Source organism: Paenibacillus sinensis, from assembly GCF_019904155.1.
GTDB lineage: Bacteria > Bacillota > Bacilli > Paenibacillales > Paenibacillaceae > Paenibacillus_AQ > Paenibacillus_AQ sinensis.
This window is the reverse complement of sequence record NZ_JAHCMB010000200.1, coordinates 1-57671: the sequence shown is the minus strand read 5'-3', so window position 1 is coordinate 57671 and position 57671 is coordinate 1. Positions and strand designations below refer to the sequence as shown.

50 protein-coding genes and 1 riboswitch (1 of these 51 running past the window's edge) are annotated in these 57671 nt (G+C 55.3%); of the genes, 4 read left to right on the top strand and 46 right to left on the bottom strand.

What is annotated here, in order from left to right; genetic code table 11:
- The 42 genes from KIH86_RS25125 to cls form a co-directional block, all read right to left on the bottom strand.
- Positions 1-194, bottom strand: the 5' portion of a protein-coding gene (locus KIH86_RS25125; RefSeq protein ID WP_223081249.1) for a hypothetical protein. The gene continues 148 nt to the left of window position 1, outside the view; 194 of the gene's 342 nt are visible here — the first part of the coding sequence; it begins with the start codon at positions 192-194; the stop codon falls past the left edge of the window.
- Between the two features lie 170 nt (positions 195-364).
- Positions 365-3997, bottom strand: coding sequence for an S-layer homology domain-containing protein (locus KIH86_RS25120; RefSeq protein WP_223081250.1), 3633 nt, complete (start codon positions 3995-3997; stop codon positions 365-367).
- Between the two features lie 193 nt (positions 3998-4190).
- The gene (locus tag KIH86_RS25115) at positions 4191-5318 is read right to left on the bottom strand and encodes a glycosyltransferase family 4 protein (RefSeq protein WP_223081251.1); all 1128 of its coding nucleotides are present in this window, start codon (positions 5316-5318) and stop codon (positions 4191-4193) included.
- A gap of 121 nt (positions 5319-5439) precedes the next feature.
- Positions 5440-6132, bottom strand: coding sequence for a WecB/TagA/CpsF family glycosyltransferase (locus KIH86_RS25110; protein WP_223081594.1), 693 nt, complete (start codon positions 6130-6132; stop codon positions 5440-5442).
- 63 nt (positions 6133-6195) lie between these two features.
- Positions 6196-7347, bottom strand: coding sequence for a polysaccharide pyruvyl transferase CsaB (csaB, locus tag KIH86_RS25105; RefSeq protein ID WP_223081597.1), 1152 nt, complete (start codon positions 7345-7347; stop codon positions 6196-6198).
- Positions 7323-9392, bottom strand: a complete 2070-nt coding sequence (locus KIH86_RS25100; protein ID WP_223081252.1) for a DUF5693 family protein — start codon at positions 9390-9392, stop codon at positions 7323-7325. Before KIH86_RS25100 ends, csaB begins: the two co-directional genes overlap by 25 nt.
- Positions 9393-9569: 177 nt before the next feature.
- On the bottom strand, positions 9570-11294 hold the full coding sequence (locus KIH86_RS25095) for a phospho-sugar mutase (RefSeq protein ID WP_223081253.1): 1725 nt from the start codon (positions 11292-11294) through the stop codon (positions 9570-9572).
- A gap of 105 nt (positions 11295-11399) precedes the next feature.
- Positions 11400-11822: a 3-hydroxyacyl-ACP dehydratase FabZ gene (gene fabZ / locus KIH86_RS25090; RefSeq protein ID WP_223081254.1), complete on the bottom strand. Its 423-nt coding sequence runs from the start codon at positions 11820-11822 to the stop codon at positions 11400-11402.
- A 284-nt stretch (positions 11823-12106) separates the two neighbouring features.
- On the bottom strand, positions 12107-12325 hold the full coding sequence (locus KIH86_RS25085) for a DNA-directed RNA polymerase subunit beta (protein ID WP_407672351.1): 219 nt from the start codon (positions 12323-12325) through the stop codon (positions 12107-12109).
- A gap of 45 nt (positions 12326-12370) precedes the next feature.
- Positions 12371-13195 (bottom strand): flagellar hook-basal body protein, encoded by an 825-nt coding sequence (locus tag KIH86_RS25080; RefSeq protein ID WP_223081256.1) that lies wholly within the window; start codon positions 13193-13195, stop codon positions 12371-12373.
- A 14-nt stretch (positions 13196-13209) separates the two neighbouring features.
- Entirely contained in the window at positions 13210-14091 is an 882-nt protein-coding gene (locus tag KIH86_RS25075; protein ID WP_223081257.1) for a flagellar hook-basal body protein, read from the bottom strand.
- Between the two features lie 70 nt (positions 14092-14161).
- Positions 14162-15160 (bottom strand): rod shape-determining protein, encoded by a 999-nt coding sequence (gene mreB, locus KIH86_RS25070; RefSeq protein WP_223081258.1) that lies wholly within the window; start codon positions 15158-15160, stop codon positions 14162-14164.
- Positions 15161-15289: 129 nt separating this feature from the next.
- Positions 15290-15577: a sporulation transcriptional regulator SpoIIID gene (gene spoIIID / locus KIH86_RS25065; protein WP_038699334.1), complete on the bottom strand. Its 288-nt coding sequence runs from the start codon at positions 15575-15577 to the stop codon at positions 15290-15292.
- 212 nt (positions 15578-15789) lie between these two features.
- Positions 15790-16539, bottom strand: coding sequence for a M23 family metallopeptidase (locus KIH86_RS25060; RefSeq protein WP_223081259.1), 750 nt, complete (start codon positions 16537-16539; stop codon positions 15790-15792).
- Positions 16540-16599: 60 nt separating this feature from the next.
- Positions 16600-17793 (bottom strand): stage II sporulation protein D, encoded by a 1194-nt coding sequence (gene spoIID / locus KIH86_RS25055; RefSeq protein WP_223081260.1) that lies wholly within the window; start codon positions 17791-17793, stop codon positions 16600-16602.
- Positions 17794-18124: 331 nt separating this feature from the next.
- Complete coding sequence (gene murA / locus KIH86_RS25050; protein ID WP_223081261.1) at positions 18125-19498, bottom strand: UDP-N-acetylglucosamine 1-carboxyvinyltransferase; 1374 nt, start codon at positions 19496-19498, stop codon at positions 18125-18127.
- Between the two features lie 317 nt (positions 19499-19815).
- Positions 19816-20073, bottom strand: coding sequence for a DUF1146 family protein (locus tag KIH86_RS25045; protein WP_223081262.1), 258 nt, complete (start codon positions 20071-20073; stop codon positions 19816-19818).
- A 277-nt stretch (positions 20074-20350) separates the two neighbouring features.
- Complete coding sequence (locus KIH86_RS25040) at positions 20351-20767, bottom strand: F0F1 ATP synthase subunit epsilon (protein ID WP_223081263.1); 417 nt, start codon at positions 20765-20767, stop codon at positions 20351-20353.
- Between the two features lie 27 nt (positions 20768-20794).
- Positions 20795-22195, bottom strand: coding sequence for a F0F1 ATP synthase subunit beta (gene atpD / locus KIH86_RS25035; RefSeq protein ID WP_223081264.1), 1401 nt, complete (start codon positions 22193-22195; stop codon positions 20795-20797).
- A gap of 127 nt (positions 22196-22322) precedes the next feature.
- A complete protein-coding gene (gene atpG, locus KIH86_RS25030; protein WP_223081265.1) occupies positions 22323-23204 on the bottom strand; it encodes an ATP synthase F1 subunit gamma in 882 nt (293 codons plus the stop codon).
- A 200-nt stretch (positions 23205-23404) separates the two neighbouring features.
- Positions 23405-24916: a F0F1 ATP synthase subunit alpha gene (atpA, locus tag KIH86_RS25025; protein ID WP_223081266.1), complete on the bottom strand. Its 1512-nt coding sequence runs from the start codon at positions 24914-24916 to the stop codon at positions 23405-23407.
- A gap of 12 nt (positions 24917-24928) precedes the next feature.
- On the bottom strand, positions 24929-25480 hold the full coding sequence (locus KIH86_RS25020) for a F0F1 ATP synthase subunit delta (RefSeq protein WP_223081267.1): 552 nt from the start codon (positions 25478-25480) through the stop codon (positions 24929-24931).
- On the bottom strand, positions 25477-25965 hold the full coding sequence (gene atpF / locus KIH86_RS25015; protein WP_223081268.1) for a F0F1 ATP synthase subunit B: 489 nt from the start codon (positions 25963-25965) through the stop codon (positions 25477-25479). Before atpF ends, KIH86_RS25020 begins: the two co-directional genes overlap by 4 nt.
- A 110-nt stretch (positions 25966-26075) precedes the next feature.
- Positions 26076-26306, bottom strand: coding sequence for a F0F1 ATP synthase subunit C (gene atpE / locus KIH86_RS25010; protein WP_038699353.1), 231 nt, complete (start codon positions 26304-26306; stop codon positions 26076-26078).
- Positions 26307-26381: 75 nt separating this feature from the next.
- The gene (gene atpB, locus KIH86_RS25005; protein ID WP_223081269.1) at positions 26382-27203 is read right to left on the bottom strand and encodes a F0F1 ATP synthase subunit A; all 822 of its coding nucleotides are present in this window, start codon (positions 27201-27203) and stop codon (positions 26382-26384) included.
- Positions 27204-27232: 29 nt separating this feature from the next.
- Positions 27233-27610, bottom strand: coding sequence for an ATP synthase subunit I (locus KIH86_RS25000; RefSeq protein WP_223081270.1), 378 nt, complete (start codon positions 27608-27610; stop codon positions 27233-27235).
- On the bottom strand, positions 27603-27797 hold the full coding sequence (locus tag KIH86_RS24995) for an AtpZ/AtpI family protein (protein ID WP_235775592.1): 195 nt from the start codon (positions 27795-27797) through the stop codon (positions 27603-27605). Before KIH86_RS24995 ends, KIH86_RS25000 begins: the two co-directional genes overlap by 8 nt.
- Positions 27798-28025: 228 nt before the next feature.
- On the bottom strand, positions 28026-29207 hold the full coding sequence (wecB, locus tag KIH86_RS24990) for a non-hydrolyzing UDP-N-acetylglucosamine 2-epimerase (protein ID WP_223081272.1): 1182 nt from the start codon (positions 29205-29207) through the stop codon (positions 28026-28028).
- A 40-nt stretch (positions 29208-29247) separates the two neighbouring features.
- On the bottom strand, positions 29248-29877 hold the full coding sequence (gene upp, locus KIH86_RS24985) for a uracil phosphoribosyltransferase (RefSeq protein WP_223081273.1): 630 nt from the start codon (positions 29875-29877) through the stop codon (positions 29248-29250).
- A gap of 457 nt (positions 29878-30334) precedes the next feature.
- Complete coding sequence (locus KIH86_RS24980) at positions 30335-31582, bottom strand: serine hydroxymethyltransferase (RefSeq protein ID WP_223081274.1); 1248 nt, start codon at positions 31580-31582, stop codon at positions 30335-30337.
- 32 nt (positions 31583-31614) lie between these two features.
- Positions 31615-32208 (bottom strand): TIGR01440 family protein, encoded by a 594-nt coding sequence (locus KIH86_RS24975; RefSeq protein WP_223081275.1) that lies wholly within the window; start codon positions 32206-32208, stop codon positions 31615-31617.
- A gap of 150 nt (positions 32209-32358) precedes the next feature.
- Positions 32359-32440, bottom strand: a riboswitch (ZMP/ZTP riboswitch).
- 237 nt (positions 32441-32677) lie between these two features.
- The gene (locus KIH86_RS24970; protein WP_223081276.1) at positions 32678-33265 is read right to left on the bottom strand and encodes a low molecular weight protein arginine phosphatase; all 588 of its coding nucleotides are present in this window, start codon (positions 33263-33265) and stop codon (positions 32678-32680) included.
- 41 nt (positions 33266-33306) lie between these two features.
- The gene (locus KIH86_RS24965; RefSeq protein ID WP_223081277.1) at positions 33307-33882 is read right to left on the bottom strand and encodes a manganese efflux pump MntP; all 576 of its coding nucleotides are present in this window, start codon (positions 33880-33882) and stop codon (positions 33307-33309) included.
- Positions 33883-34179: 297 nt separating this feature from the next.
- Complete coding sequence (locus KIH86_RS24960; protein WP_223081278.1) at positions 34180-35316, bottom strand: L-threonylcarbamoyladenylate synthase; 1137 nt, start codon at positions 35314-35316, stop codon at positions 34180-34182.
- Between the two features lie 130 nt (positions 35317-35446).
- Positions 35447-36208, bottom strand: a complete 762-nt coding sequence (gene spoIIR, locus KIH86_RS24955) for a stage II sporulation protein R (RefSeq protein WP_223081599.1) — start codon at positions 36206-36208, stop codon at positions 35447-35449.
- Between the two features lie 208 nt (positions 36209-36416).
- Positions 36417-37604: an FtsW/RodA/SpoVE family cell cycle protein gene (locus KIH86_RS24950; protein WP_223081279.1), complete on the bottom strand. Its 1188-nt coding sequence runs from the start codon at positions 37602-37604 to the stop codon at positions 36417-36419.
- A gap of 111 nt (positions 37605-37715) precedes the next feature.
- On the bottom strand, positions 37716-38900 hold the full coding sequence (locus tag KIH86_RS24945) for a HemK family protein methyltransferase (protein ID WP_235775594.1): 1185 nt from the start codon (positions 38898-38900) through the stop codon (positions 37716-37718).
- A 4-nt stretch (positions 38901-38904) separates the two neighbouring features.
- Positions 38905-39972, bottom strand: a complete 1068-nt coding sequence (gene prfA, locus KIH86_RS24940; protein WP_223081280.1) for a peptide chain release factor 1 — start codon at positions 39970-39972, stop codon at positions 38905-38907.
- Between the two features lie 729 nt (positions 39973-40701).
- Positions 40702-41802: a redox-regulated ATPase YchF gene (gene ychF, locus KIH86_RS24935; protein ID WP_223081281.1), complete on the bottom strand. Its 1101-nt coding sequence runs from the start codon at positions 41800-41802 to the stop codon at positions 40702-40704.
- A 1214-nt stretch (positions 41803-43016) separates the two neighbouring features.
- Complete coding sequence (locus KIH86_RS24930) at positions 43017-43487, bottom strand: GNAT family N-acetyltransferase (RefSeq protein WP_235775590.1); 471 nt, start codon at positions 43485-43487, stop codon at positions 43017-43019.
- Positions 43488-43583: 96 nt separating this feature from the next.
- The gene (gene fni / locus KIH86_RS24925; RefSeq protein ID WP_223081606.1) at positions 43584-44654 is read right to left on the bottom strand and encodes a type 2 isopentenyl-diphosphate Delta-isomerase; all 1071 of its coding nucleotides are present in this window, start codon (positions 44652-44654) and stop codon (positions 43584-43586) included.
- Between the two features lie 182 nt (positions 44655-44836).
- Positions 44837-46345 (bottom strand): cardiolipin synthase, encoded by a 1509-nt coding sequence (gene cls, locus KIH86_RS24920; protein ID WP_223081282.1) that lies wholly within the window; start codon positions 46343-46345, stop codon positions 44837-44839.
- 235 nt (positions 46346-46580) lie between these two features.
- Between cls and KIH86_RS24915 the strand changes: the two genes are divergently transcribed.
- Together KIH86_RS24915 and KIH86_RS24910 are read left to right on the top strand one after the other, a co-directional pair.
- Entirely contained in the window at positions 46581-47492 is a 912-nt protein-coding gene (locus KIH86_RS24915; RefSeq protein WP_223081283.1) for a TetR/AcrR family transcriptional regulator, read from the top strand.
- Positions 47493-47576: 84 nt separating this feature from the next.
- Entirely contained in the window at positions 47577-50801 is a 3225-nt protein-coding gene (locus KIH86_RS24910) for an efflux RND transporter permease subunit (RefSeq protein ID WP_223081284.1), read from the top strand.
- Between the two features lie 317 nt (positions 50802-51118).
- Here the strand turns inward: KIH86_RS24910 and KIH86_RS24905 are convergent, their stop codons facing one another.
- Together KIH86_RS24905 and KIH86_RS24900 are read right to left on the bottom strand one after the other, a co-directional pair.
- On the bottom strand, positions 51119-52738 hold the full coding sequence (locus KIH86_RS24905; RefSeq protein WP_223081285.1) for a gluconokinase: 1620 nt from the start codon (positions 52736-52738) through the stop codon (positions 51119-51121).
- A 200-nt stretch (positions 52739-52938) separates the two neighbouring features.
- The gene (locus tag KIH86_RS24900; RefSeq protein ID WP_223081286.1) at positions 52939-53631 is read right to left on the bottom strand and encodes a TorD/DmsD family molecular chaperone; all 693 of its coding nucleotides are present in this window, start codon (positions 53629-53631) and stop codon (positions 52939-52941) included.
- A gap of 318 nt (positions 53632-53949) precedes the next feature.
- On the opposite strand from KIH86_RS24900, the gene moaA reads away from it, so the two are divergent.
- Positions 53950-54951, top strand: coding sequence for a GTP 3',8-cyclase MoaA (gene moaA, locus KIH86_RS24895; protein ID WP_223081287.1), 1002 nt, complete (start codon positions 53950-53952; stop codon positions 54949-54951).
- Here the strand turns inward: moaA and KIH86_RS24890 are convergent.
- Positions 54948-55565 (bottom strand): LysE/ArgO family amino acid transporter, encoded by a 618-nt coding sequence (locus KIH86_RS24890; RefSeq protein ID WP_223081288.1) that lies wholly within the window; start codon positions 55563-55565, stop codon positions 54948-54950. The two genes, moaA and KIH86_RS24890, sit on opposite strands and share 4 nt — an antisense overlap.
- Before the next feature lie 205 nt (positions 55566-55770).
- Here KIH86_RS24890 and KIH86_RS24885 point away from each other — a divergent pair, with 205 nt between their 5' ends.
- Complete coding sequence (locus tag KIH86_RS24885; RefSeq protein WP_223081289.1) at positions 55771-57276, top strand: aminotransferase-like domain-containing protein; 1506 nt, start codon at positions 55771-55773, stop codon at positions 57274-57276.
- A 150-nt stretch (positions 57277-57426) separates the two neighbouring features.
- Here the strand turns inward: KIH86_RS24885 and KIH86_RS24880 are convergent.
- A partial coding sequence (locus tag KIH86_RS24880) for an MFS transporter (RefSeq protein WP_223110731.1) occupies positions 57427-57671 on the bottom strand: 245 nt, incomplete at its 5' end.

The following is a 57671-nucleotide window of genomic DNA, read 5'->3' as shown; positions in this document are numbered from 1 at the left end:
TTCTCGGCCAGTATAAGTTCGTTATAGGAATCATGAAATCCGGTAGCTTGAACAAGCTCCTCCATAACCTCCTGGGTAATCTCCTGAAGCGCTCGTTTAGCGGCAATCTCTTTCTCCATCACTTTTGCTGTATTCTCAAACTTATTCTTGGCTTTCATATAATCGATCTGAGCTTTGGATAAAATCGGTTTCATCTTGCGTTCTCCTTCTAGCTTTGAGTGTATTCTAACGCCTACTTATGCCATTGTAACGTAAAGCGATGCAGATTTCAAAGAAATGTAATTGGAAACATACAAGGAAGCCTCACTCCAGGTCAGGAGCGAGGCTTCCATTGCAGCTTGCATCCAAGCTTTATAGCCACGAATTACAGCTTCTTCATTTTCACCATCATTCGGTACGCAATTCCCGCTCCGTCGGCCCGCGTGAATTTCGCCTGTGGATCAAAGCGGTAGGTTGCTTTTTTCTGGCCTGCAACAAGCTTGTTGGCGATTCCCGGCATAACTCCGGCTTTGTATACCGCCAAAATGGACGGTACCGAATATTGGGATACAATGGAGCCGCTATCCGTAAACTGTTTTTGCAGCGTGGCCAGATCCTTGTCAACGGTACCCAGCTTCAGGTTCATCGCTCTGGCGATCATAACCGCAGCATCCTCCCGGGTAAGAGCATTATTCGGTGAGAATACGCGAGGAGCGGTTCCTTTGATCAGTCCTTTTCGAACGGCTGTTTCGATGTAACGGTAATCCCAAAGAACATTGCTGCTGATCGGAACATCCGCGAACGTCATTTTTGTCTGATCGGCTTCGTAGTCCAGTTGGATGCCCATAATCTTCACCAGCATTGTGGCAAATTCGCCGCGTGTCATGTTGTCGTATACGCCAAACTCATTATTGTCTTTAGGATTCATAATCCCTTTTGCCAGCACTGTTTCCAGTTCATTTTTCAGTGTAGGGTGAGCGACAATATCATCGTAGCTGTACCGCAGGCCCATAACGGTGTAGTAACCAAACCCATCAAATTTGGCGGTGATGGTCTTACTGCCCGTGTTGACGGTGCCGCCCATGTTGTACCAGGTTCCGTCTACATTTTTCCACACTGACAGATTGGAAGCTGCGGCGTTGGCTATCGCCGAATCATATTTCAAGGTAATGGTTCCCTGCTGAGTAGGCTCCATCCATCTTCCTTTATGCCCGGAATAAAATTCGTTTCCTGCCTTATAGGGATGGGAAGACACGACCGTGGTGTAATCGTTCAATGAAGCGCTCGGTACAAAATAACCGGGATCAATCCAGTACAGATTAGATGCGTACCCATAGTGTACTTTAGGTGTCAGGTATGTGGTTGCCAACGAGTTGGCGTCAACAGCTGTGATCTGTCCATCTTGGTAAACGAGAGTTGCACCACTAACATCAGTTTCACCCACGCGATTATACTGCTTGACCGTACGACCGTCCTGCTTGTCGGCAATACCGAGCAAAATATACTGATCATTGAACAGGTTGATTTGGCGAGTGTTGCTGCTTCCCGGTGTAGGCGAAGCATCCCGCAGCATAGTGCCTTTCGGGAAGTTAATGACAACCGAATTCTGGAAAGCGCTCAGTTTGCCAGAAGAATTCAGCGTCGTCTTAAGCTGAGCTCCCTGCAGTACTTCATCCGAATAGGTGATGCTGAATGTTCCATTTGTCTTCTGTGTGCCGTTGGTGATTGTAAATTTGATTGTATTAACGCCTTTCTTCAAGCCCTTAAGCTCGGTCCGAAAAATATCCTCTTTGCCCTTCACCAGTGCAGTCTTGCCGATAACTACACTATCAGCGCCCTCTGCCTGAATGCTTACATCCACAAAGTTCTGCTTAATTACGCTCTCGTTCGGAAGCTTAGGCGACAGTAGTTTGTATGGCGGAACCTCACGTGTAATCTGTAGAGCTTGCGAGACTGTCGAAGTTGAGAGCCGCGCCGAAATAACGAAGGTCCGGAGTCCTGTAGTCGGCAAAGCCTGCGACTTCAGCGTGAACACACCGTCCCGAGCTGAAGGGGTCAATAACGTACCTGGTGTTGTCGTAGTCCATGACACGCTCCAGACCGTACCAGTCCAGGCTGCTTTCAGGATCTGTGATCCATCAACACTAACAACAACCTCGTCGGAGTTGCCTGTCGTGAACTGGATATCTGTGTTCTTTTGATTCGTCGTGTATTGAAGCTTGCCCGTCTCGACAAACAATTGATCAGGATCACTCGTCTGATCAACGGGGAGAGGGGTGACATTTACCAATTTAGGCAAATTGCTCGAGAATAAATATACGTTGACGCTGGAGGTTACGGGGACCCCATTAGCTGTCCCTGTAATCGTAATTTTATTTGCTCCCTCAACCAGGGAATAGAGAGCATTGCTGGCCGTGGAAAAATTAAATGTATTCTTCGTAGTTGCATCAATCGCCGGGGTCAGGCTGGTTGTAGAACCATTAATCGAAATTTTCAACGAATTAATGTCTGACGCCAAGAAATTAATAAGGTTACCCTGGACCGAAGCGAAATCACTTGCGCTGGTAAATACCTGGTTATTGTACAGATTGCTGATCTCAATATATGGCGCCGATACATAGTTGATCGGAATGTAGCGGCTGTCTGTATTGGCTCCGCTGCCCACCGTGATATGAAGCGTCTGTTTACCGGTTGGCAGGCTGGTGATCTTGAATACCCGATAACCGCCATCATTACTCGTATATGACGTTGAAGCAAGCACTGGGCTGGCTGTTGAACTACCGTCAGGAACTGTACTCAACAATACGGTACTCAAAGTATCCGGGGTAGCATCGCTTGTTTTAACAAGCAGCCACAGTGGAAGCTGGAACAGGCTGGTATTATCACTGAAAGTTCCTGCAGAGGTATAAGATACGCTCGTACCAGATACAGTGGGGCTATACACTTGTTGGACATCTGTAATATATGGCGTCGAACTGTTCCGGAATTTAAAATCAACGGAAGAGATGCTCTTGCTGTCATAGCTTCCATTAAAGTAGATAGTGTAATTGCCATTGTCAGTCAAATTCAAATTTGTCGTGCCCGTATAACCAAATTTAATAAAATTACCAGTGGTAGTCGGAGCACTCACTGTCGCCGCCTCATTCGAAACAACTACGACACCGGTATCTGTGTTCTTAATCGTGAAAGTAAGTGCGGTCAGGTTGGAAACCGCCGTTTCAGGCACCGGGAAGATAATGGAGCCGTTAAGCACGCCCGAAGCCGAAGAGATGACTGTTCCCGTATCGACGGCTGTTGTGCCAATCTTGGTGTTGAACGGAGTCCCGCTTCCTGCAGCAGCATAAATGACCTCGCGGGTTACGGAGTATGTCCGGGTTCCGCCATCTGTTGTCGCCACGAATGTCAGCTTATTATATCCGGGGTTCAACTTGTAATCGGCGATGACAAAGGTCGCACTGCCGCCGCCATACATCTTCGAGGAGTTGAGCATAACCTCAGTGGCGTTCGGCGCTTCCAGCATCACTGTCAATCCTTGTGTATTTACCAATGTGGGCGCACTTTCGTTAAGCAAAGTACCATCCGGCAGAGCAATGTTATAAATCGCAGGCACGTTGGAGAAATTGACATAGGCCTCGCTGCTGACCATGCTTCCATCGGAAGTTGTACCATAGACCGTGATCCGGTTAAGTCCCTGCGTCAGCTGAACGTTGGTAAATGTAAAATATTTCTCGTTCGTAATTGTTGGCTTGACATCCGTGCCATTCGCACCGGCTACCGCGGTACCATTAATTAAACCATCCACTTTATAGTAGATACTGTCGGCAGACACGCCATTAAAGGTCCCTTCGACATCAACGGTGCTTGTGTTGACAGATGTCGGTGAGTTCTGGTCTGTACTGAATTTGGTAAACGAAAAGTATTGCCCTGCAGCCTGTACAGCCCCCGATGCCGAGAGAGTCGACAGCAGGATTACAGCTGCCAGAATGAAACTGCCGATCGACTTGAATCTGTTCTTCACTTGTGAAACCTCCTACTGCTTTTTTATTTGATCTAAAATGGATAATTGGGCGTTATATTACTTCCTTTTCTATATATCGGCTGATCCCCCCGCAATAATTAGCAAATTTTTAACAAAACACAAAAAACCCATTCCAAAAGGAATGGGGCTTGTCTACTATAAATTCGGTTTTCAGCAGTTCACAACTCAGAAATCAGGACTTGGAGCCTTTCTCAGGGCTTACTTTCATGAAGACTCTCGAGAGCAAGTTAAGAAGCGGCTTCTTCGTCTGTCCTACCAAACCGATGACTTCTGCGCCGATCTGCAGGAAGAAGAGCATCACGCAAATTACCACAAAGGTTACCCAGTTCGCTTCATACATGGCCGACGAAGATTGAATGACAGCCAGAACACCGAAGAACGCGGCAATCCCGTAAATGATCAATACCGTTTGACGGTGACTGAAGCCCAGCTCACGAAGACAGTGATGCAGATGTCCTTTGTCCGGAGCGAAGATCGGCTTCTTCTGCAGCTTGCGGCGCACAATCGCGAAAAAAGTGTCCGATAGCGGTACGCCGATAATCAACAGCGGAGTGATGAAGGACACTACCGCAATCTGCTTGAATCCAAGCAGAGCGAGCATGCCCAGGCAGAAGCCGAGGAACAGGGAACCGGTATCTCCCATAAAAATCTTGGCCGGATGAAAGTTAAAGAACAGGAAGCCTACAATGCTGCCCAGCAGGAGCAGGCAGATTAGCGCAACCATGACATTGCCCATCAAAAAGGCCATCGTAGCGATTGTTGCAATCGCGATGCCGGATACTCCGGCTGCAAGCCCGTCCAATCCATCGATCAGATTAACGGCGTTCGTTACACCGACAATCCAGAAAATCGTAAGCGGAATGGCGATCCAGCTCTCCAGCGAGGAGTAGGAATTGTGAAAAGGAATATTTACGAAGTCTACGGTAATATGGAAACCGAACACCACGATACATGCTGCGGCGATTTGGCCCAACAGCTTCACCTTGGCCGACAGTTCGAACTTGTCGTCCAGTGCGCCGAGCAGCACGATAAGACCGCCGCCGCTGAGGAGCGCTTTGATGAAGTTCATATCGCGGGTGGAGAATTCATACGTAATAAACGGCGATATGGCAAGAAGTCCTATCACAAACGCCAGAAAAATTCCCAGGCCTCCAAGGCGCGGCATAATCTTCGTGTGCACCTTGCGGGCATTTGGTACGTCCGTGGCGCCAATGGCAAGAGCAAGTCTCTTAACCAGCGGCGTCAAGAATAACGCTAGCCCCATGCAGACGATAAATCCGGCGATGTATATGATTAGCATACGTTTAGTCAACCCCCATTTCTCTACCGCATTGAATTATACTCTCATCCAAAAACAAATTCCAAGTCCGAATTCAGGCGATTTTTGATGGTTCGATGGGGAATTTCCCGATAACACTGAATTAGGTCACGCTATCTTTCTCACGCACCACTTTTACTGCGAATTTCGGCAGCGCAAGCATTCTTTTATACCGGGTAGGTTCTTTCAGAAGCCGATAGAACCATTCCAGGCGCAGCTTCTGGAAGGCAACGGGAGCCCTTTTGGTCTTCCCGGAAATGACGTCGAAGCTTCCGCCTACCCCCATCATAACCGGAATTCCAAGCTGCGATTTATACTTGGCTATCCAGGGTTCCTGCGTATCCGCTCCCCTCGCGACGAACAGCAGATCCGGCTTTGCTTCCAGAATGCTGCCAATGACGCCCTCATCTTCCGATGCGCCGAAGAAGCCGTCCCGGTAACCCGCAATAACGATTCCAGGATATTGCTTCTGTAACCGGTCTGCGGTTTCCCGAATCACCTCGGGAGTAGATCCCAGCAAATACACGCGCCAGCCGTAAGATTGCCCAACTCTCATCAATTCATGCAGCAGATCATATCCGGGAACCCGTTCCTTAACAGGATTCCCGCCTCGCTGGGCCGCCCATACAACTCCGGTTCCGTCCGGAACGACAAGCTCCGCCGAAGACATGATGTCCATATAGGCGGGGCTGTCCAGCGCGGACATCACCATGATCGGGTTGGCCGTTATGACTTGATGGGGTGTTCTGGAACGAATTACTTCTATTAAATAGTTAACGGTTTCCTTCATATCCATTTTCGATACCGGTATTCCAAAAATCGTTACCGTAGGCACTTTACCCGAGACCTTCACTTTCAATCACCCTTTATGCCTGAAATCATCAATAATGTGCCGCGCAGGAGCCTCAGCCTCCTGGACAAGCGAGGCGATCAACGGCTCCCGCTGCCGGCGCCAGGACTCTCCGTCCCGCAGAAGCCGGAGCAGTTGTTCCGAAACCGCGCCGCTATCAAGCGATCCTGTGCGTCCTGCCGGTACGGAATCAATACGGCTGAGAAAATGGTCGATCTTCGGATCATAGGATACCCCTAGCAGCGGTACACGCTGCCCTGCAGCATAGATCAGACTGTGCAGCCGCATGCCGAGCAGGGCCTGACAGGCTTCAACCTCCCGAAGCATCTCGTAAGGATGCTCCGTTCCCTCACATATGCTGACGGCGCTGCCGCTATCTTGAACATTGCCGATCTTGTCCATGCAGTACCGGGAAGCTTCAGCATCGGCGGGAAGATGAAACGGCAGGAACCGTATATGCACCGGAAGCGCAAGACACACTTGGCGGAGTCCTTCGGCAATGGCATCCAGTTCCTTCCGGTCTTGTTCCCAGAACCGCACTGAGACACCGATAACCGGCAGCACCGCCTTCCCAGCGGTTTCCGTGCTGCCAGTTCTGGATGCTTCATCCGTCGTACCGGCTCTTGGGACGGAAAGCCCCATAACCGGGTCTGGTACAACCTCTATTGCTGGCCGCTTTATCCCCATGGACAAGAGTAAATCTCTGGACTGCTCATCCCGCACAGAGATGTACGAACATTTTTGAAAGACCGATTTAATCATGTAGTGAAACAACTTGCGCTGAACGGGACCGACGCCTTGGGCATACACGAATGTCGGCTTCCCCATCCACTGGGCGAGCTTGATCACGCCGAGATAATAAGGAACGGATTTGGGACTTGTGACATCCTGCAGCAGGCTTCCGCCGCCGCTGATCAGCCCATCGCTCTCCGCGATCGCCTTCCGCACCTCGGATAACTTCATCCGGTGGACGGCCCGCACACCGTAGGTGGATGAAGTCCATGCTGGATCAATAGACAGCACAATCGGCTCAACCAGCACTCCAGCAGCTTCGGATTGGCGTCTTAACGCATTCAGGATCGATTGAAGCACCGCTTCATCCCCGCTGTTGCGGAAGCCATAGTATCCGGAAAGGACTATCTTTTTTGGAGAGGCGACCATCGTTTCCAACATCCTTCCACAACCTGCCACACGAGTACCGCGATCACACCCAGAATAACTCCGAGTCCAAGACCGAGCAGTCCGCGGACAAGCGAGATCAGAACAGGCGAATGAATATGGGCAAAGGTATCGATCATCGACAGCTGACCGATAACCGCCACAATCATCAAGTAAGTGGCCCTCCGGTATTTAAGCGCCAGGAAAGCTCCAAGCACCATCATCGGGTGAGCGAGAAGAAATTCCTTGCTTCGCGGACGCACACCGAAGGTATTCTCCATGAAATTTCGGAAAGCCAGTTCATACGAGCTTGCAGTACCGCTGTTGCCGGTCCGGCTCAAGTAATACAGACCAACAATGCCAAGCACGGCGGCCGCAATAACCATTGCGAGCGTAACCGGCGTCCGGAGCAGCTTGCCTGTCTTGTTCAAGGCGAACTCGCCTCGGTAGAGCAGGACATAAATTGCCACAAGCCCGATTGGTGCAATATGAAGAAGACTTACGCCGCGGAACTGGTTGAGCAAAAGGCTGTAGGTGATGTTGTTCAGAAGTGCGATCACAAACGGCACTGCACTGAGCGAAATCACCGCAGTCATCACATAAAGAATCAAGCTCTGCAGCAGACGGCGCTGAGGACTTGCCGCGGAAAAAGCCTCCACAATGCGGTCCTTCCGTCCACCGCCCCCTTGCACCTCGCCCGCCAGCGGCGGACCCGATGCGTTGAGCTTGCGGACCGCCATGACAACGGCCACGGTCGGAGCGCTTATTGCCACTGCGAGAGCAAGCGCCTGCTCGAACAGCACCGGCTTCAACAGAAGCAGACCTGCGCTTCCGAGAAGACCGACGATCCAGGCCGGCAGCGTCAGCCAAGGAATGAAGTAGGAAATCATAAGAGCAACCATCGATACGGCGCCGATAACAGCGACAAGCTTCAAGTAACGCTGATAAGAGGAATCCACCACATCAAAAGCGGTAGCCGTACCCATCTTAAATCCGTTGCTCTTGATCTTATTGATCGCCCCATCAGGACCACTGAGGCTGGTGATCAGGTTGTCGACCGAGTCCTGGACTTCAGCCTTAGCTGTATTTCGGGTCGGAGCTGTGTTGAGATAGAGCATGCGGATATTCCGGTCTTTGGTGGCCAGTGCAAACCGGTCCACAATCGTCTCCGGCTTCAGAGTCGAATCTTTCTCACTTAGCGAGTACAGACGAACGACGTTATAGTTCAGCATATAGGCAAGCTTATTGAAGCCCTTCTGCTGCTGCTTCAGGTTCTCGATGGTCGCCACGCCGATTCCATGATCCTTCAGCAGCTTGGCGAATGCAGAGAGGCTCTGCTTGTCCTCATCATCGTTGAAGCCCTTGACCGAGTCGCCTTCGAACAAAACCCGGGTAACGCCGAGCGACTCAAACCGGTCCATCAGCTTGTTCATTTTTTCTTCATTATATGGCAGGGAATCGACCAGTCTCGGAACGATGCTGAATCCTTTTGCCTTCAACATGTCCAATGTCGCTTCATCCGGTGCCAAAGGCTTCAACAGCGCATCTTCCAGAGGCGTCTTGATAATCATGCCCTGCTGTCCACGGAAATCCCAATCCTCTGTCGTAATTCCCAGCCCATTAAAGGTATCCTGGATCGTAGGCGCGAGCTGATCATAATTCTCCCGGCTTGTGAACAGGACGTACGTATAGTTCTCATTTTGCGGGATGACGCTGTCCGTCAAATTCGCAATGTCCTGCGCACCCCAATACATCACTCTCCGGGCTCTGCGGTAATCGTCCAGTGTACTCTCGTACACAGCCATACTGTTTACGCCCGCATCTTTTAACCGATTCAGCTGCTCGGAGATATAATCCTGCGGATTCGCACGGTAGCTTGCTGCTTCCACCAAATCCCGATAATCAAATACGATCTCAACGGTCTTGGATGACTTCTCCGTCTGCAGGCGATTGCCTGCCACCGGAAGTGCTCCGATCAATCCGATCAGAACCAGGAGCCAGAGCCACTTTCTAGCGCGCACATTCCAACGCTGCCATTTCTGTTGCACCAACATTTCCTCCTCATTCCTTGACGAATCCTCTGTAGAGGCCAGCCACGCGAGAGCGGCATTCTATCCACACGCCCATGTGGACTACCTCCAGACGATTCCGAAAAAAGAAACGGCTATGCACCCGATCCTAAGATCGGGGAGCCGTTTCCCCTTATATCATTATCTGGTTCCGTATTATTTGGAGCTGCCGTCTACACGCCCCATAACTTCCTGGGTGAGAGCGGCTACCTTCGACTTGGCGTCATCCAGCGATTCTCCGCGAACGGCAAAGTATACCTTGATCTTCGGCTCTGTTCCCGAAGGACGCAGGCAGAACCATGATCCGTCGGACAGCAGATATTTCAGTACGTTTTCTTTCGGAAGTCCGTTCAGGCCGACCGAGTAATCGAGCACCTCGCTGACGGAAGCGCCGGCGATTTCCTTCGGCGGATTCTGCCGCCAGTCGCTCATGATACCTTGAATCTGGGCAACTCCGTCCTTGCCTTTCAGCGTACGGGACTCCAGACTCTCAAGGAAGTATCCGAACTGCTCATACAGCTCCTGAAGCACTTCGTACAGTGTCTTGCCTTGGGCTTTATAGTACGCGCCCGCTTCGGCGATAAGCATGGAGGCCAGAACGGCATCTTTGTCACGCGCATAGTTGCCGGCGAGATATCCATAGCTTTCCTCATAGCCGAAGAGATATGTGTATTCGCCCGAAGCTTCGAATTGCGTCATCTTCTCGCCAATATATTTAAAGCCTGTCAGTGTGTTGAAAATGGTTGCGCCATAATGGGATGCAACGGCTGCGCCCATTTCACTGGTCACGATCGTCTTGACGACCGCGCCGTTGCTCGGCAGCTTGCCTTGTTCCTGCAGACGGCTCAGGTAGTAATGGATCATGAGTGCTCCGGACTGATTGCCGGACAGAACAACGAATTTACCTTCGTTATCCCGTACAACGGCGCCCATGCGGTCTGCGTCCGGGTCCGTTCCGATCAGAAGATCGGCTCCGAGCTCTTCGCCCAGCTTCATAGCCAGCGTAAAGGCTTCCCGCTCCTCCGGGTTCGGAGATTTGACCGTGGAGAATTCCGAGTCCGGCTGCTCCTGCTCCGGTACGACATGCACTTCGGTGAATCCGACTTTACTCAGTACGCTCCGGACCGGCAAATTGCCTGTTCCATGCAGCGGCGTGTAGACGATTTTGAAATTACTGCCAAGTCCTGCGGCGATATCGGCGCGTCCGACACTGACCGCTGCCACCGTATCCGTAAAGGCCTCATCTTCTTTCTCGCCCAGCCATTGCAGCAGTCCGGCCGCTTCCGCTTCTTCCCGAGTGGAGCGCTTAACGCCAGTGAAGGAATCGACATCGAATATGTAAGAGATCACCTTCTCCGCTTCATCCGGGACGAGCTGGCCGCCATGGCCATTGTAAACCTTGTAGCCGTTATATTCAGGCGGATTATGGCTCGCTGTAATGACGACCCCGCCCGATGCGCCCAAATGGCGGACACTGAAGCTCAGTTGAGGGGTCGAACGGAGGGATGGGTAAAGATAAGCCTTGATCCCGTTGCCAGCAAGCACAAGTGCAGTCTCAAGCGCGAACTCCGGAGAGAAGCGGCGGGAGTCATGTGCGATTACAATTGAAGGAAGGCCTTCTCCTTTATGTGTTTCCAGAATGAAATTGGCGAATCCCTGCGTTGCTCTGGCGATGGTATAACGGTTCATCCGGTTGCTGCCCGCACCGATAACGCCGCGCAGACCGCCGGTGCCGAATTCCAGATCACGGTAAAAGCGTTCTTCCAATTCCTTGGGATCATTGCTTAGAGCGTGCAGTTCTTGCTTGGTCGCCTCGTCAACGGACGGAGCCTGCAGCCAGCGTTCCAGCGTCTCCGCAGCATTTGGACTCAATTGGGTCATAGGTAAATCTCTCCTTCATAAGATTGATTTAATTTAGACGCGAATGCCATTTCCACAACATCAGCAGAGCATGAAAATGCCATATTGCGAATGTATCCTGAATGCTCAGGATAAGGCAAACATGATTTCGCCTTCGGCCACAACTTTGTCTTCCACTTTGGCAATCGCTTTTCCTTTGCCGATGCTGCCCTTAAGGCGGGTAATCTCAACCTCAAGCCGGAGCGTGTCTCCGGGTCTGACCTGTCCGCGAAACCGGAAACCATCGAGCCCTGCCAGGAATCCGATTTTCCCCCGGTTGGCTTCGACACCCAGAATCGCCACCGCACCAACCTGTGCCAGAGCTTCCGTAATCAGAACGCCCGGCATCACGGGAAACCCCGGAAAATGCCCTGTGAAGAAAGGCTCGTTGACGGTGACATTTTTAATGCCTACCGCTCGTACGCCCATCTCGATTTCAATGATCTTGTCCACCAGCAGAAACGGGGGACGATGTGGGATAATTTCCTGAATCTGATTGACATCCAGCATGAACAATTCTCCTTCCGAACCTATACGAAGGCTTGCCGCCTTCAGCATGCGCAGCGCCTAATTCTTCGCCGAAACGCATAAATCGTGCAGCTCCGGGCAAGAATTATAGTTATCCTTCACCTGCTGCAGAAGTGGAGGTTAAGATAAGGGGTCTTCCTGCTTATTAAGCGGAGAGGGCCCTTTTGCCATCCCAAGCTCCCCATCATTATACATATTCCAGTATAAAAAAGAAAACTCCCTTGTACAAGGGAGTTACTCATGCTTATTTAGGCTTAAAACGCATGTCATGGCGCAAACACCAAATCGTATACATGCTTCCAGGTACTCCAGTGGAACACATCGCTGAGTTCTTTTTTGCCAAGAATCACATAACCGGCGGCCATGCCGCCGCCCAGAGCCAGCAGGAGCAACAGGGGGATCAAAAACCATTGAATTATAGTCCACGTTGACCGTTTGCGTCTGACCGGCTTCTTATCCTCAGTCAATTGTCCTTCTTCTTTCAACCGCTCGTCTCCCTGACGGCCCATTACCTCACCTACTTGCTCATATTATAGCTTGCTCATACTATTGGCCAGTCCGAGCATCGCGTCGCTCGATGAAAGGGCCCGTGCGGCAAGCTGATAAGCCCGCTGAACCTGCATCATGTCGGTTATTTCCTTATTCAGATCGACATTGGACTGTTCAAGCCAGCCGGCCCGGATCGCCGGTCCGCCAGCCTCTCCGGCCTGGCGCTGAACGAAGGCCTGTCCGGCCGTAACGCCTGACGCCAGGACGAACCGGCCTCCGTCTACCGCCTGCAGCATATTTTCGTTCTTCGGCTCAACCAGCATCAATCTTCCTGCCAGTGTCGCCCGATCGTTCTCGCTTTTCTTTAGCAGCACGTTGCCGTTCTCGTCAATCGCTACGCTGGCATCCTTCTGTACGGTCAGCGGTTTGCCTGTCGTATCCAGCACCGGATTTCCGGTATTATCTACAAGGGCCATTCTGTCCGGATTGGCAGTGTCCGGCGTAAAATGAAAATCGCCTTGGCGCGTATAAGTCGTAACTCCGTCCACCTGCACCGCGAACAGGCCATTGCCCTGAATCGCGAGATCAGTTGGTTTGCCGGTTTCCTGCAGCGGCCCCTGCTCCCAGCTCGTCGTAATTTGGGGAATCCGTACGCCAAAGCCCAGGTCAAATCCGAGAGGCGTGCTGCGGCCTTCCAAATCATAGTCCTTCGACTGCTGCTGCACCCGTGTCAGCACATCCTCGAAGGAGCCCTCCTTGCTCTTGTAGCCCGCCGTGTTCATATTCGCGATATTGTCCGAAATCAGATCCAGACGCTGCTGAAGGGTGGCCATGGTTACGGCTGCGCCGATTGTCGAGTTATTCATCGGTTAATTTCCCCCTATACTTTGCCGACGCTGTTAACGGCCTTGTCCAGCGTGCTGTCATAGAATTGAACCACCTTTTGATTCGCTTCGTAGGCCCGATAGGCTGCATTCAGATCCACGGTGACCTGTGTAACATCGACATTAGAACCCTCAATGTAGCCCTGGCGCACCTGAACATTGTCTCCAGCCGCCGCATAGCGGATGCCCGCCGTGCCCAGATCGTCTGCGTGGAACACCCCGTTGCCGTCGCGAACCAGATTCTGCGGATTAGTCGCGATGCTGACGCCCAGGCGGATGCCGGTATCGGCTCCCGTCGCGGCATTGATGACACGTCCCGCGTCATCTACACGAAGGTCGTCCACAGAACGGAGACCGCCAACATTGACCGGCTGCCCGTTCGTGCCAAGTACCTTGTAGCCTCCCGAGCTCAGGAGATTGCCGGTAGCATCGACCGTGAACGAGCCATTGCGTGTATACAACTGATTGCCGTCTGTATCCTGTACCGTAAAGAATGCTTGCGGCTGGTAAGTGACCTGGCCCTGCGCATCTATATATTTGCCGGATTGATCGAATATGATGTTCTGTCCGGTTGTGGGATCAGTGACACTAAGATCGCTGGACAGTGCAAAATCGGTCGTCTTGGTCGTGTTGACCAAATCGCCCTGAATGAACTTCGACATGGACTGCTCTGCAAAAACCCCCGTATTCAGCTTGCCGATCGGCTTCGTCGTTCCATTCTGCATCGCGGAGATGAGCACCTCCGGAAACGAATGATTCAAGCTTTCAACCTGTTTGTACCCGGTTGTGTTCATATTGGCGATATTCTGGGTAGCCGTATCGTGCCGGCGCTGTTCAGTCACCATTCCAGCGGCTGCCGTGTATAAACCTCTGATCATAAAGGCGTGTCTCCTTCCTTAGGCCTAAAACGAACTTCCGATTTCGAACCTTTACCTTTATATCGGCGGTTTAGAACTTTTTCTTAACAACCCTGTCCAAATGATCGAGCATAATTCCCGTGCCCTTCACCACGCAGTGCATTGGGTCTTCCGCCACCCATACCGGAACATGAAGCTCTTCGGCAAGCAGCTCGTCCAATCCCGTCAGCAGCGCTCCGCCCCCGGTAAGCACAACGCCCCGGTCGATAATATCTGCCGACAGCTCCGGCGGCGTCCGTTCCAGCACGGTCTTCGCGGCTATCACGATGGACGATACCGGGTCCCACAGCGCTTCCTGCACTTCGGCAGAGCTGATGGTCAGCGTCTGGGGCAGCCCGCTTACCATATCGCGGCCGCGGATGTCCATCTCGGCCTGCGTCCCGCCGGGGCGGACATTGCCGATGTTCAGCTTGATGTCTTCCGCCGTACGCTCGCCGATCAGCAGCTTATATTTCTGTTTGATATATTTTAAAATGGCCTCGTCAAACTTGTCCCCCGCAATTTTAATGGAGGAGGCGGTAACGACGTCGCCCATGGAGAGCACGGCTACATCCGTCGTTCCGCCGCCGATGTCGACGACCATATTTCCGCTAGGTTGGTAAATATCCATGCCCGCTCCGATTGCGGCGGCTTTCGGCTCTTCTTCCATGAAGACTTCCTTGGCTCCGCTGCGTTCGGCCGCTTCCCGGATGGACTTCTGCTCAACCGAGGTGATATTCGTAGGTGCGCAGATCAAAATGCGCGGACGCGAATACCAGCTGCGTCCCCCGACGCGGTCGATGAAATATTTCAGCATCGTCTCCGTGATCTCAAAATCGGCGATAACGCCATCCCGGAGCGGACGAATGGTTGAGATGTTGCCAGGGGTGCGGCCGACCATGCGTCTGGCCTGCTCTCCTACTGCAAGGACCTTCTTCGTATCGCTTTCCAGCGTTACTACTGAAGGCTCATCCAGAACGACTCCTTTTCCTTTAACATGAATAAGCACATTGGCAGTGCCGAGATCGATTCCGATGTCCTTGCTAAGCATAATAAAAGAGCCCCCAAAGTATTATTTTAGATCAAATCGACGGTTTGATACCAACTTTAAAACTACCATACTTTAGGGGGTAAATACAATGCAATTCTGCCTTAAAATCACCTTAAAATCCGCGTTATGTCAGGGCTTCGCCGCAACTGCCACCTCCCGTTTCTTTCCGGTGTTTTTTTTATATTTGATTTTTGTAGCCTCTCCCCCCCGAAGATGGCGGATCGATTTGTGATACTCCAAAATGTGTTTCACCTGATCAGCCAGATCAGGATTGATCTCCGGCAGCCGCTCGGTCAAATCTTTATGCACCGTACTTTTGGAAACGCCGAATTCTTTGGCTATCGTTCGGACCGTATGCCTAGTTTCCACGATGCAGCGTCCGATTTTTATGGTACGTTCTTTGATGTAATCGTGCACGCTCCCGCCTCCCAACTGTGGATAGTTTGGTACATTATATGAGGGGCGGGCCTATATATTCGCGGTTTGCCGGGAGGACGGGCCGGGGAAGCCGCATTTTATTTCCGGGACAACCGTACCAGAAGGAAGGCAAAGGATGGGAAGGATGTCCTAAGTACGGGCATACAAAAAAAGCGGCGGGACCTGAGGTCCCGCCGCTTGGCGGTTAGCCGTTATTTTTGCGGAAGCAGATCGGAAGGATTCACAAGCTTGCCGTCCTGGTATACCTCGAAATGAACGTGGTTGCCCAGATCCTTCTCCATCTCGTTGCGACCCGCGCTTGCAAGCGTATCGCCCTGCTTCACCTGGTCGCCCTGCTTCACCTTGGCATCTCCAAGGCTTTGATAAACCGTCTTCAGATTGCCCTGATCGACTTCGATTACGGTACCGAGCGTCGGAACATCCTCCACCCGGGTGACTTCGCCGCTGACAGCGGACTTCACATCAAACGTCTTGTTGTCCTGGCGGGCCAGGTCGATGCCGGTATTCGGTGTGAACGTATCGCCGCTCTGCACCATAGCCTCGATGTGATTCTGCTCTGTGCCCTTCTCGTCATAATACGGCTTCACGATCTCCACGCTTGCAGGATCGGCTACCGGCCATGCCAAACTTTCGGCAGTTGCAGTTACCTCCAGTGCATTTGGATCCTTGGCGTCACCTTGAGCAGCCTTCTGGTCGCCTCCGCTGACATCATTCGTAACGACGGCTGCGGTGTCTGTCGAAAGCGGCTTGTGGCCGGCATCCTGATAGACCCACACCAAGGTTAGTATGATTGCCGCTGCTGCCGTGTAGACTGCTGGAAATACCCAGCGTTTTCTGAACAGTCTGTTCCATGAAGAAGGCTTGCGGCCCGTTTCTCCCGAATTAGATTTGGTTTTGAGAGAATCTTCAGTGGAGGGTTGATTTTTGTTTTGTTCATTCATTTGCGATCACCTCAGTAACCAGTGTTACCGGGGTATCTTCTTTTATACGTTTCTTTCACTTTATTTTTTCAAAAGAGTCGAGACTTGCGTGAACGAAATTCCGCTGTAATAGTGTTTGAGAATCGCGGTCGCGGTTGCGCCTTCTTTGGCCATGCCGTCGGCTCCCCACTGGCTCATTCCGACACCATGACCGTTGCCGTACGTCGTGATGGCAATGCTCCCGTCCTTGATCATCCAGGTGAACTGGCTGGAGCGAAGCCCGAGCTTCTCCCGGACTTCCCGGCCCGTGAAGACCTGGCCGTCTATCGAAATCTCTTTCACCCGATGCCCTGCGGTCACCGACAGAATCTTCATAACAGGCATTCCTGAGCCTCCACTCTCTGCCGCAAGCGGCACCGGTCTCAGCCTCACTCCTTGTCCTGTCATAGCAACCTCGCTTGCACCTTGACTGCTCACGCCTAACTTCTCCCGCAGCTCTGCCGGAGTGAAGGTCGCGGTCATCGCAAGCTGCGGGTCCACATCGCGGTCCCATGGGCTGGCTACGCTGCGCAGATAAGGAACGGCATTCTTCCAGTAATCCTCGGAGTTCTCGGTATAGCCTCCGCTGGAGGAGAAGAAGGATGCCGTGATCGGCGCACCCCGGTAGGTCATTACGACGCCGCGAGTCTCAAGCGCAGCGCGGCGGAGTTTAGCCAGGTCGTCAGACCGACCGGCCTTCGTGAACCGGCGTTCCAGTTCGGCTGATGACAGATACGCCTGATGAGCGACCGTATCGGTCACATCGGCTGCGCCTCCGGGAACGCCGCTGTGGTCGCCGGCCAGCAGCCGGCGCAAGATGAAGGTGCGGGCCGCGACGGCCTGGGCTTTGAGCGCTTCAAGCTCAAAGCTGACCGGCATTTCGGCCGCCACGACGCCGGTGACGTAGTCCTCCAGCGGCAGCGTCTCGATTTGTCCGGTCGCGGACAAATACACGGACACCTTCGGCTGCGCGGCTTCCGCTTCGGGCGCAGCCGAGGGCCCCGCCGCGGCCGAGGCGGCGGGCTTCGGGCCGCCGGGCCCGGGCTGCGCCGTGCCGTGATGCAGATGCACCACGGCGAGCGGCAGCAGCAGCCCGGCGAGCAGCGGCGCGGCCAGCCAGGCGGCGGCCGCGAGCCGGCTCCTCGGCCGCGGGCTTGGCCGGCGCCGGCCGAGGCGAAGCCTGCGCCGCCGGAGCTTCCGGGCGGCCCGAAGGGACCAGGTCCGGAAATCTTTCATCTCTTCCGCCTCCCTTGTTCTCTGTGCTCAATAATAGGATATGAGTCCCGCGACATTGCTAGAACGCAGATTGCAAGAAAGGCGGAGTTCTGGCCCCCCAGGGCGTGAAGGATTCAGGCGATTTTAAGGTGCCGGATCTATAATCTATCTGGGAACCCCAGACATGAAAAAGAAGCCCGGCCCAGGCCGGACTTCAATTCGTATTTTGCATAACTCGAAACTTCCATGTACTTAAGCAAAATGCTCCGTAGAAAAAAGAATGATTTCAATTGCTATAATAGACCGATTGAGGATAGAATTAGCGAGCTTCGATAGGCTGGATCAGCTCTGCTTACACCCAGCTCGGCTGTATCTGAAAACGTCCCGGCGCTTCTTCCTTCAGCACAGCTGCACGGGAGGGTTCGGGTTTGACCGTTTCTTCCTTCGCAGCTTCCGGTACACTGTCTTCCAACGATACGCGCCAGATGTCGGCGCCAAGACCCGACAGCTTCTCTGCCAGGTGAACATAACCCCGGTCAATGTGATGGGTTCCGCTTACTTCTGTTGTTCCCTCAGCCACAAGGCCTGCAAGGATCAAGGCAGCTCCGGCGCGCAGGTCTGTCGCGCACACTTTGGCGCCAACGAGACGGGCGTTGCCGGTAACAATTGCCGTACGGCCCTCGACCTTGATCTCGGCGTTCATATGCTGGAACTCTTCAACATGCATGAAACGGTTCTCAAAGACTGTCTCCGTAACGACGCTCGTGCCCTCCGAACGAAGCAGAAGCGCCATCATCTGCGACTGCATATCCGTCGGGAAGCCCGGGTAAGGCAAAGTTTTCACATCGACAGCCTTCAGAGGCTTGTCGCTGATGACGCGGATTCCGTTATCGCTTGGAATAATGGTAACGCCCATTTCCTCCATTTTGGCAATGACAGGTCCGAGATGATCGGCGATTGCGCCCTCTACGAACACGTCTCCCCCTGTAATGGCGGCAGCCGCCATATAGGTACCGGCTTCGATCCGGTCCGGAATGACATTATGTTTAACCCCATGCAGACGCTCCACGCCTTCGATCCGGATGACTCCCGTTCCGGCGCCGCGCACAATGGCTCCCATGCTGTTCAGGTAATTGGCCAGGTCTACGATCTCCGGCTCTTTGGCGGCATTCTCGATTGTCGTGACGCCTTCCGCCAGAGAAGCGGCCATCATAATATTCTCCGTTGCACCCACGCTGGCGACGTCCAGATAGATCTTCGCTCCACGCAGACGCCCGTTGCTCTTGGCCTCAATGTAGCCTTGGCCGAGATTAATTTCGGCCCCGAGCGCTTCAAAGCCCTTCAGATGCTGGTCGATTGGACGCGTACCGATCGCGCAACCGCCGGGCAGAGAAATTCTTGTACGGCCCATTCGGGATAAAAGAGGTCCCATGACAAGGAAAGAAGCACGCATCTTGCGTACCCACTCGTATGGCGCCTCACAGGTAGAGATCGTTCGGGCATCCACCTGGATTATATCGTCATGATATGTAACTCCCGCCCCCAGAGATTCCAGCACTTTGCTGATCGTCATTACATCATCCAGCGGAGGTGCGTCGATAATGACGCTTTCTCCTTCTTCTGCCAACAGAGAGGCGGCTATGATCGGTAGTACGGAATTTTTAGCGCCGCTTACTTTAACGCTCCCGGTCAATCGGTTGCCACCGCGGACGATAAATTTGCTCATTTTTGGGTTCCCTCCGCGTCCATTATTTTCACTGACCTGCATGTCATTCTTCATATCCTTGCTTGTTTAATTTTTTAAAGTAAAAAGTTAAGGTAATAATTAATTTGGCTTCTTGCTTCGATTTCCGCTGCTTGGTCCCCGACCAGGCCTGAAATGATGAGATTCACGATAAACGTGAACCATGTGGTGCCATAAAGCACCTTCAGGTGTTGATCCTTGGGACAACTGTTAATTTAAGTTTTGTCTAAAAAAAATGTTATTATGCGGCAGTTCTTGGCGAATCCGGTCTACGACATTAATAACCGAACCGTCTTCCGTCAAAACATATGGCGGATTTGGGTACTGTATCCCAAATAATCCAGCAGAAAGCCCGCTACAAAATGCCCCAGCACAATGGCAAGCAGCAGATGCAGCAGCCGACCTTGCGGACTCTTAGGATATCTTATGAATAACTCCAGCTTAAAGTTCTGCAGAGCCCACCACGATATCGCAACACATATCAGCGAGACGGCCAATGACAGCAGGCCGCTGATTCCGATCGAGCCGGTTAAATCTGCATTTACGAGATTATCCATCCTAACCCCCCCAGACGGTATCGCCCTTGGAAATCGACTCTTATATCATACTTGCGTAGTGGAAAAGAATCCAGTCCTTTTACAATTTTTTTCGTTAAAATCTCCAATAAAACGCTATCATATCCGCTGTCCTCCAGGAAGTTACAAAATGACACCGTTTGTTAGAACTTTGACATTTATTCAAGTCATATTGCGAACGAGAATTTTCTTATAACGAACATATTTGGTATGCAAAAAAAAGGAGCAGACCGGACATCGTCCGATCTGCTCCTTTGATTCATTGCTGTCCTTTACTAGTGGACACCTTAATCCGTGTAACCGCCCGCTGAAGCGCAAGCTCAGCCCGGCGATGGTCAATCTCATCCTGCTTGCCCCGAACCTGCAGGCGACGCTGTGCGCGCTCCTTGGCAGCCTCGGCGCGCTCGAGGTCGATATCACTGGGAAGCTCGGCGCTTTCCGCCAGTACGGTCACTTTATCCTTATGCACTTCAACGAAACCGCCGTGAACGGCGACCGTGGTTACGCCAGCTTCCGATTTGATGGTCATCGGCGCTACCTGAAGCGGAGTCACAAGCGGAACATGTCCGGGCAGAATGCCCAGATCGCCTTCTGCTCCCCGTACGGTCAAGCTGTATACCTGCTTGGCGTATACGAGGTGATCCGGCGTGACAATTTCCAACATAAAAGTGTTCACTTCGAAATCCTCCTCAACCCTTCAGGTTTACAGCGTTTTGGCCTTCTCCACCGCTTGCTCGATTGTACCTACGAACAGGAACGCGGCTTCCGGAAGATCGTCGTGCTTGCCTTCCAGAATTTCCTTGAAGCTGCGGACAGTTTCATTGATCGGCACGTAAGCGCCCTTGAAACCCGTAAACTGTTCGGCCACGTGGAAAGGCTGCGACAGGAAACGTTCCACCTTGCGGGCACGGGACACGATCAGCTTATCTTCCTCGCTCAGCTCATCCATACCGAGGATAGCGATAATATCCTGAAGCTCGGTGTAACGCTGAAGCAGCTGCTTCACGCCCTGAGCTACATTGTAATGCTCTTCTCCGACAATTTCCGGCGCCAGAATACGCGAGCTGGATGCCAGCGGGTCAACGGCCGGGAAAATGCCTTTTTCAGAGATTTTACGTTCCAGGTTGGTCGTCGCATCCAAGTGAGCGAAGGCCGTCGCCGGAGCCGGGTCGGTATAGTCATCCGCCGGCACGTAAATCGCCTGGATCGAAGTAACCGAGCCTTTCTTGGTGGAAGTGATCCGTTCCTGAAGCTGACCCATTTCCGTTGCCAGCGTAGGCTGGTAACCTACCGCGGACGGCATGCGGCCGAGCAGAGCGGATACTTCGGAACCTGCTTGCGTGAAGCGGAAGATGTTGTCGATGAAGAGCAGCGTATCGCGTCCTTCCACATCGCGGAAGTATTCCGCCATGGTCAGACCCGTCAGTGCTACGCGCAGACGTGCGCCTGGCGGTTCGTTCATCTGTCCGAACACCATCGCCGTCTTCTTGATAACGCCGGATTCGGTCATTTCACCGTAAAGGTCATTCCCTTCACGGGTACGTTCGCCAACACCCGCGAATACGGAGATACCGCCATGTTCCTGGGCGATATTGTTGATCAATTCCTGGATCGTTACGGTCTTGCCTACGCCGGCACCGCCGAACAGGCCGATCTTACCGCCCTTGGCGTAAGGAGCGAGCAGGTCGATAACTTTGATTCCGGTCTCCAGAATCTCAGCTTGCGTCGACAGCTCGTCAAAGGTCGGAGCAATACGGTGGATCGGGTTCTTCTGCGCCCCAGTGATAGGTTCACCATTATCAATGGCATCGCCCAGTACGTTAAATACCCGGCCGAGCGTAATATCACCGACGGGAACGGAAATCGGGGCTCCTTGGTCTACTGCATCCACGCCGCGGACCAGTCCGTCCGTGGAGGACATGGCGATACAACGAACCAGATTATCGCCCAGATGGTTGGACACTTCCAGGGTCAGCTCTTTGTCGCGTCCATGCTCTGCGTTGGCTCCGATTTTGACCGCATTGAAAATTTCAGGCAGCTGTCCGCGCTGAAACTCAATGTCGACAACCGGACCCATAATGCTTACTACGCGTCCTACGTTCATCTATGTTTCCCTCCTTGAAAACTGTTACCTCAATAAAAGAAACGGCTTCGTCTTCCTCTGAAAGAGGAGGGCTTCCGTTTGTGGAACAAGTCATAACCCTTAGGCGGCGCCGCCTAGCCGATCCGTCTTAAGACTGCGCGTTCGCACCGGCAACGATTTCGGTTATTTCCTGGGTAATCGCCGCCTGGCGGGCACGGTTGTAGGTCAACGTCAGATTGCCGATCATCTTCGACGCATTCTTGGTCGCGCTGCCCATCGCGGTCATCTTCGCACCAAGCTCACTAGCTTTGCCGTCCAGAATCGCGCTGTAAATCAGCGTCTCCGCATACTTCGGAAGCAGCACTTCCAGCACGCCTTCAGGCGAAGGCTCATATTCATAGCCTGCTTTCAGCTCGTGGGTCTGGCTGTCTTTCGCCGCCTCACCTACGCCGTCCATTGGAAGCAGACGTTCCACTGTCGGAATCTGGCTGATCGGATTCACGAACACATTGTAGCAGATGAAAATTTCGTCGAACTGTCCCTGCTCGAATTGGCCAACCGCCGAATAGGCGATCGCCTTGATGTCGGCGAAGGAAGGCGTATCGGAGAGCTCCGTCACTTCTTCCACGATCGGATAGTTCCGGCGTTTCAGAAAGTCGCGGCCCTTGCGTCCGATAACGAAAATTCCATACTCATCAGCCGATTTGTGGCGCTCCTGGATCAGAGTCGTCACTTTCCGCAAAATGTTGGCGTTGTAGCCCCCTGCGAGACCGCGGTCTGAAGTGACAACAATGTAGCCGGTCTTTTTAACAGGACGGCTCACCAGCATCGGATGCTTGACACCATTCGTTCCGGAGGCGATATTCGACACGACTTCTTTCAGCTTCTGCGAATAGGGACGGGCTGCTTCCGCCTTCTCCTGCGCTTTTCTCAGCTTGGAGGCGGCGACCATTTCCATCGCTTTGGTGATTTGTCTCGTGTTCTGGACGCTTTTGATTTGACGTTTGATATCACGCATGCTTCTTGCCATGATTTCACCACCTATAAGCTTTGGCGAAGCCAAAGCTGGCTTCGTTAGCATAATCTGTGCTTTGGCGAAGCCAAAGCTGGCTTCGTAAGCGTAATCTGTGCCTTGGACGAAGCCGAAACGGTCGGCCTCGCCGGAATTTGCCGGACAGACAGTCAGCCGGTCCGGTCTCTTGCATTTATGTCATTCGCTCCAGGCTTAAATCAGCTGGTGGCGAAGCTCTTTTTGAACTGTTCGATCGCAGCCTTAAGGGCATTCTCGTTATCAGCAGTCAGGTCCTTCGTTTCCGTAATGGAAGCGGCCACTTGCGGCACATTGCTGTCCATGTAGGAGAGGAATTCCCGTTCGAAGCGTTTAACGTCCTTAACCGGGATATCATCCAGGAAGCCCTTAACCGCCGTGTACAAGCTGATAACCTGATGTTCGACGGACAGAGGTTGGTTGACCCCCTGCTTCAGGATTTCCATCATCCGTGCGCCGCGGTTCAGACGGGCCTGGGTGGATTTATCCAGATCGGAGCCGAACTGGGCAAAAGCCTGCAGCTCGCGATACTGGGCAAGGTCCAGACGGAGAGAACCGGCAACCTTCTTCATAGCCTTGATCTGCGCGGAACCGCCTACGCGGGATACGGAGATACCGACGTTGATAGCTGGGCGTTGACCGGAGTAGAAGAGATCGGATTCCAGGAAGATCTGACCGTCGGTGATGGAGATTACGTTAGTCGGAATGTAAGCAGATACGTCGGAAGCCTGGGTTTCGATGAACGGCAGAGCCGTCAGCGAACCGCCGCCGAGTGCGTCGCTCAGCTTGGCTGCGCGTTCCAGAAGGCGGGAATGCAGATAGAAGACGTCGCCCGGGAATGCTTCACGGCCCGGTGGACGGCGGAGCAGCAGGGACAGTTCACGGTAAGCCGCAGCTTGCTTGGACAAGTCATCATAGATAACGAGAACGTGCTCGCCCTTGTACATGAAGTACTCGCCCATTGCGCAGCCCGCATACGGAGCAATATAGAGCAGTGGAGATGGCTCGGAAGCCGAAGCGGTAACGACAATCGTGTACTCCAGCGCACCGTGGCGGCGCAGCGTTTCGACAACTTGCGCTACTGTGGATTGTTTTTGTCCGATGGCAACGTAGATACATTTCATTCCGTTGCCCTTTTGGTTGATGATGGCATCGATCGCAATCGCGGTCTTACCGGTTTGACGGTCGCCGATAATCAGCTCGCGTTGTCCGCGGCCGATCGGAACCATGGAGTCGATAGCTTTCAGACCGGTCTGCATCGGTTCATGCACCGATTTACGATCGATAACGCCAGGAGCGTTGTTCTCAACCGGACGGAATTCTGTCGTTTGAATCGGGCCTTTGCCGTCCAGCGGCTGACCGAGCGGGTTCACGACGCGTCCCAGAAGGGCTTCGCCAACCGGAACCTGCATGATGCGTCCCGTACGCTTCACTTGGTCGCCTTCACGAATTTCGGTGTACTCGCCGAGGATAACGACACCGACGTTGCTTTCTTCCAAATTGAGCGCCATGCCTACGACACCGTTGGAGAACTCCAGCAGCTCGCCGGCCATTGCATTTTCCAGACCGTGTACACGGGCGATCCCGTCGCCGACTTGAATAACGGTTCCGATTTCGGCTACTTCAATATCGGATTTATACTGCTCGATCTGACTTTTAATCAAAGTGCTGATTTCTTCAGGTCTGATGCTCAAGTACGCTCACCCCTATCTTCTGTGCTTATCGTTAAAAGATTTTTCCAGACGTTCCAGCTTGCCGGAGAGGCTGCCGTCATACAGCGTATCGCCGATAACAACCTTAAGTCCCCCAAGCAGACTCTTGTCGATAACATTCGTTGCGCGGATCTTGCGGCCTGACAAAGTGCCGAACTCTTCGGCAACCGTGTTAAGCTCCCGTTCGTCCAGCTCATACGTGGAATACACGGTAGCGTCGGCGAGGCCAAGGCTCTCGCCTTCGATCTTGATATAGCTCTCCAGAAGTTCAGCCAGAATGCTCATTCTGCCGCGCTCCACCAGGAGCTCAACCGTATTGATCACAATACTCGACAGTTTGCCTTCCAGCGCCTTCTTGAGCACGGCCAGCTTGTCTTCCCCGGAGATCTTCGGGGTGCTGATGAAGCGGCCAAGGTCGGAGTCGGATGCAAGTGCGGATACAAGAGCCTTCAGCTCCTCTTCCACTTCCATCGTCTTGTTCTCCTCCAAGGCTACCTCGAACAAAGCCTTCGCGTATCTCTTGGCGACTACCGTATCCTGACTCATGATCTGCCCCCAACCTCTTTGAGGTATTGATCAACGAGTTCCTCCTGCGCGGCGTCCGAGCTGACTTCCTTCTCAAGCAGCTTGGATGCGATTTTGACAGAAGCCGATCCGAGCTCGCTGCGAAGCGCCTCGACGGCCTTGTCCTTCTCGTTCTGAATATCGCGTACAGCCTCATCCTTGATGCGGGCCGCTTCCGACTTGGCCTGCTCGAGGAGCTGTTCGGTTTGCTTCGTGCTCGTCTGTCTGGACTGCTCGATGATATCGTAAGCTTCCTTGCGCGCATCCTGGAGCGCCTGCTTCTGTTCTTCTACATAAGCGACCGCCTGCTCCCGAGTCTGCGAAGCTTCGTTAATCTGCTGCAAGACAAGCTCGCGGCGTTTCTCCATGACGGAGAACAATGGTCCGAATGCATACTTGTTGAGCAGGAAATACAAGATCAGGAAAGCGATCAGCGCAAGGGCGAGAGATGTGAATGAAAAATGCACGTGGGTCACTCCTTTCCAGTAACTTCATTATCCACCCAGTGGACAGATCTTGAGCCAAAAAGAAAGCGCGGAGGGCCGTGGCCTTCCCCGCCATGTCTTTGGAATTCGGATTATGCTCCAGCGTTTGCGTAGAAAATGAAGGCAAGAACGACACCGATAATCGGCAGTGCTTCAACCAGACCTACACCGATAAACATTGTAGTCTGCAGCGTGGACTTAGCTTCAGGCTGACGGGCGATACCTTCTACCGTTTTACTTACGATCAGACCGTTACCGATACCGGCGCCAAGAGCGCCCAAACCTACCGCGATTGCAGCCGCGATGTATGCCATAACTCCCATTTGATAAATCCTCCTTAGAGATCTGTAATGTTGGTGTTTATTTCAAGACAGTCGCCGAAGCGTTCCTGTCCGGAATTAATGCTCTTCATGCGTATCGATCGCTTGCGAAATGTATACGAACGTTAGAATGGTGAAGACGAACGCCTGGATTGAACCGACAAATATACTGAAGCCCTGCCAGATCATCAGCAAAGGTATGGAGGCAACCGCTCCAACAATACTGCTTGATCCTAGTGTAATCAGGACGGATATCAGCACCTCGCCGGCAAAGATGTTGCCGAATAGACGCATGCCGTGCGTCAGCAATTTGGAGAACTGCTCGATCAGATTGATGGGCAAGAAGAACGCGAAAGGCTGCAAATAATGCTTGAAGTAACCTTTCGTATTGCGCGTTATGCCAAGGAAGTGAACGAGTACGAAGATCATTCCCGCCAATCCCATGGATACGGACGCATCAGCCGTCGGCGATTTCCACCAGGCGACTCCGACTTCCGCTTCTTCTCCAGGATTAGCTGCTTGATCCGCATGCAGCTTCTCTGTTACGGTTACAAGCTCATGTCCAAAAATATGGGCCTTGCTGGCATCCGTATACTCAGTCACAATCCCGAAAGGCAGTCCAAGCATATTGCCGACAAAAATAAACATGATGAGCGTCATTCCCAGTGAAAGAAATGGCTTGCCCTTCTTCAAATCCATAGTGCTTGAAATCAGACCTTGAACGAATTCGACGACCCATTCCATAAAGTTCTGCATCTTGCCCGGATTCTCAACGGACAGATTGCGTGTTGCCAGACGGGCGATGACAAATACGATGGTGCAAGTCACAACAAGCATCAAGACGATGGAGAGGTCAAATTGAAGCCCGCCCAATTCAATGATCGGTGATTCATGTATCATGTTTCTCACCCCTTTCTCAGCAGCAAGGTTCAATCCTCATTTAATACCATAATAAATCCAACGATAAAGAGCATGAACTGTCCCGCCACCAAGCTCGCACATACGGCGAGTTCATTAAAATAGTGAGGGTATTCCAGCGCAAGCACAATCGCGAGAATAGAGGTAGCCACTCTGACGCCGAATCCAAGGGTTGCCCCTTTCTTGCTTCCTCCGGCAGCGGCGTTTGTAATTTTCCGAACTTTGTAAGCCATGTACAACACATTGAGACAACTGACCGAAGCACCAAGAACGATCCCGTGAAAGACCGTTCGTCTATGGGGCATGATCTCCGCAATAATGAAGCAGACGGCAATTATCGCCATGATTGTCATAAACATAAGCTTGTTCAGCTTGGAAGTGTCATTCATTGTTGTCCCTCATCACCTTTTTGATTATGGAAACAATGCTCAACGCTCCCGACAGCATGCCGAAGAGAACGCCTGCGCCAATCCAGAGTCCGGGATTGCCCCACTTGTCTCCAAGCCAGTTCCCAAGATAATAGCCGCCCAGCGTACAGCCGGCAAGATCGACTCCGATCGCTGTCACAAGTCCCATTGCCTGTAGAGATCTTCCGGGGTTTCGGTCTCCATTATTAGGTTGTTCCGGCTGTTTCATAGTATCCCACCCTTGGAATTCCAATTCATTTTACTGAATGTTACAAGAGTTTGTCAACGTAGCCATTGCCGGGTTAATATCGGCTGAAACTATGAAAATAATCACAGCAAAACGTTACAAATCCAGATAAACCGGACAGTTTTACTGTATGCTTTTTTGAAAACCTTTTTACAGATTGGCTTCTGACACTTTTTCAGCATCTGTGAACATTCTGTGAAATTGTTCTGGGCGATTCTTGTTCACCCCAAAGTGGTGCAAAATCGCGCTGACAATTCGTCCTGATGCTCGGCCATCTCCGTACGGGTTGGCGGCCCGGCTCATCGACTGATAGAGGTCCTGATCAGTCAACAACGCATGTGTCCGTTGATACACCTTCTCCTCGTCCGTACCAACCAGTTCCAACGTTCCAGCCTCGATGCCTTCCGGGCGCTCCGTGGTATCGCGCAGCACGAGAACAGGAACTCCAAATGAGGGAGCTTCTTCCTGCAAGCCGCCGGAATCGGTTAAAATCAGGTGAGTATGCGGATAGAAATTATGCAAGTCCACGACATCCAGCGGATCGATCAGCTTGATTCGGGGATGATTGCCCAATATCTCGTATGCCGGTTCCTTCACGGCCGGACTCGGGTGTACGGGATAACAGATGGCTACATCTTCGAACTCATCAGCAATGCGTTTCACGGCACGGAAAATATGACGGTGCGGTTCGCCTTGGGATTCCCTGCGGTGCGCCGTCATCAGTATAAGCCTTTTTCCTTGTGCCCAATCCAGTACAGGATGCCGGTAGCCCGGCTGTACGGTATATTGAAACACATCGGTCACGGTATTGCCTGTGATATAAACACTTGATTCTTTTTTGTTTTCATGTCTCAAATTACCCGCAGACCAGTCGGTCGGAGCAAAGTGCAGGTCGGCCAGAACGCCGGTCAATTGACGGTTCATCTCCTCTGGATACGGAGACAGCTTGTTCCATGTCCGGAGCCCGGCTTCGACATGTCCAACCTGGATTTGCTGCAGGAAGGAAGCGTAGCTGGCGAGGAATGTGGTCAGCGTATCGCCATGAACCAGTACAAGATCAGGCTTCGCCTCCCGCAGAACGGGCTCGAGTCCTTCAAGTACACGGATACTGATTTCATTCAGTGTCTGGCGGTTCTTCATGACATCCAGATCATAGTCCGGCACAATCTTGAACACCTCGAGCACCTGATCCAGAAGCTCACGGTGCTGCGCCGTTACGCATACAAGCGACTCGATATGCTCGGAATGCTTCTGAAGCTCAAGAACAAGCGGCGCCATCTTGATCGCCTCGGGTCTTACCCCGAATATCGTCATTACCTTAATCTTTGACATATCCCCTGTCCTTTCTTCTCAGTTGCTTCTTGTCTTCGAATTATTTGGTTCCGTACAGCCGGTCGCCGGCGTCACCAAGACCTGGCACGATATATCCGTGGTCATTGAGGTGCGAGTCGAGTGCCGCAACATAAATATCGACATCGGGATGAGCCTCCTGAACGGCTGCAACGCCTTCCGGAGCGGCGATCAGGTTCATCATCTTAATCTGGGTACAGCCCCGGTTCTTCAGGGATGTGATGGCTGCGATAGCGGAGCCGCCGGTGGCCAGCATCGGATCGATGACAATCAGCTCGCGTTCCTGCACATCTGTAGGCAGCTTGATGTAGTATTCTACGGGCTGCAGCGTGTCCGGGTCGCGGAACAGGCCAACATGGCCAACCTTGGCCGCAGGCAGCAGCTTCAGGACGCCTTCCAGCATGCCGAGCCCCGCCCGCAGAATCGGAATCAGCCCCAGCATTCTGCCGGAGATGACTTTACTCTCCGTTTCGGCAACCGGGGTCCGGACTGTAATCGTCTCCAATGGGATATCCCGCGTAATCTCGTAAGCCATCAAAGTAGCTACTTCGTCCACATGCTCTCGAAATTCCTTCGTATTGGTCCGCTCATCGCGTATGAAAGTCAATTTGTGCTGGATCAAAGGATGATCGCATATTACCAGTTTTCCCATTCATTGTCCCTCCGAGTTGTAAGTCTTGTCCAGACCGCAGACGAATCTCTTCCTTCACGGCTAAATCCTGTCTATTATATCATCACCGGGAGCGCTTTTCACTAAGAACAAACGTGCAGAAACGGAAGGTGAAGCAGTCCCGAAGTCCCGGACGGACGGGACTTTATTCAGGATTATGCGAGGCTTTTTCCATTCCCGGCAATTCATTCATGTTTTGTCTTCCCCGTTTTCATTCATTGCATACTTTTCACAATCTTTTCACGAGATTTCTTGAAAAATGCATGAACATTCGACACATTTTCATACGCTTTCCAAGCTGGCAGTTCGCCGTTTTTTGTGAACGTTTTGTTACATCCGAACCACTGCATAAACATACTAAAAAAGGCCCCCGCATGCCGAAACCGGACATACGGGGGCCTTATATCGTGCAGCGAGCAGCCGCTCGCTGTGATTCTTCTTAATACTGAAGCTCCGGATAAATAGGGAAGCGTTCCGTCAGGGAAGCGACCCGAACGGCAGCGTCTTTCAGCGTTGCTTCATCCTTCGGATTCTTCAGAACCAAAGCGATGATGCTGCCGATTTCAGTCATCGCCTGTTCGTCCATGCCGCGGGACGTTACAGCAGGTGTGCCGATACGGATGCCGCTCGTGACGAACGGGCTCGTCGGATCGAACGGAATGGCGTTCTTGTTGACGGTAATGCCGATGGAGTCGAGTACCTTCTCGGCGTCTTTGCCCGTGATGTTCAGATTGCGCGTATCCACGAGCATCATGTGGTTGTCGGTTCCGCCCGAGACAATGTTGATGCCTTCACCGGACAGCGTCTCGGCCAGCACCTTGGCATTCTTCACTACATTTTCCGCATATGTCTTGAAGGACGGCTGCAGCGCTTCGCCAAAGGAAACGGCCTTTGCGGCGATGACATGCATCAGCGGTCCGCCTTGGGAGCCCGGGAATACAGCCTTGTCGATGGCTGCGGCCCATGGCTGTCTGCACATGATCATGCCGCCGCGCGGTCCGCGAAGCGTCTTATGGGTTGTCGTCGTTACAAAATGCGCATGCGGCACAGGGCTCGGATGCACGCCTGCGGCAACCAGGCCGGCGATATGCGCCATGTCCACCATGAAGAGCGCGCCGATGTCATTTGCGATAGAAGCCAGGGCCTCGAAATCGATGGTGCGCGGATAAGCGCTCGCTCCCGCAACAATCAGTCTCGGGCGATGCTTGAAGGCGGCCTTGCGCACTTCATCATAGTCAATCAGGAAGGTATCTTCTTGTACGCCGTAAGCGACGAAATTGTACAGAAGGCCGGAAGCATTAACCGGGCTGCCGTGCGTCAGATGGCCGCCGTGGGCCAGGTTCATGCCGAGCACAGTGTCGCCGGGATTGAGGGCGGCCAGATAAACGGCCATATTCGCCTGTGCGCCGGAATGCGGCTGCACGTTGACGTGGTCGGCTCCGAACAGCTGCTTCGCACGGTCACGGGCAAGGTTCTCGACGATGTCGACATCCTCACAGCCGCCGTAGTAGCGCTTGCCGGGATAGCCCTCGGCATATTTATTCGTGAGGACGGAGCCCATGGCTTCCATAACGGCTTCACTGACGATATTCTCCGAAGCGATCAGTTCGATGTTCGCCTTCTGGCGTTTCAGCTCCAGTCCCATTGCCTTCAGCACTTCAGGGTCGCTCTTGCGCAGTTGTTCCATTTTACTTGATTCCTCCCTAATTATAGTAGAAATTAATCACACAACCGAGATCCGCTTGTCTCCTTCTTCGCATAGACCGCCCGCTCGCCGCCGATCAGCGGCGGCCGGGTGTAGGCCGCATTGACACGAGCCTCTCCAATATAGCGCAGCGAAGGACGGAACGGCACCGCCACACGGCGAAGATGCATGCCAATCAACGTTTCTCCGATGTCGATTCCGGCATGGGCTTGTACACTTTCGGCCAGAACCGGATCATCCATCGAATTGTAGGCCGCGGCCCCCAGCGAGCCTCCGGCTCCGGGAATCGGCACCGCCGATACCTCGCTTAGGCCAAGACGTTCGAGCAGCGAGCGTTCCATAACAAGCGCCCGGTTGAGATGCTCGCAGCATTGATAGACGGGGGTGAATTCGAACTTTTCAGCTGCCTTCCGGACACCGGCCAGCAGCTGCTCGGCCACCTCCAGCGCGCCGCTCGTTCCGATGCGCGCACCCGCAACCTCGCTGGTGCTGCCTCCGACAACAAGCACTTTCCCCTGCCCGACCTTCCCCGCCTCAGCCAGCTCCTTAAGCACGAGGAAAGTCTGATCGGCAAGGGAAAGCTCCGCGCCTGTTCCGTTGTCTTTCACCGTGGTACCTCCTTAAAGTCCAGAATACCTGAATCGCCGAGCCAAACGAAGCATCCACCGTCGGCAGGGAGTCCGAAAGACTCTTCCTTCTAATGTAAGAACCGCCTTTTTCAAACAAAAAAGAGCAGTCCGCAGGCAGCTGCGGATTTGCTCTTTCGCCCAGGCGACCGGCCGTTTATCCAGGTGCTCCATCGTGGTTGCTCCACACTTGTCGCCAGTTACACCCAGACCGTTAGTTTTGTCTATATCTTAAATCATCATTAGGCGAAAATCAACCGTTTGGGGATAAATACCTGACATTAAGGATGAATGCCTGAAGGAGTCATCTTGACGCCGGACGTTTACCGAAGAATCGGATACCCCTGTTGAACGCAGCTGATCATGATCAAACTTATCTGCGAGCGAAACTCTGCCGTACTGCTGCAACATCATCTTTCGGCTATTTTCGGGCATGAGCATTACGCCTGTTTTATTGTAAGCGAAGAGCCTCCAGCTTATCCAGCAGTCTGTGCAGCGAAGAACGGATTTCGGCTGCCGCATATTCATAGTCTTCCCGGCCTCCGCCGAAAGGGTCCATGATATCCGTGCTCGGAATGCGCTGGCGGATTTCGATAATCCGCTCCAGATCGGTCGCCTTGGGCTGCTGCCCCAGCGAGGCCGCGAGCTCCGTACCGGCATAGAGACTGTCCAGCTCTTCCAGATCGCGGCGTACCGCGTCTTCATCCTGAACATACTCTTTAAGAGTATAGGTCTTGGTTACGACAGACGGGTAGTAGTGCAGCACATGCCGCTTGTGGCTCTGGGTGAGCGTCAGCACCAGATCCGCCCAGTTCAGCAGATCGGCTGACACCTGGGAAGAGGTAATGTTGTCCGTGATGCCTTCATCCCGCAGTATGGCCGTCGCGTGTCTGGACATCGACGTCCCGGCGATTGCGGACACCCCGGCGGACCGCACCTCCAGTTTGACTCCCCGCTCGGCCGCCAGCTTGCGCAGAAGCCCCTCGGCCATCGGACTGCGGCAGGTATTGCCTGTGCAGATGAACAAAATATGAAGCATGCAGATCACCTCCATGGGATTTATCGTTTGCCGCTATTGTATCAGAAGATGAACAGCAAGCCAAACCCGAGCAGAATGGCTCCGCCAACTGCCTCCCCATATTCGCCCATTCCCCGGCTGACGCGTCTGCCCAGCAGCAATCCGGAGATTGACATCATGCCCCCGCAGGCTCCGAAGGCCAGCACTGTCAGCAGCACATGGCTCACGAAGACACCGAGCGACACTCCGACCGAGAACGAATCGATGCTGACGCTTAGCGAAATCAACAGCATGCCCCATAGCGTGCGGTGATCGAAGCCTCTCATCTCCGCATTATCAGCCGTGCGAAAAGAATTGATGACCATATGCACACCCAGCGCGACAAGCAGCCCGCCTGCGGCGACTCCGGACACTCTTCCCAGCAGATGACCCACATAATTCCCCGTAACCAGACCAAGCAGAGGCATCAGGACATGGAAAAAAGCGACCAAAAGGCTCATCTGCAGCACATGCAACAGGCGGATGCCCTTCATTCCGATTCCGACACCCAGCGAAAAAGCATCCAGCCCAAGCGCAAAGGCCATGATGGCAATCGTAAGAATCTGCCCTGCACCGGTCTGTACCTCCGCCACGCCCATGATGAACCCTCCCATGCTTCCCGTTATCTGTACAAGACACGANGGAGAGGGGGACAATCATTCCATGGATCGGGCAAAACGGAGCGCAGTCCCCGCGGAGGGCGGCACGAGACCGAAGAATGCAGCTTTACCTTCAGCTCGATCAGCTCGATCAGCTCGATGGCCCGCCTCCATGAAGCGATGCCCCACCGGTTCTGTCAATCAGCCCGCTGAGGAACTTCAGCCCGGTCAAAAGCCTGTCCGGCGGCAGGCTTCATAATCACCGCGTTAACGAATCGTCCGGTAGCGCTGACTCGATCACCCCGCGTCAATAACCCGCCCGGCTGCTGCCTTCATCAGCCGGTTCATAATGGCGGAGCCGAGGCCGGTCTCGGGACAAGCCTCGGCCAGAATATAACCGGCCCCGACCTCATCGAACTCCCGGAGGGCGGCATACAGGGAATGCGCAGCCTGCTCCGGCGAGGCCAGGGCGCCCAGCGAGACGACGCAGGAAGCCGCGCCGTCCGGGTACAGGGACCGATGCTCCTCGAAGAGCATCAGTCCCGTGACTTCACCGCGCGCCCGGGCTTCTGCGAGCAGCGCGGCCGCCCTCTTCGCCGCGAGTTCCGGCGAAGAGCCCGTCACGACACTCAGCGCGCCCCGCGGCGCGTAGTGCGCGTATTTCATGCCCGGCGCGCGCGGCGCCGGGCTCGTGCTGCCGCCCGCCTCCGCCTGATCCGGAGGCGTGAAGTCGGCCGCTGCGTCGGCGCCGGTAACCGGCGCTCCCCCGGCTGCGGCCGACAGCTGCTGCGCCGTGACGCCGCCCGGCCGCAGCACGGCAATCGAACCGTCCGGCTGCACCTGCACGACGGTCGATTCCAGACCGACGCCGGAAGCGCCGCCGTCGAGCACACCGCCGATCCGTCCCGCGAGATCGTCCAGAACATGGGTGGCCAGCGTTGGGCTCGGCCGGCCGGAGCGGTTGGCGCTGGGCGCGGCGACGGGACAGCCGGCAGCCTTCAGCAGCGCCAGAGCCACGGGATGGTCAGGCATCCGGACGCCGATCGTATCGAGGCCCGCCGTCACACGGGGCGACACGGCGCCCGGACGGACGGGCAGCACTATGGTCAACGGACCCGGCCAATAAGCGTCCATCAGCGACCACGCTTCTTCCGGCACTTCCGTTACCAGCTCCTCCAGCAAGGTCCGGTCCGCGATATGAACGATCAGTGGATTATCGGAGGGCCTGCCCTTTGCCTCGAATATCGCCTCGACTGCCTCCGTAAGGCGGGCGTCGGCGCCCAGCCCGTACACCGTCTCTGTCGGGAAGGCGACGGTCCGCCCTTCTCTCAACATAACCACTGCTTCCTCCAGCGCCGCGAGATCATCAGCGTTCCCGCGCCAAGGCTCCGCTCCATCGTCGGCGGTGTTCAGCTTCCACACCTTTGTCTCCATCTTGTCATGCCTCCGGTAACTTCATTTCAAATCAGTTCAAATCTCAAGTCAACAGCAGGCGGCCCCACGAGGTGGGGCCGCCCTGTCCGATATGAAAATAGTACCACAACCTTGCGCAAAACCATAGATTCTAAGCGATCAGCGACCGGAACCAGCTTATGATGCTCTTCAGAAAATCCCAGATGAAGAAGCGTACCTTCGGCTGGGCGACAGCGCCGCTTCCGCTCTGCCCCGTATCTCCCGCGGCATCTCCGTTCACGGCGCTGCCGCCTTTTTGCTGACCTGCTGCCGAGGCTGAATCCTTGCTTACACCGCCATTTTTACTCTTCTCCGATTTCGCTGAGGTCTGAGCTACCTTCGCTTCGTCGGCGGGCTTGGCCGCCGCATCTCCCGTTCCGGCATCGATGAAGCAAAGAGGCGGGAACAGCACGCACCACCAATTCTGTCCATCCCCGGCACCCAGCGTAATCCGCAGCGCCTCATAATTGCCCGCCGGATAGACAGTACCTCCATAGAGCTTGGTCGGAAAAGGAACAACGCCCAGCTCCACCTTATACCCATAACTAAGTCCCCGTTTGTCGAGTTCTTGTCCCACCAGCTTCTCAAGCTCAGGCAGATGCTCCCGGATGACCGCTCTTGCCTGGTCCAGGCTTTGAGGATTTTCCAGCTTCGCCACCCAGCCGTTCATCTGTTCCACCACCCGGTCCCGGATCTGGCGTTTCACCAGCTGATCCCCGGCGCTGTCCGAGTTGGCCAGAATGCGCAGGCGGATCGACTGCTCCGGAATCGGACCGCCTCCTACGGCGGCGTCGGTCTTTTGACTTTCCCAGGACATCATAATCATCATCAGAATACTAATCATAATAGCGGTATGCTTAACCAGTCTCCGCAGAGCGTCTGCGGCCTGCCGTTCGTCTTGTTTCATTTCCTTCTCCCCCTCCGCGTCCTTCTGATTCCCAGTATGTCCGGGAAAGGGATTCTCCAAACCTATGAATCTATCGAATCATCATAAAAAAAGAAGCCACAGCCCTCACAAGGAAGTCCGCAGCTTCTCCAAATATACCCAAAATATCACCCGACGCCGAAGGCCTAAGGCCATCTTAGCGCTGACTCGCCGGCTTGCCGGTATAGGTGGCCGAAGGGAGATCCTCCTCGACCTCCTGGCCGTGCAGCTTGACGCTCATCGCGATGCCGATGCTGGCCATGTTGATCAGCAGCGACGTTCCGCCATAGCTGATAAAAGGGAGGGTAATCCCGGTCAGCGGCATCAGCCCGATAAAGGCGCCGATATTTTCGAAAATCTGATACAGCAGCATCGCCACAATGCCGACAATAATGAACGGCCCGCCCCTGTCCTTGCATTCAATGGCAATCAGAATCATCCGGTGAATCAGAATAAAATACAGCAGCAGCAGGATGGCGGAGCCTACGAATCCGAATTCCTCGGCAATCTGAACAAAGATCGAGTCCGCATACGTGTATGGAACAAGATTGTTCTGAACCGTGCTGCCCTTCAGATAGCCTTCGCCGCTCATCCCGCCCGAGGCAATCCCGAGTTTGGCGTTCCGCGTCTGATAGCTCGCATCGGATGAGGCCAGATCCGGAACCAGCCAAGGGTCGAACCGGCTGATCAAGTGGTCGCGTCCCGGCAGCTTCTGCAGAAGCTCAACCGCCTTGTCATGATAATTGATATAGCTGTAAATACCGGCGAACGTGACCCCTCCCACGAGAACAATCGCGATTAGGGCGTGACTGAATTTGATATTGCCGATCCACAGCAGCCCCGCCAATATGATGACATAGCTGAGCGCGTTGCCAAGGTCATTTTGCGAAATGACGATGGCGAACGGCAGCAGCGTCAACAGTCCGAGGGGAATGACGTCCCGCCAGAACTTCAGCTTCTGCTTGTTCTTTCGAACGAGCACCGAAGCCAGGAACAAAATCAACGCCAGCTTGAACATTTCCGCAGGCTGCAGACTGAAGCCTCCGAATTTGATCCAGCCCTTCGCTCCGTTCTGCGTTGCGCCGACGAAGCTGACCAGCACCAGCACCCCGATGCCAGCAATATATATATAAGTGGCATATTTAATCAGCAGACGATAGTCCACCAGCAAGAGTCCAAAGAAAGCGATGAAGCCCAAAATATAATACCGGAGCATCTTCAGATGAAACCCGTCCGTCGTAGCCCTGCCATGCGTCACACTATATATGGCGAGCATGCAGACCGCCATCAGCATCAGAAGAACGATCACAATGACGCCGTCAACCTTTTTTAACTTCTGGAGCAATGCCCTGCCTCCCTACTTATTGTACTCACTAACCGGCGGCTGCTATCATCCTAGCCGCTGTCTTTATTGTAAGAGAAAGGGCGGAAAAATACCAATCCAGAATCAGGCGGCTTACGCCTGCCGCGCGATGCCCAGCACATGTCGCGGTATGCCCGCCAGATCGGGGATGGTGACGATCTCATCCCAGTGGCCCGCCGCTTCCAGCAGCCCGGCCACCGACTCCGCCTGTCCGAGCCCAAGCTCGAAGCCGACGAGCCGGGGCGGCGCCGGGAGCAGCGCGAGCTGCTCCATCATGCGGCGGTACGGATCGAGCCCGTCCTCGCCGCCGTCCAGCGCGGTGCGCGGCTCATGCTCGCGCACCTCCCGCTGGAGCCCGGCGATATCACCGCCGGGAATATAGGGCGGGTTGGACACGAGAATGTCCAACGCAAGCCCCTTGAACGGCTCGAGCAGATCGCCGAGCCGCAGCTCCATGGCCGCGCCGAGACGCTCCGCGTTGCGGCCGGCCACCGCCAGCGCCGCCGGCGAGATATCGCCGGCCAGCACCCGCCACGCTGGCGCTTCTGCCGCCAGCGTGACAGAAATGGCGCCGCTGCCCGCGCCGATGTCTACCGCGGTCAGGCGGCGGGAGACCCCGGCCTCCACAGACCGGGTGACCGGCTTGCCGCCGGAGCCGACTCCGTTCTGTCCGGGCGGAACTGCCCCGGACGGCGCGGCATCGCTTGCGACGGCCTTGCCCGACCCGGAGACGGCCTTGCCCGACCCGGAACTAGCTTGCACCGAGTCGCCTTCGGTATCCGGTTCCGCTCCGCCTTCACTTCCGGGCACGCCGTCTGGTCCGCCGCCTGCCGCCCCGGAGTAAATCTCTTCGCCTTCGCTCTGGCTGTCCCCGGGACCTCCGGCGTCGATGCCCGGCTTCCCGTCCGGCCACAGCTCGGCGGCATACTTCAGCACCGCCTCCACCAGCAGCTCCGTCTCCGGCCGGGGGATCAGCACATCCGGCGTCACCTCGAAGACCCGGCCGTAGAACTCCTGCTCCCCGGTGATATACTGCACCGGCTCGCCCGAAGCCCGGCGGCCGACGGCGCGCTGCCACTCTTCCCGCTTATCCTGCGGGAATGGATCAGCCATCGCCACATAATAAGCCGCGCCGGACAAGCCCAGCACATGCTCCAGCAGAAGCTGGGCGCTGCGCTGCGGCTCGCTGACCCCGGCCTCGCCCAAAAAAGAAGAAGCCTTCGCAAAGGCTTCCCGGATGCTTTGCACCGGCGGCATGATATATGCGCTCATTTCCAAAGCATTATTCTCCTTTTTCCAGCAGCTCCGCTTGTTCCGCAATGGAGAGTGCCGAAATGATCTCTTCGATTTCACCGTTCATGACGGAGTCAAGGCGGTGCAGCGTCAGACCGATCCGATGGTCCGTTACCCGGCTCTGCGGGAAATTGTACGTCCGGATTCGTTCACTGCGGTCGCCGGTGCCGACCTTGCTCTTGCGCTCTCCGGCGTACTTCGCTTCTTCCTCCTGGCGCATCATGTCGGAGATACGGGCGCGCAGCACCTGCAGCGCCTTCTCTTTGTTCGAGTTCTGCGACTTGCCGTCCTGGCAGGTCGCCATAATGCCGGTCGGAATATGCGTCACGCGCACGGCGGACTTCGTCGTATTGACGGACTGTCCGCCCGCACCGCTGGAGCAGAACGTATCGACACGGATATCCTTGTCGAGGATTTCGATGTCGACTTCCTCGGCTTCCGGCATAACCGCCACCGTCGAAGTCGAGGTATGGATGCGGCCACCGGATTCCGTCGTCGGAATGCGCTGTACGCGGTGTGCGCCGCTTTCGTATTTCATTTTGCTGTAAGCGCCCCGGCCATTGATCATGAAAATGACTTCCTTGAAGCCGCCCAGGTCGTTCGTATTCGCGTCCATCAGTTCAATGCGCCAGCCCTGCGTATCCGCGAAGCGGGTATACATCCGGTACAGATCAGACGCGAACAGAGCCGCTTCGTCGCCGCCGGCGGCGCCGCGGATTTCCACGATCACGTTCTTGTCGTCGTTCGGATCTTTGGGCAGCAGCAGGATGCGGATCTTCTCCTCCAGCTCGGTCTGACGGCGGGACAGGTCGTCGATTTCCATCTTGACCATCTCGCGCATTTCATCGTCCAGCTTCTCGCCCTGCATCAGCTTGGCGGCATCCAGTTCTTCCATGACATTCTTATATTCGGTATAAGCCTCAAAAGCGGGCTGCAAATCGGATTGTTCTTTGGAATAGTCCCTCAGTTTCTTACTGTCGCTTGCAACATCCGGATCGCAAAGCAGTTCACTGAGTTTCTCATAGCGGTCCGCCAGAGATTGCAATCTGTCCAACAAGGGAGCTCACCTCTTTAGATCATTTTTAATTGATAATACAGATTCACGACTTTATATTATATCACGAATTCACCGATTTGGCTACATAGCACTTCACCTGCAATGGAGGGCGAGAAGAGGCATGGTTCTGATATGTGGGACAGAGCCGAACCCGTAAGTGTACACGTATAAACTGCACCTGGTTGCCGGAAATCACAGCCCTGACATACGGACATACGGACATACGGAATTGAGATGAACCTCCACAGCCAGCCTTAATATCAGGGTCAAAAGCAACCCCTTTTTCGCCGATTCACACCTTTTTTGTCATCGCCATATCTCATATCGCCATATCTCTGCTTGGTGCTTGGCATCAACACACTGCTGAAGATAGGCAAGAACGCCACGGACATGCAAGAAGACCACCCTGCAATCGCCAGATCCCCGCTTGGCATCACCGAACTGCCGTAGATATACTGTAGTACCGCAGACATGTAACAATCTCCTCACTCAGTCGCAATATCACAGCATGGCATCACCGCATAACCGATGACAGGCTGGAACGCTGTGTACAACACAAGAAGGCCACCCCGCAGCTTCTCTTGCTCTGCGAAGTGGCCCGGTGTTTGGGTGAAGCCGGTGACCAGAAGTATTTTAACTCATGGCTGTATGTTATTTCAGACGAAATGCTAAACAGCTAAACCGTTCCTTGCCAGCCAGTTCCCGCTAATCGAAGCTTTGGGATCAAAATTACACATTAAAACGGAAATGCATAATGTCGCCGTCCTGCACGACGTAGTCTTTGCCTTCCAGCCGCAGCTGGCCGCGTTCCTTGGCGCCGTTCATCGAGCCGGCCGTGATCAGATCATTGTAAGCGACGACCTCGGCGCGGATGAAGCCGCGTTCGAAATCAGTGTGGATGACGCCCGCCGCTCCGGGAGCCTTCGTTCCTTTGCGGATCGTCCAGGCGCGAACTTCCTGCACGCCCGCCGTGAAGTACGTGTACAAGCCCAGCAGCTTGTAAGCCGCCTTGATCAGACGGTTCAGGCCGGATTCCTGCAGGCCCAGCTCTTCCAGGAACATCGCCTTGTCTTCACCTTCCAGCTCGGCGATTTCCGCTTCCACCTTGGCGCTGATCGGAACTACTTCCGCGTTCTCAGCGGCGGCGAATTCACGGACCTGCTTCACATAAGGATTCTCCTCGGCGGTCGACACTTCATCCTCGCCTACATTCGCGGCGTACAGCACCGGCTTCATCGTCAACAGATGCAGATCGCGCACGATCAGCTTCTCTTCATCCGACAGCTCCACGCTGCGGGCCGGCATGTCTTCATAGAGCGCATCCTTGACGCGTTCCAGCACTTCGACCTCCTGGGCGTACTGCTTGTTGCCGCCCTTCATGTTTTTGCGGGAACGGTCGATCCGCTTCTCCACGCTCTCCACGTCTGCCAGAATCAGCTCCAGGTTGATCGTCTGAATGTCGCTGATCGGATTGACCTTGCCGTCCACATGCGTAACATTCTCGTCTTCAAAACAGCGCACGACATGGACAATCGCGTCCACCTCGCGGATATGCGCCAGAAACTTGTTGCCGAGGCCTTCGCCCTTGCTCGCGCCGCGCACCAGTCCCGCGATGTCCACGAATTCGAACGCCGTCGGCACCGTTTTGTTCGGCACAACCAGCTCCGTCAGCTTGTCGAGACGCTCATCCGGAACCTCAACCACGCCAACATTGGGATCGATCGTGCAAAAAGGATAGTTCGCGGACTCCGCGCCCGCCTGCGTAATTGCATTAAACAGCGTCGATTTGCCCACGTTGGGCAGACCTACGATACCCGCTTTCAAAGCCATTTATATGACAACTCCCATTTTTCAATAATTGACCAATTTAGCCCTGCGATCTAACCCATTATATATTAGAACAAAAACTCCAGCAACAGCGCGCTTTGCCCCTCCCGCCGCACAATCAAACCGCAGCGCCTTCGCCTAATGAATCGGATTCCGCACCGAACGCACTCTCGCATTCACTGCATTTCATTCACTGCATCCCGGCAAACCACTGCATCCTAACGTTTCATTCGCTGTATGCTGGCATTCATTCACTATATCCTAGCATTTCATCCGCTGCAGCCTGACACTTCATCCACTGCATCAGGCATTTCATCCACTGCATCCTGACACTTCATCCGCTGCATCCCGGCAATTCATCCGCTGCATCCCGACACTTCATCCACTGCATTCTAGCATTTCATCCACTGCATCCCGGCAATTCATCCGCTGCATCCTGACACTTCATCCACTGCATCCTGGCAGCTTGTCGTCATATCTTTCAGGCCAACATCAAATCCATATCACGAATCAATCGCCCGCCAGAGCTTCACCTGGTACATCAGCGGAATAGATATCCACTCCATAAGGACAAATGTATGGAAAATGTCTTTTAAATAGTGGACACTTCCCTGCTGACGAGACATAGCCTCCGATTTGCCAAAACTCTTCCAAAATCACAATATATAGAGGAGTTACCACCCAACTAATCTACATACAGAAAACACCTTGATGACTTCAATATCCCTCCGATGTCCGCCTTCTAAAAGACATTGACGGCCATTTGTCCACACTCTATGGACTCAATGCTTTGTATGCCGTTTTTTCGCGAAATCCCAGTATGCAAGAAGTCCGGAAATACCGACGCCTTGAATCCAACCGAATATCCGTGCCTAAACAGAAAGAGGGCGCCGCATCGAAACATCACAGGCCGCAGGAGCACGACATTGCAGGATTGCGGGAGTGCAGAATCACGGCTGCGCAGAATCACAGCTGTACAGAAAGCGCCGATTCACGGTAGTGCGGAATCACAACATCGCAGAAAACGCAGGATTGCGGCAGTGCAGAATCACGGCGGCGCAGCATCCACAGTTCGCCCGCACTCCGAAAGGTCCCACACATCCGCGCCCCGTCACTTGGGCGGAAACTCTCTCTTCCTGCCCGCGCGTAACCCTTTTTTCGCAAAAAAATAACGGCTGCGCCCTTCATCACACGCATCCGTTATCGCATCATATGCCTTACAGCTCTTTGGACATCGTGATGTCCGTGACGCCGTAGCCCATTTTAGTATACAGCTGAAAAGCGCGCTGATTCTGTCCAAACACATGCAGCCCGATCTTGCTCACATTCATGGAGCGCGCCGTCTCGTCAAGCGCCTGCATGGCCTGTTTGCCGTAGCCTCTGCCCTGATAGGGCTCGAAAATATAAATATCGTATATAAAGGCTTCGCGTCCGCGGCGGCCCTCCGTCACATTGAACCAGATGTAGCCCACCGCAGTCTCACTCTCCTCTTCCACAACGGAGTACAGATACGCGCCATCCGTCTGAAGTCCTGACGGCAGAAACCCGGTCATCGCTTCCTTGGACTGCTTCAGCGCGTTGTCCGCTTCCCAGGCACCGGATTTGATCTTCTCTTCGGCAAAGTCGTTCGTGGACTGTCTGAGGAAAAATTGGAATGTCGCTTCATCCATTTGAACCAGTTTTATCATTGTAGTCCTTCCTTATTTCGTGATCATACCCACAGCGGACAAAGAGCGGCCGGAACCTTCGCAAGTTTCCGTACGGCCCGGCAGCCAACCGGCAGTCTAAATACGGACCAGCCGGGACGTTCCCCGCAGCTCTGCTACGGAGGAGGCGCCGATGCCGAACATCGCCGTCCGAAGCTCCAGCTCGGTCTGCGCAAGCTTCGCTTCCAGCGCCTCCTCCGATTCTACGGCCGGGCCCAGCAAATTGCGCCCGAAGCCGCCCAAGTCTGCGCCAAGCGCCAGCGCCTTCGCAGCGTCGACGCCGCTGTGCAGCCCGCCGCTGCCGATCAGCGCGCCGGATGGCGAGGCGGCGCGGACATCCGCAATGCATTCCGCCGTCGGAATGCCCCAGTCCGCGAATGCCTCGGCGGCGGCCCGCTTCACCGGATCGGCGCTGCGGTACTTCTCGACCTGGCTCCACGAGGTTCCCCCCGCACCGGCCACGTCAATGAAGGCAGCGCCGGCGGCATAGAGCCTCCGCGCCGTCTCGCCGTCGATGCCCCAGCCGACCTCCTTGATGCCGACCGGCACGTCCAGACTGCGGCATACCTGCCCGATCCGGTTCAGCAGACCGCCGAATGCCGTATCGCCTTCCGGCTGGAACACCTCCTGAAGGCCGTTCAGGTGCAGCACGAGCCAATCGGCGCCGGCAATATCAACCGCACGCCGGCACTCATCCACGCCGTATCCGAGCGAGAGCTGCACCGCGCCCAGATTGGCGATGACCAGAATGTCCGGCGCGTAGTCCCGGACGCGGAAGGTCGCCGCCAGCTCCGGGCGCTCTACGGCGGCCCGGACCGAGCCGACGCCAAGCGCCCAGCCGCGCCGCTGGGCAACCGCCGCCAGCCGGGCGTTAATCCCGCCGGTCGCGGCGCTGCCGCCGGTCATCGAGCTGATGAGCAGCGGCGTGCGCAGGCTGCGCCCAAGAAAAGTGGTCCCCAGCGTGATGCCGCTGAAGTCCACCTCAGGCAGCGCGTTATGGCGAAACCGCCAGCGCTCGAAGCCTGCGGTCACACCCCGGCCTGCCACGTCTTCGTTCAGACATAAGCGGACATGCTCGATTTTGCGCTCGCCCGTAACGGGAGCAGGCGTTTCAGCCTCGCCGCCGGCACCGCGTGGCAATTGATTCATGGTGCTTCCTCCCGTCCTTGACTCTGTGCAGTGTTCATTATAACACATCGCGCAAGTGGAATATGCAGGGCCTGCCATTCCAGGCACAGTCCCGCACAGCGCCACGGCCTTCGTACAAAAAACGCCGAACAAACGGCTGCAGCGCAGCGTTTCTTCGGCGTCTCTGATAACTCCCACTTGCCTTAGAGCAGCGGAGACATGAGGCGGGCTCCCGATTCCAGGAGCCGGACCAGAAATTTCTTGTCCATAAACTTCTCATGAATGATGAGCGAGGTGGATTGCAGATCCCGTTCGAAGTCCGACACGATGCGCTGAACGCTTTCGGTCTTCAGCAGCAGTGCGTTGACTTCGAAATTAAGATGGAAGCTCCGCATATCCATGTTGGCCGTCCCGATCGTGGCGATTTCGCCGTCGATGATGAGCAGCTTGGAATGGATAAAGCCTTTTTCATACTCGTAAATCTGAACGCCCGCTTCCAGCAGCATCGGGAAATAGGAGTGGGACGCCAGGAACGGAATCCACTTGTCCGGCTTGCCCGGGAACAGCAAACGCACATCGAGGCCGGAAAGGGCGGCAACCCGCAGCGCCGTGTAGATGTCCTCATCCGGGATAAAATACGGCGTCGCGATCCACACCGACTTCTCGGCTGCGGTGATCATGGCGAAGAAAATATTTTTGAGCGACCGGCGCTCATTGTCCGGTCCGCTGGCGATAATCTGCACCGCCCCTTCGCCCGAGGTGTAGCGCAGCTGAGGCGACAGATAATCCTGCTCCAGAATCCGCTCTCCAGTCGTGTGCATCCAGTCCTGCAGAAAAATAATCTGCATCGTCCGCACCGCTTCGCCGCGTACGAGCATATGCGTGTCCCGCCAGAACCCGTACGTTTTGCTGCGGCTGAGGTACTCGTCCCCCACGTTCAGACCGCCCATGAAGCCGACGTCTCCGTCGATCACAACGATTTTGCGGTGATTCCGGTAATTGACCCGGCTGGAGAAGAAAGTGCGCGATGTTCCATACGCCGCCACCTTCACGCCCGCATTCGACAGCTCGTTCAGAAACCGTTTGGAGAGCTGCAGGCTGCCTACGGCGTCGTACATGAACCGCACCTTGACGCCCGACCGCGCTTTCTCGATCAGAATCTGCTGGATTCGCGTGCCAATCTCGTCGTCGCGGAAAATATAATACTCCATATGAATATGATGCTGCGCCTGACGGAGCTCCAGCAGAAGCGTTCCGAAGGTCTCTTCCCCGTTGGTCAGCACCCGCGTCTCCGACGTGAAGGAGATCGGCGTCCGCGCCAGCCTCTGCGACATGCCGAGCAGCTTCTGCTGGGCGGTATTGAAGCTGGACCAATCCTGATGCATCCGCAGCGCGTCATTCTCGATCCGCTCATAGGCCATGAGGTCGCGCTGCGCTTTTTTATCATACTTGCGGCGTTTGAACACATTTTGCCCAAACAAAAAGTAGAACACAAGACCCACGACCGGGATCAGGGCCAGAAGCAGAATCCAGGCCATCGTCGTCGACGGGTTCCGGTTCTCCATAAAGATCGCCAGACTGATCGAAACCACAGTCAGCGTCGAAAAAATACTGATGATCGTCCCTCCGGTACTGCCGAAAATGCCAAAGCCGAAATAATAGAAAGCAAGCAGAGCGGCAATAATGACGACCGATTGAATTCCTCTTCTCATTAGGGCATCCTACCTTTTCTTCGACAAAAACCTCACTGAAATGTCAAAATATATTGTACATGAAAGCCCCGCCTCTTCCTACTCAAACCCTATTCAAAATAGCAAATAAGTCAAAACTGTAACCTCTTTGAGCAGCGTTTGTTTCCCCGGCGAAATTATACTATAATCACCTTTGACTTGGCAGTCAATATGAGAACCGGCAAGTCAATAGCAATGGAAGGGAGTTCCTTACCCGGTGAAATCAGCCGATCGAAAAATAGAGATCATCAAGACAGCCATGGAGCTGTTCGCCCAAAAAGGAGCTTCCTCCACGTCCATGCAGGAGATCGCCGAGCGATGCGGCATTTCCAAGGGAAGCCTCTATCTTTTGTTCAAATCGAAGGAGGAGCTGCAGGAGAGCGTCTATTTGTACTGTTTCCGCAAGATCCGCGATCCTCTCCTCGCTCTGGAGCAGGAAACCGGCCTGTCTCCGAAGGACATGCTGCGCAGCCAGGTCGAGGCTATGCTTACCCATATGTACGAGCTGCGCGAATTTCTCCAGCGGGCCGTGCGGGATCTCGCGGAGAGCGATCCTTTGGAACCGCCAGCCTGGCTGTGCCGGATATTCGTGCCCCTGATCCGCTGGTTCGAGCGTCGTCTGGAGTCGGTATACGGGCAGGAAATCCTCCCCTATACAGGGGAGCTGTGGCTGCTTGCGCAGGGCATGATTGAATCGTACATCCGGGTTATTTTTCACCCGAGATCTCCGCTTACACCGACACACTCGGCCGTTCATCTGGTTCAAATGCTCGATATCGCCGCCGAGGGACTGATGGCATCCCGGCCCGATCCGCTTCTGTCCGCCGATACGCTGACCTCGCTGATTGCCAAGGATGAAGATGATGCGCAGAGCAATCCGTTTCATCTGATCCGGGAAATGAAGGAGTCGGCGGCCGGCCTTCCCGGCCTTTCGCCGGAAGAGAGCCGAGACATCAGGGAGTCGTTGTCCATTCTGGAGAGCGAACTGCTGAGCGTACAGCCGCGAAGAGCAATCATCAAAGGCATGCTGCTCAATCTTCAGTCCTGTCCTGGACTGGCCGCCCTTGCTTCAGAGCTTGAGAACCTCACTACTCCATGCGAGAGCCTCATTCTTTCGACACGGAAGTGAGACCAAACCGTCATCTTACACGTAGGTAGCAGTAGAGTTTTAGACAAAAAAGAGATTTACCGGAAGGAGTGTTACCGTACTGTTATGAAAGGTATTATTAATTTCTCGCTTCGGAACAAGTTCGCAATCTGGCTGCTGACCCTTATCGTGGTGTTCGCCGGCCTGTACAGCGGCCTGACCATGAAGCAGGAGACGCTGCCCAATATCAGCATTCCTTATCTCAACATTACAACTGTCTACCCTGGCGCGGCTCCGGAGGGTGTCGTAAATGACGTCACCAAGCCGCTGGAGCAGCGGCTGCGCAACGTAGACGGCATCAAGACGCTGAATTCGACGTCCATGGAGAACGCTTCGAACATCACCATCGAGTTCGAATACGGCACCAACCTGGACAACGCAACGGCGGCCGTCCGCGAAGCGCTGAATGAGGTGACGCTTCCGGACAATGTCCAGAAGCCGCAGATCACCCGGTTCAGCCTCAGCTCCCTGCCGGTCATCTCCCTCAGTCTGGCGAGCAACAGCCAGCAAAATCTGGAGAGTCTGACCCGGATTGCGGAGAATGACATCAGCCCGGCGCTGGAGGATTTGGACGGCGTGGCCTCCGTATCCGTAGCCGGGCAATATGTCAAGGAAGTGTCCCTGAAGTTCAATCCGGACAAGCTGAAGCAGTACGGGCTCACCGAGGACACCGTCAAGGGCATTATTCAGGGTTCCTCCATCCATGTGCCGCTCGGCCTGTTCGAGATGGAGCAGTCCGAGAAGGCCGTTGCCGTTGACGGCAATATTACGAACATCGACGACCTCAAGAACGTTGCCATCCCATATACGCCAGCCGGAGCCGGTACGGGTGCTGGAAATGCCGGGCAGGCCGCGGGCGCGGCGGGCCAGGGCATGAGCGGCGCGGGCGCAGCGGGAGCCGGAGCTGGTGCAGCTGCAAGCAGTACTGCGGGAGCAGCAGCAGGCGGTGCCGCAGGGACGGCTGCCGGAGCGGCGGCTAACCTGGGCCTGCCGACCGTCAAATTGTCCGAGCTGGCCACAATTGAAGTGACCGGACAGTCCGACTCCATTTCCCGCACCAACGGCAAGGATTCCATTGGCATCCAGATCATTAAGGCGAACGATGCCAACACCGTCGAAGTAGTGAACAAGGTAAAGGATGAAATAGACAAGCTGAAGGAGCAGTATAAGGACTTGGATCTGACCGTGCTGCTCGACCAAGGCAAGCCGATTCAGGACTCCGTGCACACCATGCTGTCCAAAGCAGTCTTCGGCGCCTTGTTCGCCGTACTGATTATTCTGCTCTTCTTGCGGAACATCCGCTCTACCATTATTTCGATCATTTCAATTCCGCTGTCGCTCCTGATCGCGGTTCTGTGCCTGCGGCAGATGGACATCACATTGAATATGATGACGCTTGGCGCGATGACCGTCGCGATAGGGCGCGTCGTCGACGACTCCATCGTTGTCATCGAGAATATTTACCGCCGGCTTACGTTAAGCGGCGAGAATCTGCGCGGCCGCGAGCTGATCAGCGCGGCGACGCGCGAAATGTTCGTGCCGATCATGTCCTCCACAATCGTCACAATTGCAGTATTCCTGCCGCTCGCATTTGTAAGCGGCATGGTCGGCGAACTGTTCCTGCCGTTCGCTCTGACCATGGTCTTCTCCCTGCTCGCCTCCCTCGTCGTGGCGGTCACCCTCGTTCCGGCGCTTGCGCACTCGCTCTTCCGGAACGGGCTTAAATCCAAGGCGGATCACGGCGAGAAGCCGGGCCGTATGGCGGCCGGATACCGCCGCATTCTGAACTGGTGCTTATCGCACAAGCTGATCACCTTTGGTACGGCGGTGCTGCTCCTCGTAGGCAGCCTGTTCCTGATCAAGCCGATCGGCGTCAGCTTCCTGCCTTCACAGGAGGAGAAGAACGTCACGCTGACCTTCTCGCCGAAGGCCGGACAGACACTGGAAGACGTGAAGTCGCTCGGCCTGAAGGCCGAGAAATACATCCTGTCCCAGGAGCATGTCGATCAGATGCAATATTCGATCGGCGGCGGCGGAATGATGGGCATGGGCGGAGGAAGCAAATCGGGCCTGTTCTACGTCACATATGACAGTGACACTCCCGAATTTGACAAAGTCAAGGAACAATTAATCGAAGGGCTCCAGAAGGAAGTGCCGGACGGCACCTGGGGCGACATGTCCGGCATGTCTGGCGGCGGACTCGGCGGCAGCACGCTGACCGTCAATGTATTCGGTGACTCGCTCGAACAGATCAAGCCGGTAACCGATCAGATTCTGGACACCGTCAAGAAGGATACGAAGAACTTCAAGGACGCGGAGACAAGCCTGAGCGAGTCCTACGGGCAATATACCATCGTCGCCGATCAGCAGAAGCTGAGCTCTCTCGGCCTTACGGCAGGGCAGATCGCCATGAAGCTGAGCCCTTCGGGCACCCGTCCCGTATTGACCGAGGTGCAGGTCGATGGCAAGAACTACAATGTCTATATCAACTCTGACAAAGAGACGTACAGCAGCATCAAGCAGATGGAAGATGCGACGCTGACGTCGCCGCTCGGCATTCCGGTCCGAATCGGCGATGTCGCGAAGATTGAAGAAGGCACGTCGCCGAATTCCATCACCCGCATGGATGGCAAAATGATGGTGAGCGTCACCGCAGATATCACATCCAGCGATGTCGGCAGCGCCTCGAATGGCGTCAAGGATAAGGTTGACGCCATGAAACTGCCGGACGGCGTCACTGTAACATTCGGCGGTGTCACCGAGCAGATTAACGATACCTTCGGCCAGCTCGGTATCGCGATGGCAGCTGCGATCGCGATCGTCTACTTCGTGCTCGTGGTAACCTTCGGCGGCGGACTTGCGCCATTCGCGATCCTGTTCTCGCTGCCGTTCACGATCATCGGCGGCCTCGTCGCCCTGCTGATCGCGGGCGAGACGCTGAACGTGTCCGCGCTCATGGGTGCGCTCATGCTGATCGGCATTGTCGTCACCAACGCCATCGTACTGATCGACCGCGTTATCCACAAGGAACGCGAAGGTCTATCCACCCGCGAAGCGCTGCTTGAAGCGGGCGGCACTCGCCTGCGGCCGATCCTGATGACCGCACTTGCCACGATCGGCGCTCTGCTCCCGCTCGTCACAGGGCTTGAGAACAGCGCCGGCATCATCTCCAAGGGACTTGGCGTCACGGTTATCGGCGGTCTGATCAGCTCCACGCTGCTGACGCTGGTCGTCGTGCCGGTCGTATACGAGTTCCTGATGAAGTTCCGCCGCAAGCGGGCGGAAGAGTAAGAACACGCTGACGCGCCGGCAAGCGCCCTTTCTGCGGGGAGGGCGTTCCCAAGGCCTGAGTCGGCGACCTCCTGCACGATGACAAGGATCGTGAATTTGAATCCCTGTCTGCCCGACCGTCTATACGGTCGCCTGGGTGGACCCCGGTTGACTCTGGCTCGCGCTCCCGGTCTATGACAGGGATTCGGTTCGCACTTCTATAGCAATAAGCCCTTCTTCGCTGACAGCGAAGAAGGGCTTATTGCGTTTCATCCGAAAACCTCATCTGAAAATCCTCATACGAAATCCGTGACGTGATGCGCTTGCCTGGAGAACCGCTAGCTGCGCACCTGCATGGAGACCAGCTGCGGAAATACGGGCTCAAGCCGCCGGTACATGTCCTTGAACAGCGGATACAGCTTCTCATACACCGCCCGGTTCGCCTCATTCGGAGCATGGCTTCGGATGATTCCGATATGTTCATCACCCTGCTCCAGCGAATCCAGCGCCCCAAGCGCCTTCATCGCTACCAGCGCGGCACCGTACGCGGATGCCTCATAGCTGTCCGGCACCTCGACGCGGACGCCCGACATGTCGGCCAACAGGCCGGTCCAGGCCGCCGAGGAAGCAAAGCCGCCGGAAGCAAGCAGCCGTTCAGGCGGTCCGGCCAGCTCATTCAGCGTCTCAGCCACGCCATTGACTGCGAACAGCACGCCTTCAAGCACGGCGCGGGCGAAGTGAGGCCGCCCGTGATGCAGCCCCGCGCCGGCGAAGACGCCGCGGGCATCCGGGTCCCAGTAAGGCGCGCGTTCGCCGGTCAAATAAGGCAGGAACACCAGGCCGTCCGCACCAGCCGGCACTGTCATTGCCATCCCGATCAGTTCATCGAACGTCTGAGGGCCGTCTTTGGCGTAGCCCTGCTTGCCGGGACCGATCACGATATGGTTCCGGCCGCGCCGCTGCCTTCTCTCCGGCTGGCCCCGGAAGCGTGAGTCCGCCCCTGCGCCTGACGGAGCTCCGTCCATGAACTGCTCCTTGAACCAGCGCAGCGCGATCCCGCCGTTGTTCGTCGGCCCCCCGATGAGCCAGCGCTTCTCGTCAAAAGCGTAGCAGAAAGTCCGGCCCTGCGGATCGATCAGCGGCTCGGACGCGAACCGGCGCACCGCGCCGCTGGTTCCGATCGTGACGGAGGTCCGGCCAAGGCCCGCCGCGCCGGAGCCGATGTTCGCCAGCGCGCCGTCGCTCGCCCCGACGACCCAGGGCGTATCTGGCGACAGCCCGCAGCTGTCCGCCATTTCCGGATTCATCCCGTGCAGCACCTCGGTCACCGGCACGATTTGGCTGAGCCGCTCCCTGCTGATTCCGACCAGCTTCAGCGCGCGCTCCGACCAGTCTTTTCCGCTGACCTCAAGCAGTCCCGTAGCCGCAGCCAGCGACACGTCCAGAACATACACCCCGAAGAAACGGTGCAGCAAATACTCCTTGATCGAAATAAATTTGGCCGCCTTGTCAAACAATCCGGGCTTGTTCTCCTTCCACCACAGCAGCTTGCAGAGCGGCGACATCGGATGAACCGGCGTACCGGTCAGCTTGTACAGCTCCTCCGCCAGCCCGCTGTCCTTGAGCCTCTCCAGCTGGGGAGCGCTGCGATTGTCCGCCCATGTAATCAGATCAGTCAGGGGCTTGCCCTCCCCGTCCACCGCCATCAGGCTGTGCATCGCTGTGCTGACGCCCACCGCCTCAATATCGCATGGCTTGACGAAAGCATTCTTCATCGCTTGGCGGAACGCCTCCATAACGGCCGACATAATGTCTTCCGGGCGCTGCTCCGCCCTCCCCGGCTCGGGTACAAGAAGAGAATAGCCGGCTTTGCCGGAACCGCGAATTTTACCGTTTTGTTCGTACACAAATACCTTTGTGCTGGTCGTTCCAATATCCAAGCCGACAAAAAGCCCCATGTCCTTCCTCCTCTATGTTACTGCCATCATTATAACCGCATCCATCGCCCCGGGAAACGAAAGTGAACATTTTCCCCTGCTCCATTCCCCGCTGTGAAATAAGCGGGCCCCTTATCCGTTATCAATTGCAAAAGCCCCTCTTCCGCGGGGAAGAAGGGCTTACTTATGAAGTCGGTTGGATCAAGGTCAGGCTTACAGGACTATACCGCTGCGGCGGCGCTCTCCATGGACGATCTCCAGGCCTGAAGCATTTGCAGATCGTACGGCAGGAATTCCTTCAGCATCCGGGCAAGTCCCCGGTACAGCGGGCTGTCTGTCGCTTCATCCAGATGCTCGCAGAATTCAGGCGTCCACTGAAGCAGATGCTCCTGTAAAAAGCTCTCCTGCACGTTCAGCAGCTCCAGCGCGCTTCTCGCCGAGAAGCTGTTGAAGAGCATACGCTCATGCAGTTCGTTCATGAATTCAAGTTCGATGGCAATATGGTCATCCGACTCATCTCCGCATTTCTTGAACACGATGCCGGCCGAAGCGTACAGGCAGGACAACACATTGCTGAACGCCTCCGACTCCCCGATAAGGGCAGCCTCTGTCGGCTGAACGCCCATCAGTGTTCCGTCCTTCATCAGACGGTCGTATTCTTCACCTTCCTTCTCGCACAGTTCAACCAGCTCCTGCGGCTTGCGTCCGCACAGATAAGATTTCACTTCGCGCCCGGCATCCCATATTTCGGCTCCCTTGGCGATTTGCCGGTTGCGGCTCCACTGGGCGATCAGGGATAAAGTCGGTCTTCTGCCGAGAAAATCGGCGAACAGCTGATATATGAAACCCCTGGTTTCCAGCCAGCGGCCAAAGGCGTCGGGAACATTCAGGGAAGGAACGGTCATCATAGTCATTTAGAGGTCCTCCTTCGGATTGTCGGCGTGCAGACTTGCTGCGGCCATCCTTATTGTACTCGTTGCAGGCGATAATTAAAAGTTATCGGGTCTTTGCGTTTTTATTATACCCTTATTTGTAAGCGCTTTTTTTGAGCATTTTATGAAGTTTCCGGTCAATTGTCGCATTACCGTCAAATTCTTCCCATCCCTTATCCTGCCTCATGTTAAGATAAAAAGAATCGTCTTCTTGTATGTGAATTGACGGCGAACCCTTAAAACCATAAAATTTGAAATAATCATAACAACAGTATGCCCAGCGAAAGGGGAGCCAACGCCATGGAACTGCTGACAGACCCTTTTGGACGCGTTCACGACTATATGCGGATCTCGGTCACGGACCGCTGCAATCTGCGCTGTATTTATTGCATGCCGGCGGAAGGCATGCAATTCCAGCCTCATGATGAAATTCTAAGCTACGAAGAAATCGCCTCAATCGTTAAGGCGCTCGCTCCCGCCGGACTGCGCAAAATCCGTCTGACCGGCGGCGAGCCGCTGGTACGCCGCGACCTGGAGCGCCTTGTCGCCATGCTGGCTGACATTCCGGAGATTGAGGACCTCTCCCTGACGACGAACGGCCTGCTGCTCCCAGGCAAGGCGACGTCCCTTAAGTCCGCCGGGCTCTCCCGGGTGAACATCAGCATCGACTCGCTTCGCCAGGAACGATTCGCCATGATCACCCGTGGCGGCGAGGTCGCGAAGGTGCTGAAGGGCATCGAAGCCGCCCAGACGGCCGGCTTGTCGCCGATCAAGCTCAATGTCGTCTTGATGAAAGGCATCAATGACGACGAAATCAAGGACTTCATCGCATTGACCCTGAACAGTCCGCTGAATGTGCGGTTCATTGAATATATGCCGATCGGCAGCGCGACCGACTCCTGGCGGCAGACCTATCTGCCGCTTGAGCGGGTGCTGGAGGCATGCCGGGAAGCCGGCTGGGAGACCGAGCCGGCCCATTCGTCGGCAGGCGCGGGTCCGTCGCAGGACCGCCGCGTGACCGGAGCCCGAGGCACCTTTGGCCTCATCCATCCCGTCAGCGAGCATTTCTGCGACAACTGCAACCGGCTTCGCCTGACAGCGGACGGCCATATCAAGGCCTGTCTGTACTGGTCGGACGAATATAACGTCCGCCCCCTGGCAGGCGACCCCGAAGCCGTCCGCGCGCTGTTCCGCAGGGCGCTCGCCGGCAAGCCTCATAACCACGAAATGGCTCTGGCGCTTGAGAAGAAAGCGCAGAGCCATACGCCAACCGCCCGCCGCATGTCGCAGATCGGTGGCTAACCCGCCGCCAGGCGCAGCAGGCGATACAGCATCATCACCGCCATGCCCCACAGCAGCAGCGCGGAGACGATGTTCATGCAGCGGAGCAGCCTGCCCGAAGGGTCGGCCGCCCCCAGCATCCGGCCCGCCGCGGCCAGAGCCGCGAACCAGGCCCAGGAGACGAGGGCGGCTGCCCCCGCGAAGGCCCAGCGCTCCCAACCGGCGTACTGGAGCGAGCTCGTCCCGATGACGCCCACGGTGTCCATCAGGGCGTGGGGATTGAGCAGCGACACCGACAGCGCGTAGAGCGCCTGCCCCTTCGGCGGCAGTGCGGCAGCCTGGCCTCCGGAGAAGCCGCCCCGCCATATTTTCCAGCCCATGAACGTCAGGAAGGCGGCGCCGACTCCGTACAGAATCGGCGTCAGCCCTTTCATCGCCAGAACAGCCAGGGATATGCCCCCTACCGATGCTGTAATCAGCAGCGTGTCGCATATGGCCGCCGTCAGCACGGCGGGCAGCGCCTTGAGAACGGCGGGCTGAGCCGCCCCCTGGTTGAATACAAAAATATTCTGCGCGCCCAGCGGCAGAATGAGGCCTATGGCCAATATCATTCCGTGTACGATTGCTTCAGTCATTGCTTGCTGCTCCTCCTTGGCCCATCACTGCCGGAGCCGCGACAGGCCCGCGATATGATCTTTACCGATCATACCGTCTACCGGCCCGGGCCGTGACCATCCAAAACTGAAGACGGCCGCCCAACCAAGCCGGGCGGCCGTCTTTTGCTATGCTATACTGAAAGCTATGATACGCAGAACTCAGCCGTGAAGGAGCAGTGATCCCATGCCGCTCAAATCTCCGCTTCCGGATAAGGAAGGTCAGAGCAGAAGAGTAAGTCCTGGCCCGAAGCCGGACTGGACCCCCGACCTTTCCGCTCCGATTCCTCTCTATATGCAGATCGCCGCCTATATCCGGAGCAAAATCGCAAGCGGCAGCTGGCCGCCGGGCACGAAGCTCCCGCCGCAGCGCACGCTGGCGAGAGAGCTTGGCGTCAACCGCAGCACGGTGGTCGCCGCGCTCGGCCTGCTCTCCGAGGACGGCCTCATTGAGGGCAGACATGGCGGCGGAACGGCTGTGGCCCGGTCCGTGAACAGCGAAGCGAGCCGGGGGAGCTGGCTCGCCTACGTGGAGGAAGGCCGGCATTACCCGAACCTGCCGGCCATCCAGGCGATCAACCGCCTGGAATTCAGCCCCGGGCTGATCCGGCTCGGCACAGGAGAGCCGGGTCCAGACCTGCTGCCGGGGACGGAAATGGCGGCTGTAATGACGGAGCTGGCGCAAGGCCCGCTGCCGCTGCCGTATGAGGAGCCGCTCGGCAGCCTCCGGCTCCGCCGGGCGGTCAGCGCGGAGCTGGCGCGCAGCGGGATTAACGCCGATCCGGCTTCCATTCTGATCCTGTCCGGCGCGCTCCAGGGCTTCCAGCTCATTTCGCTCGGCCTGCTTCCCAAGGGCTCGTCCATTTTGCTGGAGAGGCCTTCCTACCTGTACTCCATCCACGCCTTTCAATCGGCTGGCGTCCGGCTGCACGGCCTGGCGATGGATGAGCAGGGCCTGATCCCGGAAGAACTGGAGCTGGCGGCAGCACGCACCGGGGCGGCGCTGCTGTATACGATCCCTTCCTTTCACAATCCCACCGGGATTGTGATGGATCAGGAACGCAGACGGCAGCTCATGGAGAAGACCGACGCTCTCGGACTTCCCGTTCTGGAGGATGGCGCCTATCAGGAGCTGTGGCTGGATGCCCCGCCACCCGCGCCGCTGAAGGCGATGGACCGGAGCGGACGCGTGCTCCATCTCGGCACGCTGTCCAAATCGGCCAGCCCCGGGCTGCGGATCGGCTGGATCGCCGGGCCCGAGCCCGTCATCCAGCGGCTGGCCGACATCAAGATGCAGACCGATTACGGTGCAAGCTCCCTGTCCCAGCAGGCTGCCGCCATTTGGCTGGAGAAGGGTCTCCACGCCCGGCATACGGAGTCGCTGCGCGTGAAGCTGCGGGAGCGGCGCGATCTGCTGCTGGCTCTCTTGGAGAAGCATTTTACCGGACTGGCTTCCTGGAACCGCCCGTCCGGCGGATTCTATGTATGGCTTCGGCTGGAGCATCCGCTGCCGCTGCCGAAGCTGTTTCAAGCGGCGCTGGCCGAAGGGCTGCTGCTCAACACAGGCGATCTGTACGACCGCACCGACAGCCGGCATCTGCGCCTGTCCTTCTCATACGCTTCCCCGGCCGAGCTCGAGCGAGGGATCGCCCGGCTGGCGGAGGTGGTCCGCCGGCTGGGCGGACAGGTATGACGCCTGCCGGTTGCAAGCAAACGCAAGCACACTAAACCAGATACCTCCTCATATTGGGAAGCGAACAGCCTCATAATCAGCCCGCCATATGAATGACCGACATACAGGTATGGAGGCTCGGTCATAGGCCAAAACTCTCGTATATTCGGCTTACCGAGATACGGACTTAATGGAAAGAATGGAGATTCCTCCGATGATCGAGAGAACAAATGACACTATAAAAATAGATGAGAATCCTATTGCTGAGATCATAAATGCAGCAATAACTGGAGCAATAGCTTGAGTTATGGTATTCCCCAAATTATAAATTCCCAAGAAAAACCCAACCTGCTCCTTATCGGGAATAACTCTCAAATTCAAAAGGTTATCCAAAGAATTCCATATCCCCATTCCCA

Coding starts and splice junctions, on each gene's coding strand:
- KIH86_RS24980 (WP_223081274.1), bottom strand. CDS start 31,582: ATGGAACAACTGCGCAAGAGCGACCCTGAAGTGCTGAAGGCAATGGGA.
- KIH86_RS24965 (WP_223081277.1), bottom strand. CDS start 33,882: ATGGGCGTGGCGGAGGTACAGACCGGTGCAGGGCAGATTCTTACGATT.
- KIH86_RS24930 (WP_235775590.1), bottom strand. CDS start 43,487: ATGATAAAACTGGTTCAAATGGATGAAGCGACATTCCAATTTTTCCTC.
- csaB (WP_223081597.1), bottom strand. CDS start 7,347: ATGGTCGCCTCTCCAAAAAAGATAGTCCTTTCCGGATACTATGGCTTC.
- mreB (WP_223081258.1), bottom strand. CDS start 15,160: ATGCTTAGCAAGGACATCGGAATCGATCTCGGCACTGCCAATGTGCTT.
- KIH86_RS24960 (WP_223081278.1), bottom strand. CDS start 35,316: ATGGAGACAAAGGTGTGGAAGCTGAACACCGCCGACGATGGAGCGGAG.
- cls (WP_223081282.1), bottom strand. CDS start 46,345: ATGAGAAGAGGAATTCAATCGGTCGTCATTATTGCCGCTCTGCTTGCT.
- KIH86_RS25110 (WP_223081594.1), bottom strand. CDS start 6,132: ATGGATATGAAGGAAACCGTTAACTATTTAATAGAAGTAATTCGTTCC.
- ychF (WP_223081281.1), bottom strand. CDS start 41,802: ATGGCTTTGAAAGCGGGTATCGTAGGTCTGCCCAACGTGGGCAAATCG.
- KIH86_RS24910 (WP_223081284.1), top strand. CDS start 47,577: ATGAAAGGTATTATTAATTTCTCGCTTCGGAACAAGTTCGCAATCTGG.
- fni (WP_223081606.1), bottom strand. CDS start 44,654: ATGAATCAATTGCCACGCGGTGCCGGCGGCGAGGCTGAAACGCCTGCT.
- atpE (WP_038699353.1), bottom strand. CDS start 26,306: ATGGGAGTTATGGCATACATCGCGGCTGCAATCGCGGTAGGTTTGGGC.
- KIH86_RS24885 (WP_223081289.1), top strand. CDS start 55,771: ATGCCGCTCAAATCTCCGCTTCCGGATAAGGAAGGTCAGAGCAGAAGA.
- KIH86_RS25060 (WP_223081259.1), bottom strand. CDS start 16,539: ATGAATGAACAAAACAAAAATCAACCCTCCACTGAAGATTCTCTCAAA.
- moaA (WP_223081287.1), top strand. CDS start 53,950: ATGGAACTGCTGACAGACCCTTTTGGACGCGTTCACGACTATATGCGG.
- atpB (WP_223081269.1), bottom strand. CDS start 27,203: ATGATACATGAATCACCGATCATTGAATTGGGCGGGCTTCAATTTGAC.
- KIH86_RS25020 (WP_223081267.1), bottom strand. CDS start 25,480: ATGAGTCAGGATACGGTAGTCGCCAAGAGATACGCGAAGGCTTTGTTC.
- KIH86_RS24890 (WP_223081288.1), bottom strand. CDS start 55,565: ATGACTGAAGCAATCGTACACGGAATGATATTGGCCATAGGCCTCATT.
- KIH86_RS25080 (WP_223081256.1), bottom strand. CDS start 13,195: ATGAATAACTCGACAATCGGCGCAGCCGTAACCATGGCCACCCTTCAG.
- KIH86_RS25095 (WP_223081253.1), bottom strand. CDS start 11,294: ATGACCCAATTGAGTCCAAATGCTGCGGAGACGCTGGAACGCTGGCTG.
- murA (WP_223081261.1), bottom strand. CDS start 19,498: ATGAGCAAATTTATCGTCCGCGGTGGCAACCGATTGACCGGGAGCGTT.
- upp (WP_223081273.1), bottom strand. CDS start 29,877: ATGGGAAAACTGGTAATATGCGATCATCCTTTGATCCAGCACAAATTG.
- KIH86_RS24995 (WP_235775592.1), bottom strand. CDS start 27,797: ATGGGACTTGTGACAGCGATCGGAGTCGATCTTGCCGGCTGTACGCTG.
- KIH86_RS24900 (WP_223081286.1), bottom strand. CDS start 53,631: ATGACTATGATGACCGTTCCTTCCCTGAATGTTCCCGACGCCTTTGGC.
- KIH86_RS25075 (WP_223081257.1), bottom strand. CDS start 14,091: ATGATCAGAGGTTTATACACGGCAGCCGCTGGAATGGTGACTGAACAG.
- spoIID (WP_223081260.1), bottom strand. CDS start 17,793: ATGAAAGATTTCCGGACCTGGTCCCTTCGGGCCGCCCGGAAGCTCCGG.
- atpD (WP_223081264.1), bottom strand. CDS start 22,195: ATGAACGTAGGACGCGTAGTAAGCATTATGGGTCCGGTTGTCGACATT.
- fabZ (WP_223081254.1), bottom strand. CDS start 11,822: ATGCTGGATGTCAATCAGATTCAGGAAATTATCCCACATCGTCCCCCG.
- KIH86_RS25000 (WP_223081270.1), bottom strand. CDS start 27,610: ATGAATGACACTTCCAAGCTGAACAAGCTTATGTTTATGACAATCATG.
- KIH86_RS25045 (WP_223081262.1), bottom strand. CDS start 20,073: ATGGATAATCTCGTAAATGCAGATTTAACCGGCTCGATCGGAATCAGC.
- KIH86_RS24970 (WP_223081276.1), bottom strand. CDS start 33,265: ATGCTTCATATTTTGTTCATCTGCACAGGCAATACCTGCCGCAGTCCG.
- KIH86_RS25115 (WP_223081251.1), bottom strand. CDS start 5,318: ATGCTAATCATATACATCGCCGGATTTATCGTCTGCATGGGGCTAGCG.
- KIH86_RS24905 (WP_223081285.1), bottom strand. CDS start 52,738: ATGGGGCTTTTTGTCGGCTTGGATATTGGAACGACCAGCACAAAGGTA.
- atpG (WP_223081265.1), bottom strand. CDS start 23,204: ATGGCAAGAAGCATGCGTGATATCAAACGTCAAATCAAAAGCGTCCAG.
- wecB (WP_223081272.1), bottom strand. CDS start 29,207: ATGTCAAAGATTAAGGTAATGACGATATTCGGGGTAAGACCCGAGGCG.